Source organism: Brevibacterium sp. XM4083, assembly GCF_006489205.2.
Lineage (GTDB): Bacteria > Actinomycetota > Actinomycetes > Actinomycetales > Brevibacteriaceae > Brevibacterium.
This window is the reverse complement of sequence record NZ_VFYR02000006.1, coordinates 115,343-172,830: the sequence shown is the minus strand read 5'-3', so window position 1 is coordinate 172,830 and position 57,488 is coordinate 115,343. Positions and strand designations below refer to the sequence as shown.

Genomic DNA, 57,488 nt, shown 5'->3' with positions numbered 1-57,488 from the left:
CGTGATCTGTCGATCCCGGCGGTCAAGCGCTCGAACGTTCCGCACGTCGATGTTCCGCTGGCGGGGGCGCCGGGGCAGCAGACACCGGTAACCAACGACGCGAAGAAGCCTGCCACGACGATGACGCCCGCAGCGCGGAACCAGAGGGCGGGGGCGACGCGCGAAACTGATCCTGCTCATGGCCCGATCAGACCGATGGCCACTCAGACGTGAAAGGGGAGACATCGCGCCCGGGCCGAACCGTCGCACGCTGACGTCCCCTCACCGCGCAGTGCCCGCAAGGGGATGGTAGATGGGCGAGCAGTTCTGGGACTCTGGTCGACGATTCTTCAGCTCGCCTGTGGAAGTCCCTGGGACAACGCCTGTCGGATTCTCCAAACAGGAAAACCGCTGAGCTGCGCAATCAAGTCCACATCGAACTCGTGCTCGAAGTAGGCCACCCGCACCGCCCGGATGCGCGACGGATTGTCACCGAAAGCCAGTGTGAACTCGGTGGCGTAGCGCTCCCAGACGCTGAACTCATACCCCGGTGCCGTCACGATGCATTCACCTCATCCCGGGTGCAACTCTCAGGAGTGGTCGCGGTGCTAATGCGATGCTACGACACCCGTGTTAACGCCAGGACACAAGGAGATTCCGGGAAAGCTCGCTACGCACGGTGTGCACCGATACGGGGATGGCCCGCCCGGGGTGCATGGTTCACACCGGGGTGACCAAGGGAATTGGGGGCTCTTCGGACATGCGGTGGGGGTGAGGCTCGCCGGGTGATGGTCGGCGGGTAGGGGTCGAGGTCCCCGAGGATCAGTAGCGCCAACTGCTGATCCATCACGAGGACCTCGACGTGCTTCACCCTACTTCGGGGTGCGCTGACGCGCGCTCTGCCGCTGATCCGTGTTACCGCTGCGATCTGCTGGTCGGTCTCGACGGCGTCCATGTCGAGCACGTTGACCGCCGCGACGGGCTGCTGATCGTCACCGTTTCGACACCGGCGGCGCCGACCGGGTGCCCGTTGTGCGGGGTCGTGGCGATCGGTCGAGGGCGCCGCCGTCGAGTGTTGCATGACGTGCCGGGCGTGACGCGGGTGCGGATCGTCTGGCGGCAACGGGTCTGGCGATGCGGCGACGTGGGCTGTGCCAAGAAGACGTTCGTGGAGCAGCTTCCCTCGCTGGTCGCTCGGCGCGGGTCGCTCACAAGGCGAGCCGTCGACTGGGCGATCGGGCAGCTGCGCCGCGAGCACGCCACGATCGAAGGACTACGTCGTCAGCTCGGGACATCGTGGAAGACGGTGTGGCGGGCTGTTGAGCCTGAACTGGTGCGGTTGGCAGCCGACGAGTCCCGGTTCGAGAACGTGACCACGCTCGGCGTCGACGAGCACATCTGGCATCACGTCGACCACCGCAAGCGGGGCCCGAAGGAACTGACCGGCATGGTCGACCTCAGCCGCGACAGCACCGGGAAGACGCGGGCCAGGCTGCTCGACCTCGTGCCGGGCAGATCGGGGAAGGCATACGCGTCCTGGCTCAGCGAGCGGGGCGAAGCGTTCCGAAAGAACGTGAAGGTGGCGGCGCTGGACCCGTTCGCGGGCTACAAGACTGCGATCGATGRCACGCTCGAAGACGCGGTCGCTGTGCTGGACGCGTTCCATGTCGTCAAGCTCGGCACCGCCGCCGTCGACGAGGTCCGCCGCCGCGTCCAGCAAGACACCCTCGGGCATCGCGGTCGGAAGGGCGACCCGCTCTACGGGATTCAGACCATCCTCCGTGCCGGGGCCGAGAACCTCACCGACAAGCAGCGGATCCGGCTGACCGCGGCAATCGAGGCCGATCCTGCGCACGACGAGGTGTTCGTCGCGTGGCAGTGCGCACAGCAGCTGCGCTCTGCCTACCACGCGAAGGACCTGACCGAGGGGCGGCGGATCGCCGAGAGGGTGGTCGACACGTTCCACACACCACGAGCCGCGCGAACAACGGCGGCACCGAGGCGATCAACGGGATCATCGAGCTCCACCGCCGCCTCGCCCGCGGCTATCGCAACCGCGAGAACTACCGCCTCCGCATGCTCCTCACCGCCGGCGGACTCACCCCATGACCCCCCCCACCGGATGGGTGCGCCGGTGAGTGCGCGCGCGATCCGGAGCCAGATCGAGTCACGCATGCGGCCGACCGCGAAGGAGCTGATCGAGCAGCTGCGCGGCCAGAATGGTCGCGCCGAACTGATGGCGGACTACTTCGAGCCGATCGGCGTGCGATGCGTCGCGGACTCCTACGGGTTCTTCGATGTTCCTACGGAAACGCTTCGTCATTGGTTCCACTCGCTCAAGTCCGGCGCCATCAACACGGCGACGAACGAGGACGGTTCATTCGCGAACCCTGCGGGCTTCGATGCCGCGAACCAGACCCGCGACGAGATCCGCGAGTATCTCGAGCTGCGGTCCAAGGATGACCCCGAAGAGCCCGACAGTGTCATCGCCCGATGGGTGAAGGTGGACGCGCCGGATGGCACACCGTGGACCATCGACGACATCCTCCCCTCGATGCTCGTGGTGCTGCTGGGCGGGCTGCAGGAGCCGGGTCATGCCCTCGGCAACACTTTCCTCGGTCTCACGACCAATCCGGACCAACTCAAGCGTGTGATCGCCGACAAGAGCCTGGTGCCCAAGGCCATCGCCGAAGGGCTCCGCTGGATTGCTCCGCTGTGGGCCGGACCGACGCGCAGCGCCAAGCACGACATGGTGGTCCATGGAGTTCCGCTCAAGAAGGGCGACACGATTCGTCTCGTCTACGGCTCCGCGAATCATGACAGCAACACGTTCGAGCATCCCGAGCTCTACGACATCGATCGCGACAGCCACGCGCACCTTGCATTCGGCAATGGTCGACACAGTTGCCTCGGCAGCGCCATCGCCCCGCAGATCGGCCGCGTCGGCCTGGAAGAGCTCTTCTCCGCGTTCCCGAACATCGCGATCGATCCCGAGCAGCCGGCCGAAGCCATCGGCTGGCCGTTCCACGGCCCGCCGCAGCTGAATGTGATCCTGGACGACTCCAGCCGGTAGCCCGGGAGCCGTCGGCACCTATCGGAGCGCTAGGTAATGGCGATCGTTGAAGACGCAGTTCGCAAGGAGGCCAACGTCGTGTCTGTCGAAGAGACCACTATTCCGGTGGTGGTGGCAAGCAAGCATATGGACGGTGACTCCGTTGCCGTCCTGACGTTGCGCCGCCCAGACGGCAATCCCTTTCCGGCATGGACGCCCGGTGCGCACATCGACGTCATCGTGACTCCGGCGCTCACCCGCCAGTATTCGCTGTGCGGGGACCCGGCGGACCAGGACGTGTGGCAGATCGCCGTGTTGCGCGAGCCGCCGCCGAGGGGGCGCGGCGGATCCCAGTACATCCATGACTCCCTGGAGCTGGGAGCGCAGATCCAGGTGCGCGGTCCTCGCAACCATTTCGCGCTGAAGGATGCTGAACAGTACCTCTTCATCGCGGGAGGAATCGGCATCACGCCGCTCAAGCCCATGATCGATCAGGTCGCGGCAGCCGGCGCGAAGTGGAACCTCGTGTACGGGGGCCGTTCGCTGTCGACGATGGCGCTTCGCGCTGACCTCGCGCGGTACGGCGATCACGTGACGTACGTGCCCGAAGACGAGCTGGGCAGGATCGATCTGGATTCGTTGCTCGGAGCGCCCGTCGAAGGGGCGCTGGTGTACTGCTGCGGTCCAGGACCGCTTCTGGATGCCGTCGAGAACAAGTGCAGCGTCTGGTGGCCGGGATCCCTCCAGCTGGAGCGGTTCACCCCGCGCGACTCGGATCGTTCAGCGCACAACGAGGTGTTCGAGGTAGAACTCGCCCAGAGCGGCCTAACATTGACCGTGCCCCCGCACAAGTCGATCCTCGAGATCCTGGAAGACAATGGGATCCCCGTGCTCTCATCCTGTCGGTCTGGGGTCTGCGGCACATGCGAGACCGACGTGCTGGAAGGCACGCCGGAGCATCGCGACTCGTTCCTCACGGCCGAGGAGCGGGAGTCGAACGCGACGATGATGGTGTGCGTCTCGCGCTGCGCCGGACGCCGGCTGCTCCTCGACGTCTGATCCGCCTGCGCTCGCCGAACGACCCGTCATCGATATGTGCGGGGTCGGGTCAGCGGTAGGAGGATTTCGTCGACCATCGCGGCGATGTTGCCGGGATCTGTGCGTCCGGCCATGTGTTCCAGCACGAGCAGCTGCAGACCGACGGCCGCGACCCGGGGCGTGAGCGCGTCGCGGTCGACCTCGCCCCGCTCCACTCCTGCGCGCAGTACCCCGAGGATAACATCCATCAGCGGCTCGATCACGCGCTGCTGAACGGTCCAGAATAGCTCCGGGTGGTCGCGCCTTCGCGTCATGATGGGCTCGAGCGCGCGCCCACGCGGTTCATCGAGTGCTGCGGCGAACGCCGTGAGCACCGCTCGCAGATCGCCCGCGACCGTCCCCGTCGTGGGAGCCGTCGGTGGCTCGAAACCCGCCTCCGGATCGGTGAGCGCCGCGAGCACGAGTTCACCGGTGGTCGACCAGCGCCCGGTACAGCGATGCCTTGCCGGCGCTGGCACGCGCCGCGATCCTGTCGAACGCCAGTTTGTCGAGATTCGACTCGGCGAGCTCCTCCAGCGTCGCCCGATAGATCGCGCGCGTCAGCAGGGCACCTCGTCGCCGCGTCGTCATCCAACGATTCTTGCCTACGGGGAGCCGAGTCGTGGTACGTTGGCCGCGATAGTGAACAATAATGTCTCGTATCTACATCTCCTCGAACGGAGCAGTTCATGACGGATTCCACGCTCGGCGCAGTCTCTGCGACCGCGATCACGAACACCAGGGTCTTCGACGGACACAGTCTGAGCGCCCCCACGACGGTCGTCGTCCAGCCCGACGGGCGCATCGGTGACGGATCAGCGGATGCGGTCGTCGTCGGTGCCGCTGTCGTCAACGCGGAAGGTACGGTGCTCCTTCCTGGCCTGATCGACTGTCACATGCACCTGAAGGGGCGCGAGTCCCTCGAGACGCTCGCCACGTACGGTGTCACCACCGGCCTGGACATGGCGACATGGCCCGCATCACAGTTCCAGTCGTTGCGGGGACTGAGGGGAGTCGCTGACTTCCGCACCGCCGGCATGGCGGCGACATCTCAGGGCAGCACGCACAGCCGCATTCCGACCTATCCGGACGTCGCGCTGGTCGATTCCCCCGACAAGGCGGAGCGGTTCGTAGAGGTGCAGGTGGCAGACGGGGTGGATTACATCAAGATCGTCGCCGATCTGCCCGGTCCCACCCAGGACGTGCTCGATGCACTCGTGGCTGCTGCGCACGCGCGGGGGCTCAAGGTCATCGCGCACGCAGCCCTGTACGAAGCTGTGCGTATGAGCCTCGCTGCGGGGGCCGACATGATCACCCATGCTCCACTCGACCGCGCGCTCGACGATGCGACGGCTGAGACGATGCTCGCCCAGGGCACGGTGTTCATCCCGACCTTGACGATGATGAAAGGCATCGCCGCGAATCTCACCGCAGCGGGCGTTCCCGGTGTGAGCTATGCACCCGCCCACGAGAGCACGCGCGCGATGCATGCCGCGGGCGTTCCGGTCCTGGCCGGCACCGACGCCTACATCGGGTCCTTCACACGGGCATCGCCGCCATACGGCGAGAGCATGCACGACGAAGACGCCTACATCGGGTCCTTGACACGGGCATCGCCGCCATACGGCGAGAGCATGCACGACGAACTCGCTCTGCTCGTGGACGCCGGCCTGTCAACAGCCGAAGCGCTGCGCGCTGCCACCTCGACGGCCGCGCACGCGTTCTCACTCGACGATCGGGGGGCGATCACCCCCGGATTGCGAGCCGACCTCGTGCTGGTGGACGGCGATCCGCTCACCGACATCGCTGCCGCGCGTCGCGTTCTGCGTGTGTGGTGCGGCGGCATCGAGGTGTGAGGGCGTCCTCTCGACCGCGGTGTCACTCCACGGCGGTGTTCGCGCCGTGGTGCCACGCGAGCACCCGGTTCTCGACGACGATGAGCAGCAGGTTGAACACGTACCCGAAGATCCCGATGAGCACGATGCCCGACCACATGTCCGTGATCGCGAACGACCTCTGCGACTGAAGAACGAAGACGCCGATCCCGTTGCCTCCCGCCATCATCTCGCTCACGACGACCATGATGAGCGCGAGCGAAAGACTCGTGCGCATTCCGGCAAAGATCTGCGGAGCTGCCGCGGGAAGTGCGACCTGCAACTCGTAGCGGAACCAGTGGATGCCGTACACCCGGGCGGTCTCGCGCAGTCCGGGGTCCATTCCTCTGATTGCAGCTTCGGTATTGAGGAGCACGGGCCAGAGGCAGATGAAGGTGATCAGAATCACCTTCGCGGTGTCGTCGAGGCCCAGCACGATGATGACGAGGGGAATCAACGCGACCGCAGGGATCGCGCGCAGGAACTCGAGCACGGGTGCGAACATCGCCTGGAGGCGGTGCGCCTGACCGAGAACGAACCCCACGACCACGCCGATGACCACAGCGCCGATGAACCCGATCATCATCCTGGAAAGACTCGGCAAGACGTCGCTCGCCATCCGCGCGAAGAGCCAGTTCTCCTGGAAAGCGACTAGAACACCTGTGAGCGGCGGGATGAAATATAGACCGGCGGAGGCCGTCCAGACACCCACTGCGACGACCACGAGTACCGGGAATGCGACCTCGACGGACAGCAGTCGATAGCGCCGACGACGGATGGCTCTTGACTTGTCTGCCAGCGCCTCGGTCGTCGCAACATCCATGGCGGTCATGGTGCAGCCTCTCGATAGGTGGGGTGCCACCGGAGAAGGCGGCGTTCGACGATCTGGAGCAGGACGTTGAGGATGACGCCGATAAGCCCCGCGGCGAAGACCAACGCGTACAGCGTGACGACAGCGCCACTGGATTGGGCGAGCAGGATGTCTCCCCCGATACCTGGTGAGCCGATCACCAGTTCTGCGGTCACGGCCACGATTAGCGCAACCGTGGCAGCGATCCGAAACCCCGTCGCGAGATACGGCAGTATCGCAGGCAGCACGATGGAGCGAAGCTGAAGGCGACGCGGAATGCGGAATGACTGCGCGGTCGCCGTGAGTGTGGGATCGATTGCGCGAAGCCCATAGATCGTTTGAATGAGAAGCGGCCACAAACAGGCCAACGTGACAAGGAAGACCTTCGATTCCATGCCGATTCCCAACATCAGTATGGCAACCGGAATCAGAGCAACGGACGGTATCGGACGGAGGAACTCCACAACGGGTCGCGTTGCGGCGAAGAGATAGTCGTTGGTGCCGATGAGGAACCCCAAGGGCAATGCGATCACGATGGCGAGGAACAGCCCCATCGCCCAGCCCTGCATCGTTCCGCCCACACCCGCCCAGAAGACCGGTGTCCAGGCGAGTTCTAGGAGCCGTGCCAACGCCGTCGTCGGAAGCGGTACGAAGCGCTCATCGATGATCTGAGTGCTGACGAGCAGCTGGGCTGCGCCCAGCGTGAGCAACGTGCCGACGATCCCGTAGATCAGGCGGGACCGGAAATTCGTTGGCAACGGCAGGAGAGGTTTCCGACGACTGCCGGTGACCGGCGCTCGGTCCTTGACTGCGGCAACTGACATGTGGTTCTCCTTTGACCATGCAAGCGAGCCAAGCGATCGTCGATGATGTCGTCTGACTGAGCAGCTCGCTTCTCTCGCGATTCCGACCAGGGCAGCCCGGGTCACGACCGCTCCCGATGGGGAGCCTCCGCGCCCGGGCTCCCTAGGCAGCCCGGGCGCTGGAGTCATCCCTCCGCAGGCAGGATGTCCTCGATGCTGGGCGGATCCGTGAGCGTCCCATAGTTTGTCAGCAGCCCGATGATCACCTCGTACGAGTCGGGATCGAACTCGGTCGGCCACGTGGGGAGCACCATATCGGCGAGCACATCAGTGACGGCGCTCAGCGAATCTCCCCAGAGTTGTTCACCGAACTTCCCCAGGTCGCGTGGTCAGGTTAGCGCAGGTTTGTGCCGGTGGTGACGCGGCGGAGTTCGTCGGCTGCGGCGTGGTGGTTGCGGAGTCGGTATGAGGCGCCGTCGAGGGTGATGACGACGGATCGGTGCAGGAGTCGGTCGAGCATTGCGGCGGCGACGGTGGTGTCGCCGAGGATCTCGCCCCAGGCGCCGACGGGCCGGTTCGTGGTGAGCACGATCGAGGTGCGCAGGTAGCGCTGGTTGATGACTTGGAACAGCGCCGACGCGGCCTCGCCCGGCAGCGGGAGGTAGCCCAGTTCATCGATGATCAGGAGGGTGGGGCCGGCGAAGAATCGCATCATCGTCGACCATTTCCCCTCGATCGCGGCGCGGTGGCAGCGAGCGGCGAGGTCAGCGGCGGAGGTGAAGTAGACCCGGTAGCCGGCCTTCACCGCGGCGTGGCCGAGGCCGGTCGCGATGTGGGTCTTCCCGACGCCGGGCGGGCCGATCAGGAGCACGTTGGTCGCGGTGTCGATGAACCTGCAGGTGCCCAGTTCTGCCAGCAGCGGCCGGTCGATGCCGCTGGCGGAATCCAGGTCGAAGTCGTCGAGGGTGGCGCCGGTGGGGAGGTTCGCGAACCGGAACCGGCCCGCGAGTCGCCGCGCGTCGGTCGCGGCGACTTCGATCGCGAGGAGGTGCTCGAGGGCGTGGGTGAGGGTCCAGCCCTCCGCGGTCGCCTGGTCCAAGACGGCGGGGAGCGCGTCGGCGGCGTCGGCGAGCTTCAGCTCCTGCAGGTGCCCGCGCAGCTGCTGATAGACCGACGCGGCCGTGGTCGTGGTTGTAGTAGTCATCGGAGGGTGTTCCTGTTCTTCGCGGCCTGCTCATACGCGGCCAGGCTGATCACGGTCGTGGTGGGTTCCGCGGCGCCGGTGAGGACGGCAGCGGCGCGCAGCGCGGCGGGCCCTGGTGGGATGCGTTCCTTGCGGCGGTGCGGGCGTCCCGGCGGCGTCGAGGCCATCGCGATGGCCTCGAGTGCGGTGACGTGGCCGGTGTCCCGGATCGTGACGCCCAGGCCGGGTTCGGCGGCCTTGTGCCGGGCGACGACGGTGCCGGAGACCGTGGCGATATCGATGGTGTCGGCACCGAGCCGCTGCTGAACCGTCACTTTCGCGGCGGCCAGCTCGGGCGGGACGGAATAGCGGTTGCCCCGCCAGTCGATCAGGGCTTGCCTTGTCGCGGTGCGTTCCTCAGCGACGACCACCGGGAACACGATCGGCGGCAACGGGCGCAGCCGCTCCCCGGCGAACATCGCCGCCGCCGTCGTCGCCCCGTCCTCGCTCTCGCGTCTGCGGGCATCCTGCCTGCGGGCGAACGCCTCGACAGAAGCCTGCGCCTGCTCGAGGGTGAGTTCGTCGGGCAGGGTGCGCCACCAGCGCCCGGCGGCGGTGTGGTTGTTCTTCTCGACCACCCCCTTCCGGTTCCCCGACCGCGGACGGCAGACGACCGGCTGGACGCCGTGATGCTTCGCGAAACCAGCGAACACCGGCGTGAGGTCCCCGGTCTTGTGGTCCAGCACGGTGCGCATCCGGTCGAACCGCCAGACCCGCGTCACGCCGCCGAGCAGGGCGAGGAGGGTCGTCATCGCGGCCAGCAGATGCGCAACGTCCATCGATGGGGACAGCACCGCCCGCCAGACGCCGGAGTGCGCCAGCGAACCGACGAGCAGATACGCCCGCTTCGTGGGGAACCCCCAGCGGCCGGGAGGGTCGGGTAACTCGAGCCAGTCGAACTGGGTCTCCTCGCCGGGCGGGTGCTCGATGATCGCGTTGGGCCGCTTCGTGACGTGCGCGCACGCGGTGCAGGCCGGCCGCAGCCCGCGCGCCCGGATCTGCCGCGTCAGCGTCGGATACGACCCTGAGTAGCCCAGCGGCGCGAGCTCGTCCAACAGCGTCGCCGCCCACAGGTGCGGGTCCTCCTTGAGGCGGGCGGTGACGTAGCCGACGAACGGGTCGAACATGTCCGGGGCTGCGCGCTCACGCTGGCCCGGGGTGCGTTCCCCGTTCAGGTACGCGCGGATCGTCTTGCGGTCATGGTTGGTGCGGCGGGCGATCTCGCTGATCGTCATCCCCTGCCGCTTCAGAGCGTGGATGTCCACGCTGCTCCTCTCTGAGAGCATGAGGAACGGGCCTCCCTCGAAGGCTGGTGTGTGGTCGAAGACCTCCAGCATCGAGGGAGGCCCGCCCCATGCGACGGAGCGACCCAGGGTGGGGAATTTCGATGAGCAGAACTGGGGAACTTCAGTGAGCGCCGTCATCAGGGTCGACATCGGGGAGCAGTGTGCGCACTGCATCGCGAGCGGCCTGCTCGTTCTCCGAGGCATACGCATTGGCCTTGAGGATGGCGCGCTCGAATCGCTCCACGACATCCGGGTTGCTCTCCGCATATTGATTCGTGGTGATCCACTCGGTCGACACGAGCGGGTCTCCGCCGTTCACCTCGAGGAACGGGTAGGCGATGATCCTGGCACCTGCCTGGACCGCCGTGGTCTGGAAGGGCTCACTGATGAAGGCAGCGTCAGTACGCCCCGCTTCCAGCGCAGCGAAGGCGTCAGGGTATGCGATCTCGAGCGGCTCAAAGTCAGTCGCCGCAAGGCCTGCCTCCTCGAACGTCCCGCGAGTTAGAAAGTCGGCGAGGCTGTTCACCAAGACGACCCCGATACGCTTACCCGCCAGATCCTCGACCGACGTGAACGGACTATCCGCCGAAACGATCAGGGACTGGTTCTCGCCGCTCGTGGCGGCGGGAGCGACGACCCGGATCGGGAGTCCCTCGGACAGGGCCGGCACGGTCTGTGCCGCGCTCGCGAAACTGAACTGAACGTCGCCTGCGATCAGGGCAGGCACCAGTGCGCTGCCTCCGGCCGCAAACTGTGTGGTCACATTCAGGCCCTCTTCTTCGAAGAAGCCTTCATCGATGCCGACCTGCAGGCCTGCGATTTCCGACGCAGGCATCACACCGACGGTGATGTCCACGATCTCTTGCTGGTCGGAGTCGCCCGTGGGCGTCTCGCCGCTAGGAGCCCCACTGCAAGCCGATAGGGCGAGCACTGCTGCGGCGCTGGTGGCCAGCACCGCCATTGGGTGTGTCAGATTAACGGTGGATCTGGTCTGGCGCATTTCAGTTGATTCGGCCTTCGAAGGTGATCGCGAAGGCGTTGAGTGCGGGCTTCCACCTCGTCACCCAGCGTGCCCGACCCCGGCCGGTGGGGTCAAGCGACCGGGTCACGAGGTAGAGGCACTTCAGTGCGGCCGCGTCGTTCGGGAAGTGCCCGCGCGCTCTGACCGCGCGCCGGTACCGCGCGTTGAGGGACTCGATCGCGTTCGTCGAGCAGATGATCCGGCGGATCTCGACGTCGTAGTCCAGGAACGGGATGAACTCGCTCCACGCGTTCTCCCACAGCTGCCGGATCGCCGGATACATCGTGCACCACTTCTCCGCGAACTCCTCGAACCTCGCCCTCGCGGCGGCCTCGGTCGGGGCCGTGTAGACAGGCTTGAGGTCGCGGGCGATCTGGTCCCAGTACTTCCGTGACGCGAACTTGAACGTGTTGCGAATCAGGTGGATGATGCACGTTTGCACGACCGCGAGCTCCCACGTCGTGTTGATGGACTCCGGCAGCCCCTTCAGGCCGTCGCAGACGACGATGCAGACGTCCTCGACACCGCGGTTCTTGATCTCGGTGAGCACCCCGAGCCAGAACTTCGCGCCCTCACCGCCGTCGCCGGCCCAGATGCCCAGGATGTCGCGTTCTCCGGCCGTAGTGACGCCCACAGCGACGTAGAACGGCTTGTTGCGCACCTGCCCGTCCCGGACCTTCACGACGATCGCGTCGATGAACACGACCGGGTAGACCCGGTCCAGCGGACGGTTCTGCCACTCGGTCATCTCCTCGATCACCTTGTCGGTGATCTTTGAGATCGTGTCCTTGCTGACGCTGGCACCATAGACGTCGTCGAAGTGCGCGGCGACTTCACCCGTGGTCAGCCCGCGTGCGGTCAGGGAGAGAACGATCTCGTCGATTCCGTCCAGGCGGCGCTGCCGCTTGCGGACCATCTTCGGCTCGAATGACCCGTCGCGATCCCGGGGGACCTCGATCTCGACCGGGCCAATCTCGGTCAGCACCGTCTTCGACCGTGTCCCGTTCCGGGCATTCTCGCCCGTGGTGACCGCGTGCTTCTCATAACCGAGGTGCTCAGTCATTTCCGCTTCGAGCGCGGTCTCGAGCACCGTCTTCGTCAACCCGCCGAGCAGGCCTCCCGGCCCGACGAGGCTGACGCCCTGTTCCCTCGCCTGCGCGAGCAACTGCTCGGCGATCTGTTGCTGATCGATGATCTCTCCCGTCACAGGATCGATCATCTCGATGGTCTGGCTCATAGCCCTTCCTTTCGGTCAGGCCAGTCCCAGATCCACCGTTTTCCTGACAGTCCCCACCGGATGTCCGAAGAGCCGGTTATCTCCAGCTGAGCAAAGCCATGCGTCGCGCCAAGCTCGACCGCAAGGTCAGCGAGCTCGTTTCGATCGCCGTGCAGTCGCAGCAGGGATGCGGAATGTGCCTGGCCTCGCACATCAGCGCGGCACGATCGCTCGGGGTCAGCGATGACGAGATCGCACTCGCCCAGCAGGGTACGGCGATGACCGGCCCGGTCGCGGCGATGATCGCGCTCGGCCTCCAGGTCTACCGTGAGCCTGCGTCGATCACCGACGAGCAGATCGACGAGCTTCGGGGATACGGGTACAGCGACCGTGAGATCTCTGATGTGGTCGGGGTCGTGTCGCTGAACATTCTCACCGGCGCCTTCAACCTGGTTGCCGGCCTCACGCCGGGCGACTGATCTCGCCGGCGACTTGGTGCCTTGGCCGAGAGGATAGGCAGCGGTCTGCAAAATCGTTTACACGGGTTCGAGTCCCGTAGGCACCTCCACTTTCCGCTGAGTCCAATAGGACACGCGTCGCAGGAGGCTGGTAGTCCACCCTCGGGCGCGCCGGGACCTCTGAGCTTCATTCCGCGTCGAGCGACAGATCACACTCGACAATATCGCTCTAGAGCGATATGATCGTCCTATGGCGATGATTCGACAGGAGGGGGCAACCCTCGACGAGGTGGCGACGGCAGCGTACGCCCACCTGTTCCAGGCATTTGCGGAACCGACGAGGTTGGCGATCGTGCAGCACCTCGCCTCGGGTGAGCACCGGGTCCGCGATCTGGTCGAGCACATGGGCCTGGCCCAGTCCACGGTGAGCAAACATGTCGGCTTCCTGGTCGAGTGCGGCCTGGCGACGATGCGCCCGGAAGGGCGCTCCACCTGGTACTCGCTGACACAGCCCGAGCTCCTGCGTACCCTCATCGCCGCTGCCGAATGCCTCCTCGATGCCACCGGCACGCAGGCCCTGCTCTGCACGCACCTGCGACTCCCACATATCCACCACGTGACAGATACGGAGAAGAAGTAGACATGGGCGCAGGACACAATCACGGCCCCGCCGGTAGCGAGACCGGGCACCCCGGAGATTTCCGCAAGAAACTCTGGATTGCATTCTCGATCACCGCGACGATCGTCGTCGCCCAGGCCATCGGCTCGGTCATCACCGGCAGCCTCGCGCTGCTGACCGACACCGCCCACGCCATCACCGATGCCTCCGGCCTGCTGGTCGCACTGATCGCCGCGACGCTGATGCTCAAGCCCGCCAACTCCAAGCGCACCTGGGGGTTCCGGCGTATCGAGGTGATCGCAGCCCTCGGACAGTCGGCACTGCTGCTGGTGGTGGGCACGTACGCCGCTATCGAAGGCATCCGGCGACTGTTCGAGCCGCCGGAGGTGCCCGCAAGCGAACTGCTGATCTTCGGCATCATCGGCCTGGTCGCGAACATCATCGCCATCACCATCCTCGCCTCCAGCCGCGGTTCGAACTTCAACATGCGCGCCGCGTTCCTCGAAGTCCTCAACGACGCTCTCGGCTCGCTCGGAGTGATCATCGCGGCGATCGTCATCGCCACGACCGGGTTCATGCAGGCCGATGCCATCGCCGGACTGCTCATCGCCACACTGATCGTGCCTCGCGCGTTCAAGCTGATGCGCGAGACCATCAGCGTCCTCATGGAGTTCACTCCTAAGGGCCTCGACCTCGACAAAGTCCGCTCACACATCCTCGAACTCAACCATGTCCAGGATGTCCACGATCTGCACGCCTCCACTGTGGCGACCGGCCTACCGACCCTGACCGCCCACGTCGTCGTCGACGACGAGTGCTTCACCGACGGTCATGCCGCCCAGACGCTCCAAGAGATCAAAGACTGCGTCGCAGGACACTTCGAGGTCTCCGTCCATCACTCGACCTTCCAGATCGAGACCGAGCACATTGCCGAACATGAACCGGAAGTCAGCAAGCACGACTGAACGCAGCGCCCCCTCCCGGGCTCGTACCGGGCGGGGGCGCTTCCGCATCACGCAGGTAGGCACTACCCCTATGGGGTACTATGGCCAATTGGCACCGCGGGCAGACACGACAAGGAATCCCATGAAGAACCTCAGGTCATTCCCGAAGTACGGCGGGAAGAAAACCGCTGCAATCACCGTCGTGGTCGGCGCTTTCCTGCTCACCGGATGCACGGCCGCCAACGACTCACCCTCAGTCACCTCGGCCAGCGGAGCCGAGATCCTTGCCGAGAATGGCCTCGACGGCCTCGACGTGCGGGAGCTGATCGAAACGCTCGATGCGATCCCGCTGGACGATCGCACGGAGACCTTGACCACGTCGATCACTGCGGAGACTGTCACGCTCACCGATCAGCACGAACGCACGGCAGAGGTGCGGTTGCCCAGTGACGAGATCTACGTATCCGTCGCCCCGTATCGGTCGCAGACCCATGATTGCTACTACCACAGCCCGACCGGATGCCTGGGTGAGCTGCGCAACGCAGACGTGGCCGTAACGGTGACGGATGCGACGACCGGCGAGACGATCGTTGACGAGGAGTTGAGAACCCTCGACAACGGCTTCGTCGGGATCTGGCTGCCCCGAGGCATCGAGACATCGATCTCGATCACCCACGACGGCCAGACCGCCACCTCCGAACTTTCGACCGTCGGCGACGATGCGCAAACCTGCCTGACCACGATGCGACTGGTCTGAAACCAGCACCACGGGAATACCCCCACAGGGTAGGGCGTTGTGGTGTGCGTGCGGTCTATCGCACGCGACGTGTAACAGGAAGGAAAGCAGTCCCATGAGCGAAGTCATCACCGTCGACACCCAGACCTTCGATGAGGTTGTGCTCCAGAGCGAGGTTCCCGTTCTCGTGGACTTCTGGGCAGCCTGGTGCGGCCCGTGCCGTGCGATCGCGCCGGTCCTGGACCATATTTCGGCCGAGCAGGATGGAAAGCTCCTCATCGCCAAGCTCAATGTCGACGAGAATCCCGACATCGCCTCGCGCTACAACATCAGTTCGATCCCTGCGATGAAGGTCTTCGACAAGGGTGAGATCGTGCGCGAGATCATCGGGGCGATGCCGAAGCCGCAGATCGAGCAACGCCTCGAAGGCATTATCTGAGGCTCGGCCGTCGAACTGTTCCCGAACTCCGCCGACCGTTGCGCGGCAGTTGATGGTCGCCCGACTCAGCGTGGTTGCATACGTAATGCAAGACTGCGCAGTGCAACGAGCGCTTGAAGTGGCAGGACCCCGTTACCCAAGGCGGTCTTCTGCTGATTTGCAGTCAGTCCGCCCATCGTGTCGGTAATCCATCTCACTGGCAGATCCATAAGCCATTCCACGAACTCCGGCGACGGGCGTGGCCCTCTCTCCTCGTTCATAAATGCGGGGGCAGGGGCGCCGCGTCCGGTGATGTGCCCCCATCGAGCGATGGCATCGGCGTATCGCCCTCCCGCCAGCGACGAAGATGCTGTCGACTAGCACGAACAGAGTCTCCGCTGCGTTCGAGTTGATGGTCGAGCCCCCCGGTCCGTTGGATACGCGGTCGACTATCTGATGGCTCAGTGCGATAGTGCCGCGGCGGGCCCTGACCGTCTCCATCGTCTCTGCGCCCCGAGAGGAGTCTGTTGCTAGCGGCGTCCGGAACAGCGCCCCTTCGGTAGGCAATGGTGAAGATGCTGAACCGGTGATGGGGTGCGCCGGTCAGTGATGTCGGTAGGCCGATCCATCGCGCAGTTCTCCGGAGGTCGGCCAGATCGCCGAGTATCGCTCCGAGTGCCCGAAGAGGTCGGCCTGGCTCGTTTCCCAGAAACCCGCTTCCGAGTTCCAGATCGCGAGGGGTTGCGGTCATCGGTTGCTCCTTGTGGATATGGGCGGGTCGCGGGGGCGGACAGCAACCCGCGCACGTTCTCGATCACCACGAGCCGGGATCGCAATGCTTCGATCGTGGTGGCATGCACGACCAGCGGCCCGAGCCGGTGCCAGGGGCAAGGCCGGTGCCCTGGCTGACGGTCGAGACGTCATGGCAGGGGAACCCGCCGCACAGCACACCGACCGGCTCGATGTCACTCCAGCGGACGGCGGTGATGTCGGGACGCCGGGCCGGTGATGGGAGAAGACCCGGGCGACGGGCTCGTTGAGCTCGGAGAACCATACCGTGCTGTCGCCGGTGGCATGTTCGACGGCGAGGTCCAGGCTGCCGTAGCCGCTGAACAGCCATCCGATCCGCAGAGGACGTTCGTCGGACGAAGGGGCGTTGGGCATGATGGCTCCAGCAGTTCGGTGAGCCTGATCCAGAACCCCGTTCCGAGTGCTTCGCCAGGCTGTTCACCTGCCGGGTGCTCGACCACCAGGCAACCCTCGCCTTAGGTCCGCTCTTCATCGTCGTCGAGGCCAGCAGTGTCACTCTCGGACGCCTGCCTAGGTCCTGCCGGCTCCGATCTTCTTCCGCTCCTTCATCGCCGCTTCTGAGCCGCCACGCCTCTTGCAGGTCGAGGCACATAGTCGCCAAAAATCGTTGACGGGCGGCGGCAAGCTTTTCCAAGACCGAGAACCGTTGGGACGGTACGCTGAGCGTGTGCTGAACTTACTCGTTGACACGTCGACGTGGTTCGACCTGTGCAAACGACGAGATGGACAGCGGTGGATCGTCGCCCTTCGTGTCTTGGTGCATCAGCGAGACGTGGAGCTTCTTGTACCTCAGCTCGTGATCGAGGAGTTTGAGCGGAACAGGCAGCGGATCGAGTCCACCATGACGACAGGTGTCGCGCAGCGCTTTAAGCTGGTCAAGCAGGACTTGCACGATTACGGCGGTGCAAATATTGAGCACGTGGCCAAGATGATTGACGACCTTGCGCGTGACGTGCCGTTGATCGGTGCGATGACGACACGCAATTTCGATGAGGTACTCGAACTCTTGCGCAACGGACTCCGGGTCGAACCAACCGACGCCGAGTACCGCGCAGTGGTCGACCGCGGAGTTGGCAAGCGGGCGCCATTGCATCGGTCGCGCAACGGCGTGGCGGATGCGCTGCTCGTCGAGATCTATGCAACCGCGGTGCGTGAGTCAGATCTGACATGCAATCCATACGCCTTCATTACATCGAATAGTGATGACTTTTCGGCGCAGGGCGAGGACAAGCGAAACCCCCATCTCGACATCGCTACGATCTTCACGTCGGAGGGCTCAACTTACGCTCTCGGGGTGGATGGACTTAACGATGTTCTGCTCACCCACTTCGGAGCCGAAATCGAGGAACTGTTTGTCGAGACCGACTTCGTTGAGGAGCCGCGGCGCCTCTGGGAAATCACGGACGCTGAGAAGGCCTTGTTCGACCGCCTCTGGTATCACCGTTCGTTGCAACACGAGTACCGACTGCGCGAGGCGGGCGACGAAGCGGAGCTTGATCGGTTGCAGGCGATAGCTGGTCCAGCACGTCAGCGGATCGAGGAGACATACACCCGGCCTGGGGAGCTCGGCCCGTATACGGAATTCGAACTCGGAGTGCTCAACGGTAAACTCTCGGCGCTGCGTTGGGTTCTGGGCAGCGAATGGGGTTTCCTAGACACGTAACGACGACGTGCTTCCTGTCGCGCGCTGGCGCTGAGGCTTCGCGCCCATCTCTGACCCTTGATCAAGGGATCTCGCTGGCTGTACCTACGAGGAGTGAGCTTGGCTTGCCCAGCATCGTGTACATCAGGCTCTCGGGCAAGTACCCCGGTGAGCGCAACCAGCTGCGCACCCGTTCGTCATCGCCAGTGCGGGCCGCGATGGTGATGAGGCGAGCTTCTGCATCCTCGTACAGGCGTGCGTGCCGGAGCCCGTGGTCGCCCGTCATGAACTGCTCGATTGGGCTGATGCCAGTTGCCTTAGAGAATGCCCAGTCCGCAAGCTTCGGGTTGCCGTAGGTGAGGTCGATGACGACGTTCAGCGACTGAACTTGGTGCCAGATCTCCAGGATCGATGTGTTGGGCGCTGTCGTGGTGTCCGCAATGGCACGAGCCAAGTATCGGAAGAATCGGGCGACGGTCTGAGCGTTGTGATGAACGTCCACGGGAACGAGCGTGCTAAGAACGGCGTCGGCACCGGCTCTCAACAACAGGTCGCCGATGTTCACCACACCGCCTCCTCTGGGTGAGGTGTGGCACGCGCTGAGGATCACGAGCGGTGGCATAGCGCCGAGGTCGTCACCCATGGTGATCTCGTCCTCACCGATGGCTACACCCGCGATGTTTGAGTCCGGCGCGTAGAAGCCGTGTGCGCTGAGGACCAAGACATCGGGCAGCGAGCTGGCAAGCGCCGACCGCAGTGCATCTTTCGAAGGCGTTTCCGTGACGGTGAGATCGACACCAGCGGCCGACATCTCGTCCGAGATGGTCTGCCATCCTCGCCGGGAAGCGCGCCCAACCGGATCCGACGTGGGAATGCACTCGGCCACAAGCACCTTGAATCCTGCCTGGAATCTGCGTGGCACCTGGGGGCTGAGCTCAAACTGCAAGGCGCGGGTGAGCGGGTTGATCGTGTGGTAACTGATCGGGAGCCGCGTGGAGAGCGGTGAAGAGTCCCCGGGAAGTGTGAGGAGGCCGAGCGGGAAGTTGGTGAACGCATCGATCGACGATGCGCAGTGAACAGCCGCAACGAAATCCTTGCTCCAGATAGCTGATGTCGCGTGGTTGAGACGCCGAAGGATACGCCGGACGGCGGCTGGTCGCGGACCTTCAGCCCAGTGTCGTTCCAGATCAGCAACTGCGTGGAATGCTTGCGGTGTCAGCGCGTCCTCGAGCACGATTCCCATCGAGTTGTCTGCGGATGCGGAATGGGCAACGAGCAAAGACCTTACCTGCGGGTAGTGGTCATTGAAGGTGGTCCGGGTGACGCCATCTGCTCCTGACGAGAAGCGTACGTATCGGGGTGCCGTGCCGGAAAGGCTGACCGTCAACCGGGTCCGTGTGACGTTGGATCGCTCTCGCATCGCCCCCGGGAACGCCTCGGCAGCGTCTTCAACGTCGACGCCGCGGTTCTCAAGTTCCACAAGGGAGTCAAGGCGGACCCGAAGGTGTCGGACGCCCGCCGCCGACTCGAAAGGAGACTCTTGATCTTCCGAGAGTTCGAGCGGCACCGCCATCATTCGGGCCAGTCTCTGCAACGAGAGCAGCGATCCATCTGGAGGTATTGGCCAAGACCACCGTGGGGTTGCGGGGTCGAGAACGACCCCGAGCGGCCAGTCGTCGTACCACCTAGAAGCCAACAGCCGCCAGTGTTCATCCAGGGTGGACTGGTCGAGCGCATCCAGGCGTGCCGGCGGAAGGGCAAAGCCGATCTGATCCGAGACCTTCCCCGCTGCCTCCATGCGATCGGCAGGCGCGATGATGAGCGCGGGCTCAAACGCAGCGGTGAGTCGCTCGATCAGCTTCGGCGAGTCAAGGAGAGCATCGGGGATGAGGGCTACCGAATGAGCGCGAGGAAACCCGCTCACTTGGTCTTTAATCGCTATCAGTGGCAAGTCAAGCGTTTCAAAGCGATTCTTCGGCAGATGCATGGCATAGTGAATACCCGCGAGCGCTGGTAGGACCTCCTCGTCGAACGTCCCGGGTTGCGGTTCACGAATGAACGCTGACTGCATGGTGGTTGATCCGGGCCCTAGAGGTGCCGCGACAACGTACAGTGGTGTTGGGAACGTAACCCTTGCCTCCTTTGGCATTACTTGATCCTCTTTCTGCTCCGATTTGATCGCGGCTCGGGCTGGTTGTTAAGTCTAAGACAGCGTCCACGAATTGAGAGCCACGCTGGGGCCGCTCCCATCCAATCTTGTATGCGGAGTCGTCGTTCTCGGTCAGATGCGTCTCCCCGTGACGCACCTTCTTGATGTGACGGTCTCGATGCGGGTGATGAGTGCAGGCGACGGATACAAGTACCTGCTGCGCACCGTCGCGGCCGCAGACGGCGACCGGTCCCTCTCCACGCCGCTCACGAGGTACTACGCGGAGGCAGGAACACCACCAGGGCAATGGCTCGGCTCCGGTCTTCCCGGCCTCGGCGACGGCCAACTCACGACCGGCGACGAAGTCTCCGAGGCTCAACTCCAGCTCTTGGTCGGGATGGGCCGCGACCCGCTCACCGGCGATCCGCTCGGTCTCGCCTTCCCGGCCTACAAGTCGGCAGCCCAGCGGATCGAGGCCCGCACCGCTGATCTTGATCCCGACCTCGGCCCTGCCGAGCGGGGGCGGCAGGTTGCGCAGATCGAGGCCGAGGAAGCCGAGCGTGCGAGCCGTCGCGCGGTGGCGGGGTTCGACTTCACCTTCTCGATCCCGAAGTCCGCCTCCGCCGTGTGGGCGGTCGCTGATGCAGGCACACAGGCCCTCATCGGTGAGGCGCACCATGCGGCAGTTGCCGAAGTGGTGGCGTTCATGGAGCGCGAGGTCGCCGCCACCCGCACCGGCGCAACCGCCGCCGACGGCGCCGTCGCCCAGGTCGACGTGACCGGGCTGATCGCGACAGGCTTCGATCACTTCGATTCCCGCGCCGGTGACCCGCATCTGCACACGCACGTCGTGATCTCGAACAAAGTCCAGACCGTGCTCGACGGGAAATGGCGATCGCTGGATGGGCGGCCGATGCACGCCGTGGTCGTCGCGCTCTCCGAGCTGCACGAGGCCGTGTTCGCCGATCACATGACTCGCACCTTCGGCGTCGAGTGGGAGGCCCGCGACATGGGCCGCGACCGCAACCCCGCCTGGGCCATCACCGGCGTCCCCGAGGAACTGGTGCAGGAGTTCTCCACCCGTGCCAGGCACATCGATGCCGCCACCGATCACCTGATCGCCGAGTACGTCGACAAGCACGGCAGGCGTCCGTCGCCGGCGACGATCATGAAGCTTCGCGCCCAGGCCACGCTCGCCACGCGTCCGGAGAAGCAGGTCCATTCCCTGGCCGAGCTCACCGATACCTGGCGCACCCGCGCGACCGGCGCTCTCGGGCAGGACGCGACCGCGTGGGCACGGAGGGTCACGGACAATCCGGAGGCGCTGCTGCTGCGGGCCGATGACATCCCGCTCGACGTGATCACCGAGCTTGGGGCCAGCGTGGTCGAGACGGTCGGTGAGAAGCGGTCGACGTGGCGGCGCTGGAACCTCATGGCCGAAGCATCAAGGCAGTCGATGGGCTGGCGGTTCGCCTCGATGCAGGACCGCGAGGCGATCGTCGGAATGATCGCCGACGCCGCCGAACAGGCTTCCCTGCGGCTCACCCCGCCGGAGCTGTCCTCGTCACCGGCCGCGTTCCAGCGCGTGGATGGCAGCTCGGTGTTCCGGCCGAAGCACTCGGCCGTGTTCTCCTCCACGATGCTGCTGGAGGCCGAAGATCGCCTCCTCGACCGCGCGGGAACCTTCTCCGGCCCGAGCGTCGGTATCGGCACGGTCGAGAAGGTCACCGCGAAGCCTGACCGTGAGGGCCGGGTGCTGGGCGAGGATCAGGCGGAGGCGCTGGCGAAGATCGCCGTGTCCGGTCGGAGCCTGGACGTGCTGGTCGGGCCGGCAGGTGCCGGGAAGACGACCGCGATGAACGCGCTGCGTCGCGCATGGGAGACCGAGCACGGCCGCGGCTCCGTCGTCGGATTGGCGCCGTCGGCGGTGGCGGCGAAGGTCCTCGGGGAGGATCTTGGGATCGCGACCGAGAACACGGCGAAGTGGTGGCAGAACCATCTCATGCACGGCACCACGTTCGAGGCCAGGCAGTTGGTGATCATCGACGAAGCCAGCCTCGCCGGGACGCTATCGCTGGATCGGCTCACCCATCTCGCGTCGACGGCGGGGGCGAAGGTTCTGCTGGTCGGTGACTATGGGCAGTTGCAGTCCGTCGATGCCGGCGGCGCGTTCGGGATGCTCGTCGCCGACCATCATGATGCCCCGGAACTCTTGGACGTTCACAGGTTCATCCACGAGTGGGAGAAGACCGCCTCCCTCGACCTGCGCCACGGCAGGACCGAGGTCATCGACACCTACCTCGACCACGATCGCATCCACGATGGCGACAGTGAGGAGATGATCGACGCCGCCTACCGCGCCTGGCAGGCAGACCGCGCCGACGGCAAGACCTCGATCTTGATCGCTGAGACCCGTGATGATGTGACCGCGTTGAACACGCGTGCCCGTGCTGATCTCATCCTCGCTGGGAAGATCAAGCCCGGCCGCGAGACCGAGCTCAATGACGGCACCCTCGCGGGCGTCGGGGACACGATCATCACGCGCCGCAACGATCGGCGCCTGCGCACCGGCAACGGCCGGGACTGGGTGCGCAACGGTGAGTCGTGGACGATCACCGGCCTGCGCGAGGACGGCTCGGCCACGATTCGCAAGACCGGGAAACGCTTCGGCTCCTCCATCGTCCTGCCCGCCGCGTATCTGGCCGAGCACGTCGATCTCGGCTACGCCGTGACCGCACACCGCGCACAGGGCATCACCGTGGACACCGCACACGTCCTGGTCCAAGCGACAACCACGCGGGAGAACGTGTACGTCGCGATGACCCGTGGCCGCGAGTCGAACCGGGCGTGGGTGATCTGCGATCGGCCCGATGACATCCACGACGGCCCCCACCCCTCCGACAACGAGGAGGCCACCGGGCGTTCGGTGCTCTACGGGGTGTTGCAGCACGCGGGCGCTGAACTCTCGGCGCATGAGACGATCACCGCCGAGCAGGGCCGGTGGGGGTCGATCGCGCAGCTTGCCGCCGAATACGAAACTCTCTCCGCCGTCGCGCAGAAAGACCGGTGGGCACGACTCGTCCGCACCTCTGGCCTGTCCGAGGAGGATGCCGATGCGGCCGTGGAGTCGGTGGCGTTCGGAGCGTTGACCGCTGAACTCCGACGGGCCGAGGCGAACCACCATGACGTCGACGCTCTCTTCCCGCGCCTCGTGGCTGCACGAGGGTTCGATGATGCGGACGACATCGCCAAGGTCATGCACTACCGCCTCGCTCGCGCGACCGCCCGGCCCGCCGGTTCGGGCCGCACACGAAAGACGCCAGCGTTGATCGCCGGACTCATCCCACAAGCACGAGGCACGATGACAACGGAGATGCGGCAGGCGCTCACGGAACGCCAGGACCTCATCGAGACCCGCGCCGATGCCGTCCTAGACACCGCCGTGGCGGACGGTGAGCCGTGGACGGCGTCGCTCGGCCCCGCACCCAAGGACGGCCAAGCGGCGGCCCGATGGCGGAGGGATGCCCGCGTGGTGGCGGCCTACCGCGACCGATACCAGGTCACCGAGTCGAACCCGCTCGGCCCGACCCCGGAGACGGACGTTCAGAAGGTCGACCGGAGCCGCGCTCAAGCGGCATTGCGCCGGCTGGCCCCGTCGACCAGGCGGCGCGAGCCCGAGGCAGCCGCCGCGCGACGGCGCGGTCCCGACCTTGGACTGTGACCCCGGCCAGGCGCCGTGCTCCACTTCTCAGTGATGCGGAATGTGAAGAGGGCTCTGCGCCCCCGGTTCACGGGTGGCGCAGAGCCCTCAATCGTGGACGTCGATCACGCCTGTGAAGCAGTGACCTCCTGGATGAGCTCAGCGAGTTCGTCGCTGAGGCGTCCGGCGCTTTCCAGGGAGACCTCGACGTTCTGACGATCGTTGGCGATCACCAGCCACGTCTCGCGTTCCCCGACGCGACGATAGATCGCGATCGACATCTCCTCGGCCTCCACGACATCACCGGGGATGTGACGCCATCCAGGAGCACGGCCCTGGGTGATGACGGGGACGAGCACTTGCTCGCACAGATGCTTGCGGTCTTCCCTGAAGTCCTGGCCGGAGTGATCCCCGTGGCACCAGTTCGGGCACGGCTCGTCCAACCACTCGGGACGTTCAACATCGGTGTTGCTCATGAGACTGATTCCTTCCCGTCTGCACGGTGCAGACCAGCCTCCATCGAGCCGTCCCTATCTGAGCTGGGACTGAGGCCCGCCCGCATCACGGATGCGGGCTAGAGACGATGCGTCGGCCGTTGTGGCGGTCCGAATGCTGGTGCATCGAGCTGGCGGGTCGCCGTCTCCCGGTTCAGAAGTCGGCCCGGATCGCTGAGTGAGTCGAGCATGGTCTTTACATCGGCTGTGTCGGAGACGATCTCCGCAACACCGCGCTTGATCAACTCATGCGGCCCCGAGCTGGTCACCGACGTGACCGGACCGGGCACCGCCCCGACGACGCGACCGTGCCGGTGCGCTTCTGCCGGTACGAGCAGTGATCCCGACCGGAAGCTCGCCTCCGGGATCACCGTGGCGCCCGAGAGCGTGCCCAGGAGGCGGGCACGAGCCATGAACCGGTACCGGGTCGGCGTCGCCCCTGGTGGCATCTCGCTGGCCAGCAGGCCGACGTCACCGATCCGGGCCAGAAGGTCGGCGTGGCCGCGCGGGTAGGGGCGGTCGACGCCGCCGGCGAGGACCGCGATCGTGTTGCCGCCGGCGGCAAGCGCAGCCTGGTGGGCGGCCCCGTCGATGCCATAGGCCCCACCGGAGACGATCGTGTGCTCGTCACGGGCGAGGTCCCCGGCCAGATGTCCGGCGACGTTCGTGCCGTAGTCGGTGGCGGCTCTGGCGCCGGTGATCGTGACGCGGTCTGCGAGCCCGTCGGACAGGAACGAGGTCGCGCCGTGGGTCCACAGCATGTACGGGGCACGGGAGCCAAGGTCGTTGAGTGCGTGGGGCCAGTCGGCGTCGGCCGGGATGAGGGTGCCGATGCATCGGCGTTCAGCATCGGTGACGCGTCCGGGGATGTCGTCGGCGATGCGTGGGGTGAGACGCTGGCGCCAAGCGATCGCGTCGGCGCGGTTCATACCCGGCACAGGATCGCCGTCTTCGAGGAGGCGAATCGTCTCGACCCCGCCGACCTGGTGCAAGATGCGGCCAGTGACCGGATCATCTGGTTCGGCGATCATCGACAACATCATCCGTGCTTGCCGTTCGCCGTTGGCCTGTTCTGCCAGATGTCCCATGACGACTCCCTTCCCGGTGCTGATCCACGGGCAAGGTGCGCCACGAGCCGCCCTCCCGGAACGCGGCGTAACGGTCGGGGGTGGTCTTGTTCCTTCCGAAAGTCTGAGGACAGGCGTAAAATCACAGGCAGGTAGCGCTACATTTACGCGCCGTCGATCCAGTCGACGGCATGGCCCGCGCCACAGGCAGAAGGCCCTCTCAAGGAAGTTCGCTCGCTACCGAGCAACGAGACGAGAGGACTGCTGCCATGATCCGCACGACCTGGAACCTCAGCCAGAAGACAGCCCCCGTCCTACGGGCGTGGCTTCCCACGAACATCCTGCGCGACGCCATCTACACCCGTCGCGGCTTTAAATGGGGCATCCCGGCGATGCTCCTCGCAGTCCCATACCTCTATGGTGCCGCCATCTGCCGCGAACTCATCGGAGCCGGCGGACCGGGCTGGCTCCATCTCCTGGTCATTCTGTGCATCTGGAACACGTTCAAGATGCTCTGGATCGGCCCCGTCAGCCTCGCCAAACTGGCTCATCGTAAAAGAGAGTGTAGAAGTGGTCTGAACCCACCGGTATCCAGCAGCGATCGCAACAGGTAGTGACCCAAGTTCCGGAACCCCAGCGCGGTGCCTCGCAGGTGCTCGAGTCGGCCATTGATCGCCTCGGTCGGCCCGTTGCTTGTGCCGGGCCGGTCGAAGTACGCCAGCACATCGGCGGCTCTGCGTTTCAGCGTTCTCCCGAGCGTGGTCAGTTCCGCTAAGGCTGCCGGCACTCGTGCAGAGAGACCCGTGATGACGGCTTGCATCCGCGCTCGTCCACGCGCCCGGTCGAGGTCACGGTAGGCGGCCACGACGCGTTGATAGACCCACCACGTGACATCGACTTGCGTGTGTTCCTCGGCAGCGAGCACAGCTTCGAGTCGGTCGACTTGCTTCGGGGTGAGCAGGTTCGCTCCGGTGAGCAGGACACGACGGATGCCATAGAGCGGGTCACCGGACCGGCCGCGGTGCCCGAGTGTCTCCTGTTGGATCCGCTGCCGACAGCGCTCCACTGCACCGCTGGCCAGAGCCACGACGTGGAAGGGATCCATCACCGGGACGGCGTCGGGAAGTTCTTCGGCAGCGGCTGATTTGTATCCGGCGAAGCCGTCCATCGCGATATCTTCCACACCACGACGAAACGCCTGCGACCGGTTGGCCAGCCAGGTCTTGAACACCTTCTTCGAACGGCCCTCGACGATGTCCAGCAGGCGGGAGGGGCCCGTCTTGTCACGGATCGGGGTCAGATCGATGATGACAGTGGCGTACTTGCTGCCGAACGGCGTGTGCCGCCAGACATGCTCGTCGACCCCGAGGACCCTCACACCGTCGAACCTCGCGGGGTCATCGATCAGGAGTTGCTGCCCGGTGGCCAGCATCGCGGTGTTGACGGTGTGCCATGCGGCGCCGAGGCCCGCGGCGATGCGGCTGATGGACATCCTGTCGATGACGAGGCATTTCAGTGCCCACAGCACGGCCGGCCGCGACAGCTTCGCCCGTGATGCAGCCACCTGGGAGAGGTCTTCCCGCCAGACGCGTTTGCAGGTCGGGCACCGGTAGCGACGGACTCGCACGTGCAGGATCGTGGGGCGCCATCCGAGCGGGACGTGGACCAGTCTGCGCACTGCGGTCCCGCGGGGAGTGCCTTCGGCCCCGCAGTCCCGGCACCAGGAGTCCGGGGACTCGCTGTTGGTACGGCACTCCAGCACTGCTTGATCTATATCGACAGCTTGTCCAGTGACGGTCAGGGCGAGGGTGTCGAGGAGGCAGAACGCGTCGAGATCAGGGGCACTGAAGCTAGGCTTGTCCATGTCGAGGTCTTCCGGATGGGGAGCGTGAGAACTTCCATCCTCAGGGAGGCCTCGACGTCTTCCTCGGCAACGACACGGGCGGGTCCCCAGTGCCAGGCTCTACACCCTCATTTACGAAGAGCCGCCAAACTGATCCGCGAGCGCTTCTGTGAGCAAGCGGAGCGTCGACGCCGAGCTGACTCTTCACCGTTTGATCAAGCTGCTTCGCGGCGTGAGTAGTCCGTCAAGAAGTAACGGCTGGCTAGTTGGCGCACCGCGGCTGACACCATGGACCTGTCCAATGGGAAGCAACCCATCCCAGCGACGTCCGCAGCGGCCCGATCTGGCGTTCTCCGGCTGGCGCTCTGGCGTAGGAACACGTCGGCACGCTCACGGTGGAGCCGATAGGTTCAGACGTACGAACGGCAGAGATGGAGTTCCCATAGGGGCAAGAGCCCGAGCAGTCACTGCGTGACTCTATTCACCTAAAGCTCCGAACCAACGCTCAAGATAGGTAGCATAGAACCGTTTCGGAGTCAGTCTGCTGCCTAGAGGCCGGACGAATCGCGCAAGCGAATTTGCCATTTGACGGTGACCGATACATGGCCGTTACCGCCATAGTCCAATGTGGGCTCGATAGCCGTGACCTTGCAAAGCACATGACCGTATTCGTTACGCACTACACCGATCTCACCAATGCCAATTTTCGGAGAGTGGTCTCCGAAGTCGAGAGCATCAGGGTCGTCGACCTCTTCAAAATGCTCGGCATACCGGGCATGGGCGACAATGCCAGGGTGTCCGCCGTTCAGGTAGATCGCCCTTGCGCCACAGTTCGTCCACCTCGTTTCCCAGATAGGTGAGCCTTCTACATCGTCAACTCCGATGGTGAATCGCCCGCCGTTCTGAGTGAAGTCGAACTTCGCACCTGCGCTCATGCCGAAACCGCTAGTAAACACTCTCGTGAAGTCTGCACCCGCTTCGTGAGCTTGGTTTCTGAGATCTGCTGGGAAGTCCCGCAACCTTACTCCGTGGTCGCGAAGGTGCTTCCAGCCAAGCCTATAGACCTGAGGGTTCGGGTCATATTCGCCGATATGGACTTCGGCAATCCCTGCCTGGGCAACCAGCTCTGCGCAAGCGACTCGTGAGGTACGTGAGTTCGCGCACGGCTCCATAGTCGTGTAGAGGGTCGCCTCTTTGACATCAACGCCCTGCGTTTCCGCCTTGAGTAGCGCAATCTGCTCTGCATGGAGTTTGTCCACTTCGCCCTTGTAGCCCGTCGCGAGGATTGTTTCCCCTCGCGCGATGACAGCTCCCACACGGGCATTGTCGCGAGACTTTAGTGCTTCTTCGATAGCCTTCGCTGCGTGGACACGATCGGCTTCGCTGACAGCGGATGCAGGCATTGGGTCCACTTCTCGCTACCTCCGTTTGCAGGGTGCGCGCAAGAAAGAAGGTAGCTGAAGTCGGTCGATCATGTTATTCCTTCCCAACCGAAGGTAATGGTGCGAATGGGCCGATAGGGTGTGAGAGTCAGAGTATCCGCGGTCCTGTGATGCAGTAGGAAGATCCCGCCCCCGTGTTCCAATTAGGGCCGCGACTGCATCCGCATTGCCTCTACTGCAGCAACGAGGTCAGCCTCTTGGACCTCAGACTCGTTCCATTCAGTCCAAAAATTCTTCGTAGAACTACTGGGTTTGACTGACGGGACGTCAAGACGAATACGAGTCGGAAGGACGAGCGCATCCCCAAGAACCAGGGCTTCTCCGACATCGAGCAAGGGCAAGGCCGCAGCAATTCCTTCCATGCTGTCTGGCATAAGACGCCTGACTACCGCCTGGTCCTGGTCATTTGTCAATCGCAGCGCGATGAAATTGTTGCACTGCGACAGCACAGTTCTGCTGACATCGGAAGGCCGCTGGCTCACCACCAACAATGAAATCCCATACTTACGACCCTCCTTGGCTATGCGCTCAAACGAGTCAAGTGCCCGGGCTTCGGCGACATCTGCGACACTAGAAGGAAGATACAGGTGAGCCTCGTCGCAGACGAATGTGATTGGAGTCCGCTTTTCTTCGTCAGTCCAGAAATGAACTTCGTAAAGCACCCGCGCAAGAACCCCAACAACTATCGGAAGGATGTCGCTGGGGACCTCGCTGAAATCAATAACCTTGATGCCCTGTTTCGTGCCAAGTAGATCTTTGGCAAGGCTGTGAAGCCATTCATATCCGACGGCCTCCTCGGGCGGCCCGAACATAAAGCTGTACCTACGGTCCTCGGCGCGAGCCTTGAGCCGGGCGACGAACCTCGTCAGTCGACCGTTAAAGGGGCCTGCTTTCTCGGTGCGTGCGCCGGGCACCATCTCAGTGTCGTCATGTTCGAGCCGAGCGATGAGTTCTGTAAGACTGAATGGAATGGGGCTGTCGACAGTAAATCGTCCAGCGACCTCATCCTTTCCTGCGGCCACCAAATGCTCTAGCTTGAGCTCGCGTACGTGATGGGTCAGTCGTGCGGCTTGGTTAGGCGCATTAGTTTCAGAACGGTCAAGCAGGAGCGCTTGCATTTCCTCTTGATTTAGGAGCCACCAGGGTAGGTGCAGTAAACGAGTTTCGGACTCGCGGTCACCCGGTCCTGCAATGCGAAAACCTTCGGCGATAGGGTCTGGCCCTTCGGTGAGCGGCGTATACTCGCCATGCATGTCAAAGACGATTAGGTTTGGGAACGCCAACGCTTTGGCTCTTTCGAGAATAAGAGCAACTGACCAGCTCTTTCCCGAGCCCGTACTTCCGAGAAGAGCGGCGTGGCGTTGGAAGAGACGATCGCCATCTGCCACAGCCCTCGCTGAGGAATCAGCGACAAATGTGCCGAGCTGAAGTTGTTTTTCCGAATCTAGCTGTTGGGTAAGTAGGCCCATCAGCCTTTGCAGGTTCGAGCCATCGATGACCCAGCAGGGAGATTCAACGAGCGGATAGCTATCAGCGCCTCGCTTGAATGTATTGCGCCTTGTTCCGTCCACCTCTCTATAAGTGCCGAGAAGTACGACGCGCAGAAGGTCGCGTTGACGCGCTTCTACCGGGACAACATCATCGTCGTCGTCAAGATTATCTAGGAGCGCCTCTTCTTGGAGATCACGTGTTACTCGATCAAGCATGCCAACGAGGTACTCTGATGAATTCGATCCTTGGAAGGCAATTAGACTTCCGACTCCCACCCGAGTAAGACGATCGTGGTCGGTTGCCTCAGCCCATACGCTAGCGGTGTCAACCCTGAACACTCTTCCTAGCGCGAAGTTAAGCGGAAACTCAAGGACGTTCGTATCGTTCATTTTCCCAACACTTCCTCTACGAGATTATTTAAGTTCCAGATGGGGCGGTTGAGCACAGTCTCAGCGTCCCCTTTCAAAACGTGTGCGTATGCGTCGTTGGAGCTATCGGCTTCTACGCCCAGCGCCGTGGGACTCGTGGAGAGATACTCTCGTGCATTTTCAGTGAAGGTGCGACTCAGGATTAGCGAGGGCACCCTGCGAATTTGCTCTCGAACGTGTGTCTGCAAGTGATCGTCATTGAACCCATATCCCACGAAAAGTAGGGCGGCAGCTGAGTCGATAGCTGTGTTGGCTCGTTCGCGCTGTTGATCGAACGGTACGTCGTATCCTTGGCGATACTTGTTGCCCCCGGGTGCAACGATGCGCCGAGCACCAGGAATCGGCAGATCGCTTCGAAAATGCTCGTCGTTATAGGTAAACCAGTCGAGGCTTCCGTGGGGTTTCGATAGGCGAACGTGAGGAACCGTTCGAACTGTGGTTGCCCGCCGTTTTCCGGGTTGGTTATCTGGCCGTTGCATTGCCTTGCCGCTCTGTTCCGGATCAAACCGTCCAACAGTATGCCCATGGAACATCGAATCTACGGCGATGCCAACGCGAGCGGCCTGGACCTCTAGTAGTCGGTCATAGTTCGTCGTGATTACATCTACGTGATTGGTTGTTCTTAGGATGTGCTGAAACAACCTGCTGAACGCTGGCACTTCGGACTCGCTCAGAATTTCGGTGATGGCACGTACCTCTTGGCCCGATATGCAAACGGCTATCTGGGCGGCAATAAGTTCAGCCAGATCGTCCGAAGCAACGCCGTTAGCGAGTGCTTCTTCGAGGCCAGCGCCTTTTTCGAGGGACTCCGAAATTGTTGTCCACTGCGGCAAGCATTTTAAAGACTGTGAGGCTATTTCGTCCGGAATGCTTGTTCGAAGGTGTTTCGCGAGAGCAGCCATTCCAGGGAGTCCCATTGCCGAAGATGCGCCTGACCCAACGATTATGACCAGGCCTCGACGGAAGAGGCTCTGCACATCGGAGTAGATCTGCTCTTGGTCCAAGTCCATCTGTCTCCCGTGATCGGTCCGCCGACACGGCAGAGCTCCTGTACTCCGTGCGTCCATTGTGACAGAAGGCATGCGCTATTGGCACACCATTTACCCCACCTTGACCTTTTGTGGACTCATTGCGAGCGTGCCAGCGCCAGCTGCGAGCGTGGTGGACGAACAGCCGTCAGAGGCGGACGCCGGGAGGTAGACTGAAGCTTCTGAACCCACCGGGGTGTACTTTCCATTCCTCGACGAGGCGCCGGAGTTCTCCCGGGACGTGCTCGAAGCGCTGCGGCAGCCGCTCGAGGCCCGTCAGGTCCACATCCACCGGGCCTGGGGGTCAATGGTGCTGCCGGCATCGTTCCAGCTCGTCATGGCCGCGAACCCGTGCCCGTGCGGGGCGGGCATGCAGGCGGGCGCGAACACGGTGTGCAACTGCACGCCGATGGACAGACGCCGGTACAGCAATCGCCTCTCCGGGCCTCTCCTCGATCGTGTCGACCTCCAGCTCGAGCTCTACCCCGTCACTCCGGCCGACCTGCGTCTCGGCGGGGAGCAGGAGTCGAGCGCCGGTGTGGCGGCGCGGGTCGAGCACGCGAGGCGCGCGCAGGCGGATCGGTATGCGAACTGCGACTGGTCGCTCAATGCGATGGCACCGGGGCCGTGGCTGCGCGACCACTTCGGGATGCGACCGGCAGCTCTGCGCAGCCTCGACCGCGCGCTCGAGACGGGGAGGATCACGATGCGCGGCTACGACCGAGTGCTCCGGGTCGCCACGACCCTGACCGACCTCGCCGGGGCAGAGGCTCCCGACGCCGACCGGATCGCTGCGGCCCTCGCGCTGCGGACCCAGGAGACATGATGGACGTGACCCCGCAGCGCATCGCCGTCGCAGCACTCCTGCGGATCGGCGAACCCGGTGACGGCCTGCTCAAGGCCCTCGTCGATGCCGCGGGCCCCGTGACCGCGGTCAAACTCATCCGGGCGATCTCCTCCGGGGCGGTCGCGGTCGACGAGGTCGTCGGACGGCTCTCCGCCGAGCTCGGGGACATCACCGGTCAGGGGAGACTCCCCGAGGCGCTCGCCCGGTGGGCAGTGCGCGCCGCCGACGCCGACGGCGAACACGACCTTGAGGGCATGGCCCGCCTCGGCGGACGTCTCGTCATCCCCACCGACGACGAATGGCCGACCGCCATCGACGAACTCGGTCCCGCAGCGCCCTTGGGACTGTGGGTGCGTGGGTCGGCGACCCTGCGCGAGGCGCTTGCGCAGGCGGTCGCCGTCGTCGGGGCGCGGGCGGCGAGCGGCTATGGGACGAAGTGCGCCTCCGACCTTGCCTGGGATCTCGCCGCCGACGGGTACACCGTCGTCTCCGGGGGAGCCTTCGGCATCGACGCGGCCGCTCACCGTGCGGCGCTCGCCCGGGAGGGCACGACGGTCGCATTCATGGCCGGGGGAGTCGACCGGTTCTATCCCGCGGCGAACTCGGACCTCTTCGCACAGGTGCTCGAGCACGGTCTCCTCGTCTCCGAGACCGCACCCGGGATGACTCCGATGCGCCACCGGTTCCTCCTGCGCAACCGCCTCATCGCCGCCTCGGCGCTTGCCACGGTCGTCGTCGAGGCCGGGTGGCGCAGCGGGGCGCTCAACACCGCCAGGCACGCGCTCGAACTCTCCCGCGTCGTCGCCGCCTACCCCGGGTCGGTGTACTCGGCGTCATCGGCCGGAACGAACCGGCTCATCCGTCTGAGGGAAGCCGACCTCGTCACCGGCGCCCCCGACGTCCTCGACCTCGTCCGGCCCGAGGAGCTGCCGTTGGGCGACCTCGGCGGCAGTGCAGCCGGGGATTCCTCTCGAGCTGGTGGGGGTTCTGGAGCGGGCGGCCGCGATGACCGGGTCGACGACCTCGGCGAACGGGAGCGGATCTGCCTCAACGCGCTCTCGGCGACGAAAGCCCTCGATGTCGGCACGCTTGCGGCCAGAGCGGGCCTGACGGTGGCCGATGCGCTCTCGGCGCTCGCCCTCCTCGAGATCGAGGGACTGAGCGAACGCGACGGGCCCGGGTGGAAGAAGCTGCGCCGGCGCTGAACGAGTACGCTTGAAGCGTGACCTCATCGCCTCGCTTCCCCGAGGTGGTCGACGACTACGCCGACCACCTGCGCGCGCGTGACGTCTCCGCCCATACCCGCCGCGCCTACGTCGGTGATGTAAGCGACTTCTTCGCGCACGCCGCCCATCTGCCGGGGCGACGCGCAACCCGGACCCCCGAACAGTCACGGGAGACCGACCGGTCACGGAAGACCGACGAGGCGGGTGGCGCTGGGTCAGTGGGGTCCGGACGTGGGATCGCCGTGTCCGACATCAGCCTCGACGATCTGCGGTCGTGGCTCATCGCCCTCGACGATGCGGGAGCGGCGAAGTCGACGGTGGCGCGCAAGATCGCGGCGATCAAATCGTTCTTCTCCTACTGCGTGAGCACCCACGGACTGCCGTCCAACCCGGCCGCGCGTCTGCGCACCCCGAAGAAGGACTCACGGCTGCCCACCGTGCTCAAACCCCAGCAGGCGGCCGCCCTCGTCTCGGCAGGACGCAGTGGTGACGGAGGCAATCGGCGGGGAGGAGCCGGGTCGGACCGCGCGCGTGAGGGGGCCGGAGCGACAGCGAGCAGGGGAGCGGGGGCGGACTCCCAACAGGATGAGGCCGCAGAGTCTGACGATGACGCTCAGGCGCTGCTCGCCCGGGACGCAGCCATTCTCGAGATGCTCTATGCGACGGCCGTGCGCGTATCCGAACTCTGCGGCCTCGACCGCAGCGACGTCGACCACCAGCGGTCGATGATCACCGTGCTCGGCAAGGGCGACAAGGAGCGCCGGGTGCCCTTCGGCGGCCCGGCACGCGATGCCCTCGCGATCTGGCTGAGACTGCGGGAGCGCTTCGCCACCGACAGGAGCGGTGACGCGCTCTTCCTCGGCCTGCGTGGAGGCCGAATCGGCGCCCGCCAGGTCCGCGAGCTCGTCCACCGCTACGGCGCGAACAACCCCGACGCCCCCGACATCGGACCGCACGGTCTCCGCCACTCGGCTGCCACGCACATGCTCGACAACGGTGCCGATCTGCGCCAGATCCAGGAGCTGCTCGGGCATTCGACGCTGAGCAGCACGCAGATCTACACCCATGTGTCGATGCAGCGCCTGCAGGAGACCTACCGGCAGGCCCACCCGCGGGCCTGAGCGACTCGCTCACGTCCGGCACGCGCTCACTTCCTGAACTCCCAGTGCCATGCCTCGGGCAGGGACCCTCCCTGCCGTGCCCACGACGGATGCACCCATCCGAACGTCGGAGCGTTCGCCCGCATCCACTGATGCTCGGCACTGCCGAATGAGTTGATGCCGCCCCCGAGGTCCATCGCGAGCGCCCACCCGTGGTTCGACGTCCCCGGCGTCGCCGCGAGCCTTCCCTTACGCCGTTTGAGGATGACCTGGGTGTCGTAGTCCCGGTAGGAGTCGGTGACCGAGATCGGCCTGCCGAACCGCGCGGAGTACGCGTGGGAGAGGCGGTCGAATGCGGCCTGCGCATCGCATCGGAGCATGTGCCCGGGGGCGGTGGTGAGCGGGCACAGCGCCGAGGCGGGAATGCGCCCATTCCGGTGTCCGCCCCACCCGCCCGCACCCGAATCCGTGTCATCGCCGGCCGGCTCTTCGGCCGGCTTGCGTGCGAGCGGCAGCAGGAGGGACGCATCCTGACCGAAGAACGGCGCCGGATCGACATACGCCCGGTCGCTGTCCTTAGGCCAGACGCCGATGTGGAGGCAGGACTCCTGGCAGTGCGCGCCCGTCGAGACCGTGCCGATCTGCTCACCAGCTGCGAAGCGGTCGCCGACGGAGGCATCCGAACGCGCCGGTTGGAAGGAGACGACGTGACCGGACTCCGTCGTGATGCTCATCGTCTCGGTGCCCGCCACCGAGCCGCGGAAGCGAATGGTGCCCGCGGTCGGGGCGCGCACGGGTTCGTCGGGTACGGCCCGGACGTCGATGCCTCTGTGCCCGGCCAGCCATGTCTCCCGCGGCGGATCGAAGGCGGTGACGATCTCCATCGCCGGTACCGGCGTGACCCAGATGGTGCCCGCGGCTCGGGAAGCCTGCGGGGAGGCGTCAGCTGCGCCCACGCCGCCGAGGGCGACGAGAACCGCGGTGACGAGGACGCTGATCCACCGCAGCGGCCTGCTCGGCAGGGGACCGGCTCTGCGTCGCCGAGGCGGACGCGCAGACGGACGCCGAGTCGGACGGGCCGACAGTCGCCGTCGCGGAAGAGGGGCAGCGCTGCGGTGGGGCGGACGAGTCGATTCGGGAACGGCCATAACGCCCATGGAAATCGATGCCGCCGGTGCTGTCAGCAGAGGATTCTCCGCCTGTGGACGACCATCGGGCGTCCACAGGCCGCGCGCACACGAGTCGGTGCCGCATGCACAGGAGAGAGCACACGAGTGGGACCACCGGACCCCCGATGGGCCGGGCTCCGCTCACCCTCGCCGGTGCCCCACACCGCGGGGAGGCATGCTGAGCGCAATGCGCGTCCACAGCCGAATGCGCACGAGTCGCGGAAGCGGGGAGCCCGCCCGAGAGCGCAGAGGCGACGCGAACCCGACGGCAGCCTCGGCGGGAGGTGGCGCAGCCGCCCGGGCACGGGACAGGCACACCCGGCGGCCGCCTCGGCGAGGGACATCCTCCGATTGGCGCAGGCTTGGCCACCCGCGATAGACTGCCCTCAGCAGAAGCGTGTCTTCTGACTACGCGTATCCGATCTCTTCTCCATCCCATGGTGCATGCGTACGCGCATGTGGGTTGGGCGAACCGGGTACCAGGAATCAACCGAAACCGCCATCGTCGCCGCCAGCCCCGTGTTGGCCGCGAACCATGGCACAACGCACCCGCAGGGTGCACGAGAAAGGAGGGCGTCGGCATGGCCGTCGTCACCATCCGCCAGCTGCTCGACAGCGGCGTTCACTTCGGACACCAGACCCGTCGTTGGAACCCGAAGATGAAGCGCTTCATCTTCACCGAGCGCAACGGCATCTACATCATCGACCTGCAGAAGTCGCTGGGCTACATCGACACCGCGTTCGAGTTCGTCAAGGAGACCGTCTCCCACGGCGGCTCCATCCTCTTCGTCGGCACGAAGAAGCAGGCCCAGGAATCGATCGCCGAGCAGGCCAAGCGCGTCGGCCAGCCGTATGTCAACCAGCGTTGGCTCGGCGGCATGCTCACGAACTTCCAGACCATCTCCCTGCGTCTGCGCCGGCTGAAGGAACTCGAAGAGATCGACTTCGACGACGTTGCGGGCTCCTCGCACACGAAGAAGGAACTCCTCATCCTCCGTCGCGAGAAGGACAAGCTCGAGAAGACCCTCGGCGGCATCCGCGACATGCAGCGCACCCCGTCCGCTGTGTGGATCGTCGACACGAAGAAGGAGCACCTCGCCGTCGACGAGGCGAAGAAGCTGGGCATCCCGGTCATCGCGATCCTCGACACCAACTGCGACCCCGACGACGTCACCTACCCGATCCCGGGCAACGACGACGCCATCCGCTCGGTCTCGCTGCTCACCCGCGTGATCGCCGACGCCGTGGCCGAGGGCCTCATCGCCCGCCACTCCGGCGACGACGAGTCCGGTGAGAAGAACGTCTCCGCCGTCGAGCCGATGCCCGAGTGGGAGCGCGAACTCCTCGAGGGCAACGCCGCCGAAGCGAACGCCGACGCCGCTGACGCCTCGACCGAAGCCTCCGCCGCTGCCACCGCAGCCGAGGCCCAGTCCGAGGAGACCACCGCCACCGACGCGACGGACGCCGCCGCCGAAGGTGCCGTCGCCGACGCCGATGCGAAGGCAGCGGACGCCGAGGGCAAGGCCGCAGCCGCCGACGCTGCCGCTGACTCCACCGAGTCCTGATCTCACTCACCTCCACCACCACTAGGAGAAAGAATGGCAAACTACACTGCCGCTGACATCAAGGAACTGCGCGAGAAGACCGGCGCCGGAATGATGGACGTCAAGAAGGCCCTCGATGAGGCCGACGGCGACCAGGCGAAGGCCATCGAGCTCCTCCGTGTGAAGGGCCTCAAGGGCGCCACGAAGCGCGAAGGCCGTGCCACCTCCGACGGTCTCGTCGCCACCTTCGTCGACGGCGGCGTCGGCACCATGATCGAGCTCGACTCGGAGACCGACTTCGTCGCGAAGTCGCAGCGCTTCATCGACCTCGCCGACGAAGTCCTCGCACTCGCCGTGTCGAACAAGTCCGAGTCAGCCGAGTCGCTGCTCTCGGTCGAGGCCGACGGCAAGACCGTCGCCCAGTTCATCACCGAGTCCGGTGCCGCCCTGGGCGAGAAGGTCGACCTCCGCCGCGTCGGTCGTCTCGAAGGCCAGAAGGTGGAGTCCTACCTCCACCGCACGAACAAGGACCTGCCCCCGCAGGTCGGCGTTCTCTTCGCCTACGAAGGCGACGACCAGGCCGTCGCGCACGACGTCGCCGTGCACATCGCCGCCCTCGCGCCGAAGTACTTCTCGCGTGAGGACGTCCCGGCCGAGCTCGTCGAGAACGAGCGCCGCATCGCCGAGGACACCGCGAAGAACGAAGGCAAGCCGGAACAGGCTCTGCCGAAGATCATCGAAGGCCGCGTCAACGGCTTCTTCAAGGAGAACTGCCTGCTCGACCAGGGATTCGCGAAGGATCCCAAGCAGACCGTGGGCAAGGTCCTCGAGGCCGCCGGCCTCAAGGCGACCGGTTTCCTCCGCTACCGCGTGGGAGCCTGATCCGCTTGTGATCGCTGTGGGGGTCCGTGAGGACTCCCACAGGATCCGATGACGGGGTCGGACCGATGGGTCCGGCCCCGTTTTCGCTAGACTGACCCAGACGAACCACCCGGATCGGCGCTGCCTGCGGCGGCGCCGAACGCATGGAAGAAGGACCTCATGACATCCACCCCGGTACACGAATCGAGCCACGCCAGCCGACCGGTGCGCACGCATCGTCGCCGCGTGCTCCTCAAGCTCTCCGGCGAGGTCTTCGGCGGAGGCAGCATCGGCGTCGACCCCGACGTCGTCGCTGCCGTCGCCCGGGAGGTCGCCCCCACCGTCGAGGACGTCGAAGTGAGCATCGTCGTCGGCGGCGGCAACTTCTTCCGCGGCGCCGAGCTCTCCCAGCGCGGCATGGACCGCACGCGCGCCGACTACATGGGAATGCTCGGAACCGTGATGAACTGTCTCGCTCTGCAGGACTTCCTCGAACAGCTCGGCGTCGACACCCGCGTGCAGACCGCGATCCCGATGTCCCAGGTCGCCGAGTCCTACATCCCGCGCCGGGCGATGCGCCACATGGAGAAGAACCGCGTCGTCATCTTCGGCGCCGGCGCCGGTCTGCCCTACTTCTCCACCGACACCGTCGCGGCCCAGCGCGCGCTCGAGATCCACGCCGATGAGGTCCTCATCGCCAAGAACGGCGTCGACGGCGTCTACACCGCCGACCCGAAGCTCGACCCGACTGCTGCGAAGATCGACGAGATCACCTACCAGGAGGCTCTCCAGAAGGGTCTCAAGGTCGTCGACGCCACCGCGTTCTCCCTCTGCATGGACAACCGGCTTCCCATGCACGTCTTCGGCATGCAGGGTGAGGGCAACCTGCGCAAGGCCATCGCCGGTGAGAAGATCGGCACACTGGTCAAGTAGCCCACACCGCACCGGTCCGGGTCAGCAGAAAACCACCTCGGACCCATAGAATGTTCACACAGCTCCAATCGACTGAAAAGAGTGTCTCGTGATTGAAGAAACACTGGCAGAGGCCAGGGAGAAGATGGACAAGGCCGTGGAATTCACGCAAGAGGACTTTGCGTCGATCCGCACCGGCCGGGCCAACCCCGCGCTCTTCGCGAACATCGAGATCGACTACTACGGCGCTCCCACGCCGCTCCAGCAGCTCGCGTCGTTCCAGACGCCCGAGGCCCGCACGATCCTCGTCACTCCCTACGACCGCGGGACCCTGGGCGACATCGAGAACGCCCTGCGCAACTCCGACATCGGCGCCAACCCCGCCAACGACGGCAACGTCATCCGCGTCGTCCTCCCCGAACTCACCGAGGAGCGCCGCAAGGAGTACGTGAAGATCGTCAAGGGCAAGGCCGAGGACGGCAAGGTCTCGATCCGCAACATCCGCCGCCACGCGAAGGACACCCTCGAGCGGATCAAGAAGGACGGCGAAGCCGGCGAGGACGAGGTCACCCGCTCGATCTCCGAACTCGACGACATCACGAAGAAGAAGGTCGACGCCATCGACAAGCTGCTCGGCCAGAAGGAAGCCGAGCTCCTCGAGGTCTGATGATCGCGTTGACCGGGCCCGACCGTCCCACCTCCGATCCGACCCCTGACGAGGGGTCGGATCGGGAGACCGCGGCGACCCCAGAGCCGACACCGTTCCCGAAGCGGCGCGACCTCCGCGGCACCGACACGGTCTTCACGCAGGAGACCGCTGCCGTCGAGGTCGAGGTCGAGACGGCGCCTGCACCCAAGGACTACGGCCGGGCCGGCCGCAACCTCCCGGCGGCGATCGGGATCGGCCTCCTCATCGGCGGGATCGTGCTCGCCTCGCTGATCCTCCTTCCCGAAACCTTCCTCTTCATCATCCTCATCGCGATCGTCGCCGCGATGTGGGAACTCGCCAACGCGCTCTCCCGGTCCGGATCGCTCGTCTCCCGCATCCCGACGATGATCTCCGCGGCCTGCATGGTCGTCGCCACGTACTTCGGCGGCCGGGAGGCCCTGTGGGTGACGTTCGCCGCAAGCGCCGGGGCCGTCATGCTCTTCACGATGGTCGAGCGGCGCAAGAACGCGGTCAAGGACGTCTCCCTCTCCCTCTTCGCGCTCACGTACGTCGGCCTCATGGCGTGCTTCGTCGTCTATCTCCTCACCCTGCCCAACGGCAACTTCTACGTCATCATCTTCCTTGCCAGCGTCGTCGCCTCCGACATCGGCGGCTACGTCTTCGGCGTGCTCTGGGGCAGGCATCCCATCGCCCCGCGGATCTCGCCGAAGAAGTCCTGGGAGGGCTACCTCGGATCCGTCGTCTTCACCACGGCCGTCGCCACGACGCTGGCGATCACCCTCTTCGACGCCCCGTTCTGGACCGGGCTCGTCATCGGCGTCGTCATCCCCGCGTTCGCCACCCTCGGCGACTTCAGCGAATCGATGATCAAACGCGACCTCCACCTCAAGGACATGGGCACCCTGCTGCCCGGTCACGGCGGCGTCATGGACCGCCTCGACTCGATCCTCCCGACCGCGCCCGTCGCCCTCGTCCTCTTCTCCTTCCTCCCCGGCTTCATGTGAGTCCGGGACGGCCGCCCGGTCGTCGCATCCCCTCGCCGAGGCGATCGCGGGCTCCCGTGTCCCCGACCACACAGCGTCGCCGGGACCGGCATGAGACAATGGGGGAGTGATACCTCCAGCCGGAAGCAGACAGGTCAGGCCCGTCGTCGAACACGCCGACGGGACGACGTCGACGACCCCGATGCGCGACGGTCGCCCGCTGCTCAACTTCAAGTCCCCCCGCGTCGCCCAACCCCAGCAGCACCTCGCGGATATGACGATGGACGAGCGCATCGAAGCCGTCACCGAGATGGGTCTTCCCGCCTTCCGCGCCAAGCAGCTCTCCACCCACTACTTCACGCGCTACCACACCGACGTCGAGTCGATGACCGACCTGCCCAAGGATCTGCGCGCGCCCCTTGCAGAGCGCTTCTTCCCTCCGCTGCTCACCGAGGTCAGGCGCCTGACGACAGGCAACGGCGACACGATCAAATTCCTCTGGCGTCTCTTCGACGGTGCGCTCGTCGAATCCGTCCTCATGCGCTACCGCAACCGCATCACGCTGTGCGTCTCGAGCCAGTGCGGGTGCGGGATGAACTGCCCGTTCTGCGCCACCGGCCAGCAGGGTCTGACCCGGAACATGTCGACGGCCGAGATCGTCGAACAGGTCATCCGCGCCAACCAGGCCATCGCCGCCGGTGAACTCGCACCGTCCAAGCCGAGCGCCGACGCCGACGACGAGGTCGCCCTCGGGGCGGAAGCCGACGAAGAGCAGGGCGAGACCCCCGGCGAGTCCGCGACCGACCCGGCGGCCGCCTCGGCGGGAGGACCGGAGAGGGTGACGAACATCGTCTTCATGGGCATGGGCGAACCCCTGGCCAACTACAAGCGGGTGATGAACGCGGTCCGCCGCTTCGTCGCCCCCGCGCCCGAGGGCTTGGGCATGTCGGCGCGACGGATCACCGTCTCCACTGTCGGCCTGGTCCCCGGCATCAACAAGCTCGCCGCCGAGGACATCCCCGTGACCTTCGCGCTCAGCCTCCACGCCCCCGACGACGAGCTGCGCGACGAGATGATCCCGGTCAACACCCGGTGGAAGGCCGACGAGGCGATCGACGCGGCCTTCAACTACTACAAGGTCACCGGTCGCCGGGTGAGCATCGAGTACGCGCTCATCAAGGACATGAACGACCACGCATGGCGGGCGGACCTGCTCGCGAAGAAGCTCAACGCCCGCGGCCGCGGCTGGGTGCACGTCAACCCGATCCCGCTCAACCCGACCCCGGGATCCGTGTGGACGGCCTCGGACCCGGCCGTCGCCGACGAGTTCGTCCGCCGGCTCGTCGACGCCGGCGTGCCGACGACGATCCGCGACACCCGCGGCTCCGACATCGACGGTGCCTGCGGACAGCTCGCCGCCGCCGACTGACGCCTGACCCGACCGAGGCCGGACCCCCGGGCCCGAGCCACCGACACTTCGCGCCGCAGCGACTGCGGCGGACCACCGATGCTCGAACTATCATGGTGGAAACGACACACTCTGTACGGAGGAATCATGGCGGACACGACGTTCCCCCGCATGTCCGGTTGGAAGAACGGCTACGACCCGAAGCAGGTCGACAGCTTCTTCAAGAGGGCACGCGAGTCATTCGAACGACCCACGCCGCAGCCCGGCGACCTCGACTCCCGTGCCGTGCGCACGGTCGGCTTCGACCTCGTCCGCAAGGGCTACCACGTCGCCGTCGTCGACGCCGCCCTCGACCGCCTCGAGGACGCCTTCGCCAAGCAAGCCCGCGACCGTCTCATCGCCCAGTCCGGACAGGACGCCTGGGTGCAGGAGCTCACCCGCGTCGCCGCGTCCCTGCGGGGACGCCTCGTCCGTGAGGCGGGAGAGCGCTTCGACAGCCCGCCCGCCGGCGTCATCGGCTACGACATCGCCCAGGTCGACGACATGTGCGAGAAGGTCAACTCCTACTTCACGCAGGGCGTGGCGATGAGCGTCGACCAGGTCCGCAGGGTCCTGTTCAAGACCGCGAAGGGCAACAAGGCCTACGACGAGGATCAGGTCGATGCCTTCATCGACCGCGTCGTCGAGGTGATGGCCTCCGTTGACTGACTTCCACTGGTTCACCAAGCCCGGTGACGGGACTCCCGGCACCCTCAACCCGGTCTTCGAGATCCTCGACTACCCGATCGTCCTCGGTCGGGCCGACGAAACCGTCATCACCGGGGACGCACCGGACACGCCCCTCATCGACGGGCGCGAGGTCACCGATCCGCGCCTGCTCAAGGCGCTGTCCGTGCCCGTCGAACTCGACCGCGCCGAGGCGCTCGACCGCAGCGCGAAACTCGCCGGAGTCCTCCGGACGATGGGAGTCGACACCGCGACGAGCAGGGTGCGCGTCGACGCCGACGTCCCCGCCGTCGCCCGAGCGCTCAGCGTGCTCGCCGCGATGCGCCTCGGGGTCGTCGTCGACGCCCGCACAGATGGTGGGGAGACCGACCCCGCCGAGGCGGATGCGCAGTCCAAGGCGGACGTGCAGTCCGAGGAGGGCGCGCCGGTCGAGGTGCGCGTCGTCGCGATCGACGCCGACCCGATCGAACCCGGACGGGCCTCGGTCAAGGTCGTGCGTTCGCGCTTCGAGGGCGTCGGTGTGAGCATCGCGGGGGAGACCGCGAACCTCGACCAGGCGATGCGGGACTCCCGCGTCGAATCCGCCGAGGTCGCCCCGCTCGACCCGTCTCAGACCCTTGTTCTCACCGACGACGGTCCCCTCAGCGCGGCTGAGAGCCTGCCCTGGCTCGAGGAGTTCCTCCGCGAACAGAGGTGAATGCCGACCGCCCCGCACCTCGGCGCCGATGGCGGCGCACAAGGGCGGGGCGGATGCGACCGGTCGGATGACCAGGTGCGCCGGTCGGGGACGCCGACCGGCACCGACCTCAGTTCGCGAAGGCGTTGATCCCGGTGAGGGCCCGGCCGAGCGTGAGCTGGTGGACCTCATGGGTGCCCTCGTAGGTGAGCACGGTCTCGAGGTTGACCGCGTGGCGCAGCGGCGGATACTCGCTCGTGATTCCCGATCCGCCGAAGAGCGCGCGCAGGTCCCGGCAGACGTTCATCGCCGTGTCGACGTTGACCATCTTGCCGAGGCTGATCTGCTCGGGGCGCACACCCTTCGCGGAGTCCTTGAGCTCACCGAGGTGAGCGGCGAGCAGCGTGATCTGCGAGTACTGGCCGAAGGCCTTCGCGAGCTTCTGCTGCGAGATCTGGAATGAGGAGATCGGGCGATCGAACTGGATCCGGGTGCCCGTGTACTCGATCGCTGAGAGCAGAGCGTCGCGGGCGGCACCGGTGACTCCGAAGACGATGCCGAAGCGCGCCTCCGACAGGCACGAGAGCGGAGCCTTGAGGCCCTTGGCCTCGGGCAGCATCGCATCCTCGGGCAGGCGGACGTTGTCGAGGACGATCTCACCGGTGATCGAGGCCCGCAGGGAGATCTTGCGGTGGATCTCCGGGGTCTGCACGCCCTCGGTGTCCGACGGCACGACGAAGCCGCGGATGACCGGACGGCCCTTGTCGTCGGTCTCCTCCGTCTTCGCCCACACGACCATGACGTCGGAGACGGGTGAGTTCGTGATCCACATCTTCGAACCGTTGAGGATCCAGTCGGAACCGTCCCTGCGGGCGGTCGTCTTCATGCCCGAGGGGTCGGAGCCGACGTCGGGTTCGGTGAGCCCGAAGCAGCCGAGTGCCTTGCCGGCGGCCATCTTCGGCAGCCACTCCTCCTTCTGCGCCTCGGAGCCGTAGCGATGGATGGCGAACATCGCGAGCGACCCCTGGACGGAGACGAGGGAGCGCAGACCCGAGTCGATGGCCTCGAGCTCACGGCAGGCGAGACCGTACTGGGTGGCGGTCGACCCGCCGCAGCCGTAGCCCTCGAGGTGCATGCCGAGGACGCCGAGCTCCCCGAGGCCCTCAGCGAGCTCGCGGGCGGGAATGGTCGCATCGAGGAAGTAGTCGCCGATCTTCTCGCGGACGTTCTCGTCGAGCCACTTGCGGACGACGTGCGCGAACTCGAGGTCATCGGCGTCGAAGACCGAATCCAGTCCCAGGATCTCGTCGGGGCTCATCGTTGCACTCATCTATACCTCTCTCGCCTTTGATCTGGTGTGCTCCGCCCACGCCGAGAAGTCCCTTGTCGAGTCATTTCCCAGAGAACTTTGGCATCATCGGTAGGCGTGAGCGAACGTAATGTCATTGTAGTCGGGTCGACCGGGTCGGTCGGCACTCAGGCCCTCGACGTACTGGCCGAGAACGCAACGGATTTCGCAGTCGTCGGCCTTGCCGCAGGGTCCCAGGTCGACCTTCTGCTCACCCAGGCGCTCGACTTCTCCGTCCCCGTCATCGGGCTGACCTCCCCTCCCGCCGGCGGCGAGGACGGCGTGCGGAAACGGTTGTCCGAACTCGCCGCAGACCGCGGAATCGATGATCCCGTTCGTGAGATTCTTCTGGGGGAGACCGCCGCCGAGGCGGTCGCGAGCCGCTCGGCCGACATCGTCCTCAATGCCGTGACCGGAGCCGCCGGACTCGGCGCGACGCTCGCGGCGCTCGAGGCCGGCACCGACGTCGCCCTGGCGAACAAGGAGTCGCTCATCATCGGCGGCTCCCTCGTCCTCGACGCCGCCGAGCGGACCGGCGCCCGCCTCATCCCCGTCGACAGCGAGCACTCGGCGATCGCGCAGGCCCTGCGCTCCGGCACGCACGGCGAGGTCGCCAGGCTCGTCATCACCGCCTCGGGCGGGCCCTTCCGCGGCATGACCCGGGAAGCGCTGCGCCGCGTCACCCCGGCCCAGGCGCTCAAGCATCCGACGTGGTCGATGGGATCGATGATCACGATCAACTCGGCGACGCTCGTCAACAAGGGGCTCGAGGTCATCGAAGCCCATCTGCTCTTCGGCATCGACTTCGACGACATCGAGGTCGTCGTCCACCCGCAGAGCCAGATCCACTCGATGGTCGAGTTCACCGATGCCTCGACGATCGCCCAGATCTCCCCTCCGGACATGCGGCTGCCCATCGCCTACGCCCTGGGCACCCAGGATGACGGCACCACCCGCCGGATCCCCTCGGGTGCCGTGCCGAACAACTGGGGTCAGCCCATGCACTGGTCGTTCGAACCGGTCAACCATGTCGCGTTCCCCGCGCTCAGCCTCGCGATCGAGGCGGGGAAGCGGGCCCGGAGCTACCCTGCGGTGTTCAACGCCGCCAACGAGGTCCTCGTCGAGGCATTCATCGCCGGCGACATCCCGTTCACCGGCATCGACTCGGGTCTCGAACGGGCCCTGGCCGCCCATGAGCCCGCACCCGAGCACACCGTGGAGACCGTGCTCGCCGCCGACGCGTGGGCCCGGGGGTTCGCGCGCGATCACGTCGCCGCACAGACCGGTGACGCACAGCCCGACGCTCAGCCCGCGGTCGTCGCCGCCGGGCGCTCGAGCGAGGTGAGGCGATGACGGTCGTCCTCTTCATCCTCGGGATCGTCCTCTTCCTCATCGGCATCTCGATCTCGATCGCGCTCCACGAGCTCGGTCATCTCACCCCGGCGAAGCGGTTCGGGGTCAAGGTCACCCACTACATGGTCGGCTTCGGGCCGACCCTGTTCTCGTTCCGCCGCGGTGAGACCGAGTACGGGATCAAGGCCCTGCCGCTCGGCGGGTTCATCGCGATGCCCGGCATGTACCCGCCGCTCGAGGCGACGAAGCAGCGGGTGGGCGAGCCGGCCGTCGCCGGGCGGACCGACGGCGCTGCCGCACAGTCGGACGACCGCCTCGGCGAGGGGGCGGAGATCGCGCCGGACACGGTGCCGGATGAGGGCCGGGTCACCGATGAGGACATGCTCGGCGATGCCGAGCGGCGCCCAAGGAAGCGGAAGGGCCGGCTGTTCGAGAACACGATGGCCGATGCCCGGGAGATGTCGAACGACGAGATCGCACCGGGGGAGGAGCATCGGACGTTCTACGCGCTCAGCGTGCCCAAGCGCCTCGTCGTCATGTTCGCCGGGCCCTTCGTCAACCTCGTCCTCGGGATCATCATCATGGCGATCTCGCTCATGGGCATCGGGGTGATGACGCCGACGACGACGGTCGCCACCGTCGTCGAGTGCGCGGTGCCCGCCTCGGAGGCGGCAGAGCGACCCGCATCACAGCAGAACTCATGCCAGCCCGGCGATCAGCTCACCCCCGCGTGGGAGGCCGGATTCGAACCCGGCGACGAGATCACCGCGGTGGCAGGTGTCCCGACCGAGAACTGGGATGAGCTCTCCTCGGTCATCAAGGACCACGCCGGCCAGCGCGTCGACGTCGACTTCGTCCGCGACGGGCAGGCGCAGACGGTGTCCGTGCCGATCATCGCCCACGAGCGTCCCCGCGTCGACGACCGGGGGCGTCCGCTGACGAACCCCGACGGCAGCCCGCAGACCGTGACCGAGGGCTTCCTCGGCATCGGGCCGGTCCAGGAGCGTCAGCCCCTGCCGCTGGCGGAGTTCCCGGGCGCCGTGTGGGATCAGGTCACCGGCGTGTTCAAGGCCATCGTCACCCTCCCGGTCAAGCTCGTCGACATCGCGCAGGTCGCCACCGGGGCGAAGGAGCGTGACGCCGAGGGTCTCGTCGGCATGGTCGGCGTCGGCCGCGTCGCCGGCGAGATCGTCTCCACCGATGAGCTCCAGGTCGTCGAGAAGGCCCAGCTCGGCCTCGGGGTCCTCGGCTCCCTCAACATCTTCCTCTTCGCGTTCAACATGATCCCCCTGCTGCCGCTCGACGGCGGGCACATCGCCGTCGCCCTCTACGAAGGGGCGAGGCGGCGGATCAACCGGTGGCGCGGACGCGGGAAGATCGGGCCCTTCGACACGGCGAAGCTGCTGCCGCTCACCTACGTCGTCATCAGCCTCATGCTCGCCATGACGGCACTGCTCGTCTACGTCGACCTCGTCAAGCCGATCACCCTCGACGCGATCTTCCGTTCGGCCGGGTAGGTAGGCCGGCGCTGCCCCAGCGGGCGCGCCGCCGGGCCGCAGTCCCAGCCGGTACGCCGCCGTGCCGCCGCCCCAGCCGTTAGGCTTCCGGCCGCGGTCTCACTCGCTCAGGGTGATCGCTTGGACATCGCCGAGGTGGTCGAGCCGAACGGTGATCGCTGCCCCCTCTGCCACGGTGACGGTTCCGAGCAGTCGGGTCTCCATCGTCAGGTCGTCGACGGTGACTGGTCGGGTCGCATCGACCCGGTGCGACTCGAGCCAGGCTGCGGTGCGCTCCCTCCTCTCCTGTCGTGGCTCGTCGAGGTCCATGTTCACCGCGAAGTGCGCATCGGCGAACGCGTCATCCCACGTCAGGGTCGCGGCCACGGCACCGAGGACGGTGCGTCCGGTGCGCGGACCCGGCGGCAGCGGGTGCGTCGGGGCAGGTGCGGTCTCACGCTCGAGCACGGGTGAGGCCCGTGTCACGGGTTCGTCCCGGCGGAGGCGAGGGTTCTCCTCGGCGCGACCGATGGCGGTCAGCCACGCGGCGTCGACGGCGTCGCGGACGATGCGCTCGGCCGGATAATAGGTCGTGTTGCCGAGGACGACGATGCCGAAGCCGAGGTCGGGGAACCACCGCATGTGCGAGCCGTATCCGGGGTAGCCGCCGGAATGGCAGAGGACACGGCCGAAGCGGGAGTCCTGCCGGTGCATGAGGCCGTAGCCGTAGTGGACCTCCTCGGTGTGCAGCCGGCTCGTCTCGACGGCGATCGGACGGTGCGGCCGCTGGTTCGCGGCGAGCACGTGCGACCACGCACCCGGTGCCGTGTTCGCCTCGGCGTCGAGGGCGTCCATGTGGATGGTCATCCACTGGCAGATGTCGTGGGCTGTCGAGACCATGCCGCCGATCGCCGAGAAGGCGCCCGGCCGCGTCGGGGTCAGTCTGTGCGCTCTGCCGAGCCGGTCGATGCGCAGACCGGGGACGAGGTCGGGGAAGTCGGCGACATCGAAACCGGTGCGGGGCATCTGCAGGGGTCCGGTCACCTCGGTGGTCACCATCTCCGGGAACGTGCGGTCGGTCACCGACTCCGCGGCGAGACCGAGGAGCGCGTAGCCGAGGTTGCAGTACTCGAATCCGGTGCCGGGATGAGCGATGGGCACGAGCGGGCGCTGGAGGAAGGTGAGGAAGTCGAAGCGGCTCATCGACTCCATCCGGTCCGCCCACGGGTCGTCCCTGCCGAATCCCGTGCCCATGGTCAGGCACTCGCGGGCGGTGAGCTCGCCGACGGCGGTGCCCTTGAGGTCGGGGACCAGGAAGTACATCGGATAGTCGTAGTTGAGCCCGCCGTTCTCGAGCGAGCCCATGACCGCTGCGGTGAACGACTTCGTCATCGAGGCGATCCGGAAGGGACGGTACGGGTTGGTCAGCTTCGCCTCGGCGTGACCGGGTCCGTTCCTCACGACGATGCCGAACGCCACCTCCCCGCCCACGGCCGAGAGCTCCCGCTCGGCACGGTGGAGCCGGTCGGCGATGACGTCGAGGTCCGGGCGCACCGGGGCGATCGTCATGCTCTCCGCCTGCGCCTGTTCGTCCATGTGATCAGTGTCTCATCCGGCACTGACGCGACGGGGTCGGGGCCGGTGCGGACCGCGCGGCGCTGACAGGCAACGCCCAGGTCGTGAGGGATCCCACCGGGGGCGACCGGTCGCGGACGCACCGATCGACCTACAATGAGAATGACTCGTACTATCGGGCCGAGGCGGCTGCGATCCAGCCGCCGACAGCCGAAATGAAGGGATCGTCTTCGTGACATCGGTCAACCTCGGAATGCCAGCGCCTCCGCCTCCCGTCCTCGCACCTCGGCGGAAGACCCGGCAGATCCACGTCGGGAAGGTGGGAGTCGGCTCCGACTACCCGATCAGCGTGCAGTCGATGACGACGACGCCGACGACGGACATCAACGCGACCCTCCAGCAGATCGCCGAGCTCACCGCCTCGGGCTGTGACATCGTCCGCGTCGCCTGCCCCTCGGCCGACGACGCCGCCGCTCTGCCCGCGATCGCCCAGAAGTCGCAGATCCCCGTCATCGCCGACATCCATTTCCAGCCGAAGTACGTCTACGCCGCGATCGACGCCGGCTGCGCGGCCGTGCGCGTCAACCCCGGCAACATCCGCAAGTTCGACGACCAGGTCAAGGAGATCGCGGCCGCGGCCAAGGACGCGGGCACCTCGATCCGCATCGGCGTCAACGCCGGATCGCTCGACAAGCGGATCATGGAGAAGTTCGGCAAGGCCACCCCGGAGGCGCTCGTCGAGTCCGCCGTGTGGGAGGCCTCGCTGTTCGAGGAGCACGACTTCCACGACTTCAAGATCTCCGTCAAGCACCACGACCCGGTGATCATGGTCCGGGCCTACGAGATGCTCGCCGAACGCGGCGACTGGCCCCTCCACCTCGGAGTCACCGAGGCCGGCCCCGCCTTCCAGGGCACGATCAAGTCGGCCACGGCCTTCGGCGCCCTGCTCTCGAAGGGCATCGGCGACACGATCCGGGTCTCGCTGTCCGCGCCCCCGGTCGAAGAGGTCAAGGTCGGCAACCAGATCCTCGAGAGCCTCAACCTCAAGCCGCGCAAGCTCGAGATCGTCTCCTGCCCTTCGTGCGGTCGGGCCCAGGTCGACGTCTACACGCTCGCCGAGAAGGTCACCGCCGGACTCGAGGGCATGGAGGTGCCGCTGCGCGTGGCCGTCATGGGCTGCGTCGTCAACGGACCCGGCGAGGCCCGCGAAGCCGACCTCGGAGTCGCCTCCGGCAACGGGAAGGGACAGATCTTCGTCAAGGGCGAGGTCATCAAGACTGTGCCCGAGTCCCTCATCGTCGAAACGCTCATCGAAGAGGCCATGCGCATCGCTGAGGACTCCGACGTTCCCTCCGGTCCGCCGGAAGTCGTCGTCGGCTGAGAGATCCCGATGTGTTGAGAATCGCTCCACTCGGGCATCGGCACACCGCGTGGCTGAAGAGCCAGCTGACCCTCAATCCGTGCGAGAACGTCTACCTGCTCGCGCTCCTCAACGTCACCGGCACCGCGCAGACCGGGTCCCCGGCGGGAGCCCTCTACGGGGTCTTCGACGGTGACCGGCCGGTCGCCGCGTACTGGGTGGGCGGGAACATCATCCCGGTCGCAGCGACGCCGGCGACGAACGAGGTGCTCGCGCGCAAGCTCAACGCCGACGGACGGTCGTCATGCTCCCTCATCGGCCGGCGCGAGGTCATCATGGACCTCGACTCCCGGCTGAACTGGGGGAGGCCGCGCGGGGTGCGGGGACGCCAGCCCCTGCTCGCGATCAGCTCCGATCCGCTCGTCGACCCCGACCCGGACGTCCGCCTCGCGACCGTCGACCAGCTGCCGACGGTGTTCCCCGCCAGCGTCGACATGTTCACCAAGGAAGTCGGCTTCTCGCCCATCGAAGGCGGGGAGTCGAGCTATCTCGCGCGGGTGCGCGGCATCATCCGCGGCGGGAACTCGTTCGTGCGCATCTCCGATTCCCTGCCCTCCGGCCAGCCCGCGCCGAGGTGGCCGGCCACCGACCGTGCCGAACAGGTCCTCTTCAAAGCCGACATCGGCATCCGCTCACCCCGGATCGTCCAGGTCCAAGGCGTGTGGGTCCACCCCGAGGCGCGCAACCAGGGACTCGGTGCCGCAGGCATGGCCGCCGTCGTCGTCCAGACCCGCGCTGCCGGGCACCCGACGGTGAGCCTCTATGCCAACGACTACAACGAGGCGGCGCTGCGGATGTACCGGCGCGTCGGCTTCGACCAGGTCGGCACCTTCGCGACCGTGATGTACTGACGCGCAGCGCCCGGAGGGTTGCTGAGATCAGCGCTCGGGGCGGCGGCCGCGGAGCCGGTCGAGGTCCCGGCGGTCCTTCTTCGTCGGCCGTCCCAGCCCCTTGTCGCGCTTGGGGACGAACCCGCGCAGCGCAGGGTCGGGAGCCGGGGTGAGATCCTCGTAGGCGCCGACGGCGATCGCGGCCCCCGGCCTCGTCGGGAGGAGACCCGTGATCCGCCAGACGAACTCCGTGCCCGCCTTGCGCACCCGCACCTCCTGGCCGATCGTCACCTTCTGCGCGGCCTTGACCCGCTGCCCGTCGACCTGGACGTGGCCGCCCCGGCACGCCTGGGTGGCGAGGCTGCGGGTCTTGAACATCCGCACGGTCCACAGCCACACGTCGATGCGCACTGTCGCGCCCGGTGTCCGGTCAATGTCCACGGCAACCGCCCTCACTGCGCATGGATGCCGACTCCCGGCCCGTCGAGACCGCCCCGGGAGTCCTGCCGCAGGGCGATCTCCGAGCGCCTCGTGAACGTCTGCGCCGGCCGGCCCCGCCCCTGGGTGACCGCGCGACCGGTGGCGTCGAGCAGCGGCAGCATCGTGCGGCGGAACGTATCGGCCTGCAGCTCCTCGCCGGCGACGACCTCGTGGAGGCTGCGCAGCTGACGCAGCGAGAACTCCTCGGGCAGCAGTCCGAAGGGGTCGGGTGTGCGCTCGTGGAGGGCGCGGAGCCGGTGGACGGCGACCCGGACGATCTCCTGGTGCTCGTCGCTGAGCTCGGCGACCGTGTGCACGGGCACGAGTTTGCGGGGCACGCCCTCGTCCCCACCGGCGACGCTTCCGTCGTCGGCGCTCTCACCGAGTCCGACATCGGCGGCCGAGAGGACGTCGAGGTGGGCCACGGAGATCACCCAGCCCCGATCGTCGCGGTCGGGCTGGTCGAAGACGTGGAGCTGGACGGGGGAGCGGTCGACGAGCTGAGCCTTCTCCCGCAGGCACCGGGCGACCGCCTCGGCGAGGCGCTCCTGCGGTCGGAGGATCGACCCGGGAAGCTGCCAGCGTCCGTCGCGGGAGAGAGTGAGGAGCACGTGGAGGCCCCGGTCGGGCACGGGGCAGAGGACGGCAGTGTCGACGGCGACCGAGGGCCGGGGGAACTGGGACAGCTGGGTGGTGTCAGGCATGCTCTTCACGATCGGGTCAACGGAATCGACAGCGCTGACCAGTCTAGTTGGCTCCCGATCCACCGGAGAAAACGGTCCAGCTCACCTGTCGGACTCGCACCGCCGGACGGGGACGGCCAGGCGAATGGACGCACGCGCACGCGGGCGGATAGTCTTCGATCTGTCACCCGAGTCGCCCAAGGAGATACGCCCATGGCCCTGCGCATGTCGTCGCTGTTCGTCCGGACCCAGAAGGAAGACCCGGTCGGCGCCGAAGTCGCCAGCCACAAGCTCCTCCACCGCGCCGGCTACATCCGCCGTTCGGCCCCCGGCATCTACACGTGGCTGCCGCTCGGACTCGCCGTGCTCGGGAAGATCGAGGCGATCGTGCGCGAGGAGATGGCCCGCGCCGGGTCGCAGGAAGTCCACTTCCCCTCCCTCCTGCCCGCCGAGGTGTACAAGCAGTCCGGGCGCTGGGAGGCCTTCGGTCCCGACCTCTTCAGCCTCCAGGACCGGAAGAAGAACGACTACATCCTCGCGCCCACGCACGAGGAGTTCTTCACCCTCCTCGTCAAGGACCTCTACTCCTCCTACAAGGACCTTCCGCTCTCGCTCTACCAGATCCAGACGAAGTACCGCGACGAGGCCCGCCCCCGCGCCGGCCTCCTGCGCGGGCGCGAGTTCATCATGAAGGACGCGTACTCCTTCGATATCGACGACGCCGGACTCGACGCCTCCTACGAGGCGATGCGGGTCGCCTACCTCCGCGCCTTCGCCCGCCTCGGCCTGCCCTGCCTGCCGGTCAAGGCGACCCCGGGTGCGATGGGCGGATCGGGCACCGAGGAGTTCATCTACCCCTCCGAGGTCGGCGAGGACACCTTCGTCCGCTCGGCCGGCGGGTACGCCGCCAACGTCGAGGCCGTGACCTCGGTCGTCCCCGATCCGATCCCGTTCGACGGCATCCCCGCCGCCCATGTCGAGGACACCCCGGACACCCCGACGATCGAGACCCTCGTCGCCGCCGCCAACGCCGACCACCCCCGCGAGGACCGCGAGTGGACCGCCGCGGACACGCTGAAGAACGTCGTCTGCGCGCTCACCCACCCCGACGGCACCCGCGAGGTCATCGTCATCGGCCTGCCCGGCGACCGCGAGGTCGACCTCGACCGCGCCGCCGGCACCGGGATGCTCAGCACCGGCGAGGTCGACCTCGAGGCCGCCACCGCCGAGGACCTCGCGATGCACCCCGAACTCGTCAAGGGCTACATCGGCCCCGGCCTCGACCTCGACCACCCGGTCCTCGGCCTCGAGGGCTCGACGAAGCTGCGCTACTTCCTCGACCCCCGCATCGTCCCCGGCACCCGGTGGATCACCGGGGCCAACGAGCACGGAAAGCACGTCTTCGACCTCGTCGCCGGCCGTGACTTCGTCTCCGACGGCACGATCGAGGCCGCCGAGGTCGTCATCGGCGACCCCGCCCCCGACGGCTCCGGACCGCTCGAACTCGCCCGCGGCGTCGAGATCGGCCAGATCTTCAAGCTCGGCCGCCGCTACGCCGAAGCCCTCGGCCTCACCGTCCTCGACCAGAACGGGAAGACCGCGACCGTGACGATGGGCTCCTACGGCCTCGGCGTCACCCGGGTCATGGCGTGCATCGCCGAGGAGTACCACACCGAGGCGGGCCTCCTCTGGCCCCAGCACCTCGCCCCGGCCGACGTCCACATCATCGCCGCCGGCAAGGGTGAGGACATCGCCGAGGCGGCTGAGGCGCTCACCGCCGAGCTCGAGGCCGAGGGGGTGAGCGTCCTCCTCGACGACCGCACGAAGGTCTCGCCCGGGTTCAAGTTCGCCGACGCCGAGCTCATCGGCATCCCCACGCTCATCGTCGTCGGCCGGGGCCTGGCCGACGGGGTCGTCGAGGTCCGTGACCGCTTCGCCGACGACAAGCGTGAGCTTCCCCTCGCCGAGGTGGTCCCCACGACCGTGGCGAACGTCCGTGCCGCCTACGCCCGGGCTGCCGCCGCCGGGGACGCCGCCGTCGTCGAGGACTCGATCGAGGCCGCGATCGACGACGCCGAGGCCGCCGCCGCGAGCGCCGAGGCCGAGTCCGCGCCGAAGGCGTGACCGGGCGCCGATGAGCGAGGTCCTCACCGGCGGCATCGACGTCACCCTCGTCATGCTCCTGTGGCTGCTCGCCGCGGGAGCCCTGGCCGGGTGGATCGACGCCGTCGTCGGCGGTGGGGGACTCATCCAACTCCCGGCGCTCCTCCTCGTCCCGGGGATGACCCCGGTCCAGGCGGTCGCGACGAACAAGGTCGGGTCGATCGCGGGGACGACCGCCTCGGCGGTGACGTACCTCAGACGGATCACCCCTGACCGGTCCGCGACGATCCCCGCCGCGGCCACGGCCTTCCTCGGCGCCGTCCTCGGGGCCAAGCTCGCGACCCTCGTCCCCGCGGGTCTCTTCACCCCGATCATCCTCGCAGCCCTCATCGGGGTGGGGCTGTTCACCCTGCTCAACCCCAGCCTCGGCGCCGATGTCAGTCTCCGCTACGGGGAGACATCGAAGCGCCACCATGCCCTGTCGTGGCTCATCGGGCTCATCATCGGCGTCTACGACGGGGTGCTCGGCCCCGGCACCGGGTCCTTCCTCGTCATCGCCTTCGTCTCGATCATCGGCTTCTCGTTCCTCCAGGCCTCGGCGACGGCGAAGGTCGTCAACTGGGCGACGAACTTCGGGGCACTCGTCTACTTCGTCCCCGACGGCCAGGTCGTCTGGCTGCTCGGGCTCGTCGTCGCCGCCGGCAACGTCGTCGGAGGGATCATCGGGGCGCGCACCGCGATCGCGAAGGGCTCGGGGTTCGTGCGCATCGTCTTCGTCGTCGTGGTCTCGGCGATGATCCTCAAACTCGGCTCCGACGTCGTCTCCGACCTCATCCGGTAGGGGAGCGCGTCATCCGGTAGGGGAGCGCCGCAGCGGGCAGGAGGCGCGCGTGACTGATGTCCGCCTAGCCGATGGCCTTGAGGGCGTGCGCGTCGACGCCGAGGACGTCGGCACCGGTGAGCGCCCGGGCGACCCACAGGGAGCGGGCGGCATCGGCGAGGGACTCCGCAGTGCCGCCGCGGGCAGAGCGGAGGTACCAGAACATGTTCGTCACCTCACGGGCGACCGCCGCACCGATGCCGTACTGCGGATCGATGCCGGCATGGCGGGCGAGGTCGGCGGCGAAGCCGCGCAGCCAGGCCGCCTGCTCCCGGGGGATGCGGGAGGGGATCTCCGTCAGCCGATTCCACAGGACGGGGGCGATCGTGTACGCCGTCGGCCCCGACAGCGGCTGCGGGTCGATCGCCTTCCACGTCGAGACGCCCGAGGCGTCGGGGTTGCCGGCAAGGATGTTGTAGTAGTGGAGGTCGGCGTGGATGAGCCAGTTCTCCTCCGAGGTCGCCAGCGTGTGCATCCAGGTGCGGGCATGGGCGAGGACGTGGGCGTCCTCGCGCACGGTCTGCGACCATCCGCTCAGCAGCGTCGCATCGGCCTCGAACGTCGACAGCCAGCCCGCGGCCATGTCCTGGACGCGCATGAAGTCGGGCCCGGCGGGGATCTCGAGGGACTTCTGCAGCGCACCCCACACCGGCGGCACCTCGGCGAGGGGGAGCACGGAGAGGTTCGCCTTCGTCCGCAGCCGCTCCTGCAGGGTGACCCGGAAGCTGCGGTCGTCGCGGATCACCCGCACCGCTCCGTGCCCGTTCCACATCTTCAGCGCCCGCAGCGCCTGCGCGTGCGCGGCCGTATGCGCCGAGGTGGGGGCCGCGAACCGAAGCACGCCTTGGTAGTTCTCCTGGGTGAGGACGGGGATGACGAGACTCTCGCATCCGGCCCAGGGGGCGCCGGGGACCTCGTCGAAGCGCAGATTCCACCGCTCACCCAGCTCATGGGCCATGAAGTCGAGGGCTGCGACCCAGGCGTCGGTGCGCGCGGTGCCGATGATGTCGCGCGTCGACCGGTAGAGGACGGGCGGGACCCTCACGTCCCGGCCTTCGGCGACTCCGGCCCGGCGTCATAGGTGTAGCGCAGCGGCTGCGGTGCGGCGAAGGCCTCCCTGGCCCGCGCCGACTCCCACACCCGCAGGGCCGCGGCCGGATCGGTGCGCAGCCACGGCAGCAGCGAGGCGGCGACCGCGTCCTCGAGGGAGAGGGCGAGCTGCGCGGCCGACTCCGCATCCGTCGGGCTCGGATCGAGCTTCCAGGCCGGGGCGTCGGGGCCGGCCGCCTTCTCACCGAGGTTCTCGAGCATCTCTCCGACCAGCGATCCGAGCGATTCGAGCCGGTCGAGGGCGCTCTGCCGCTCTCGGGACTTCCGATCGAAGTGCACGGCGAGGCGCTCGTAGCCGTACGCGGCGGCGCGGGCCTGATCGAGGATCGTGTTCCAGTCCTTCGCCCCGCCGTCCTGACCGGGTGAGGAATCCGGGGCCGCCTCGGCGGGGGTGGCTCGGGCATCGTCGGCGGCACCG

General features: G+C 66.4%; 52 protein-coding genes, 1 tRNA gene and 1 pseudogene (2 of these 54 running past the window's edge). 30 read left to right on the top strand and 24 right to left on the bottom strand.

Annotated features, from left to right (window positions below):
• Positions 1-213: the 3' portion of a hypothetical protein gene (locus FJ887_RS17605; protein ID WP_005052795.1), read on the top strand. The gene continues 138 nt to the left of window position 1, outside the view; only the last 213 of its 351 coding nucleotides appear in the window; the start codon falls outside the window, past its left edge; it ends in the stop codon at positions 211-213.
• A 116-nt stretch (positions 214-329) separates the two neighbouring features.
• Here the strand turns inward: FJ887_RS17605 and FJ887_RS17600 are convergent, their stop codons facing one another.
• Complete coding sequence (locus FJ887_RS17600) at positions 330-539, bottom strand: hypothetical protein (protein ID WP_045245741.1); 210 nt, start codon at positions 537-539, stop codon at positions 330-332.
• A gap of 302 nt (positions 540-841) precedes the next feature.
• On the opposite strand from FJ887_RS17600, the pseudogene FJ887_RS17595 reads away from it, so the two are divergent.
• The 3 genes and pseudogenes from FJ887_RS17595 to FJ887_RS17585 all read left to right on the top strand — a co-directional run bounded on the left by FJ887_RS17595 (position 842) and on the right by FJ887_RS17585 (position 4,090).
• Positions 842-2,088, top strand: a pseudogene (locus tag FJ887_RS17595) (ISL3 family transposase).
• A gap of 13 nt (positions 2,089-2,101) precedes the next feature.
• The gene (locus FJ887_RS18615) at positions 2,102-3,052 is read left to right on the top strand and encodes a cytochrome P450 (RefSeq protein WP_140955740.1); all 951 of its coding nucleotides are present in this window, start codon (positions 2,102-2,104) and stop codon (positions 3,050-3,052) included.
• 36 nt (positions 3,053-3,088) lie between these two features.
• Positions 3,089-4,090 (top strand): PDR/VanB family oxidoreductase, encoded by a 1,002-nt coding sequence (locus FJ887_RS17585; RefSeq protein WP_140955741.1) that lies wholly within the window; start codon positions 3,089-3,091, stop codon positions 4,088-4,090.
• Positions 4,091-4,116: 26 nt separating this feature from the next.
• Here the strand turns inward: FJ887_RS17585 and FJ887_RS17580 are convergent, their stop codons facing one another.
• Positions 4,117-4,530: a TetR-like C-terminal domain-containing protein gene (locus FJ887_RS17580; RefSeq protein WP_206398192.1), complete on the bottom strand. Its 414-nt coding sequence runs from the start codon at positions 4,528-4,530 to the stop codon at positions 4,117-4,119.
• Between the two features lie 4 nt (positions 4,531-4,534).
• Positions 4,535-4,699 carry a TetR family transcriptional regulator gene (locus tag FJ887_RS17575; protein ID WP_206398191.1) on the bottom strand — a complete coding sequence of 55 codons (165 nt, stop codon included), beginning with the start codon at positions 4,697-4,699 and terminating at the stop codon, positions 4,535-4,537.
• A gap of 275 nt (positions 4,700-4,974) precedes the next feature.
• Here FJ887_RS17575 and FJ887_RS17570 point away from each other — a divergent pair, with 275 nt between their 5' ends.
• Positions 4,975-5,964: an amidohydrolase family protein gene (locus tag FJ887_RS17570; RefSeq protein ID WP_250786283.1), complete on the top strand. Its 990-nt coding sequence runs from the start codon at positions 4,975-4,977 to the stop codon at positions 5,962-5,964.
• A gap of 22 nt (positions 5,965-5,986) precedes the next feature.
• On the opposite strand, the gene FJ887_RS17565 is transcribed toward FJ887_RS17570, so the two are convergent.
• From FJ887_RS17565 to FJ887_RS17540, 7 genes are all read right to left on the bottom strand, one after another.
• The gene (locus tag FJ887_RS17565; protein ID WP_127483347.1) at positions 5,987-6,805 is read right to left on the bottom strand and encodes an ABC transporter permease; all 819 of its coding nucleotides are present in this window, start codon (positions 6,803-6,805) and stop codon (positions 5,987-5,989) included.
• A 5-nt stretch (positions 6,806-6,810) separates the two neighbouring features.
• Positions 6,811-7,656 (bottom strand): ABC transporter permease, encoded by an 846-nt coding sequence (locus FJ887_RS17560; RefSeq protein ID WP_018023059.1) that lies wholly within the window; start codon positions 7,654-7,656, stop codon positions 6,811-6,813.
• A 164-nt stretch (positions 7,657-7,820) separates the two neighbouring features.
• Positions 7,821-7,949: a hypothetical protein gene (locus tag FJ887_RS18455; RefSeq protein WP_284711348.1), complete on the bottom strand. Its 129-nt coding sequence runs from the start codon at positions 7,947-7,949 to the stop codon at positions 7,821-7,823.
• A gap of 80 nt (positions 7,950-8,029) precedes the next feature.
• The gene (istB, locus tag FJ887_RS17555) at positions 8,030-8,839 is read right to left on the bottom strand and encodes an IS21-like element helper ATPase IstB (RefSeq protein ID WP_140955742.1); all 810 of its coding nucleotides are present in this window, start codon (positions 8,837-8,839) and stop codon (positions 8,030-8,032) included.
• Complete coding sequence (gene istA, locus FJ887_RS17550; protein WP_250786282.1) at positions 8,836-10,143, bottom strand: IS21 family transposase; 1,308 nt, start codon at positions 10,141-10,143, stop codon at positions 8,836-8,838. The genes istB and istA overlap by 4 nt, the downstream gene beginning before the upstream one ends.
• A 142-nt stretch (positions 10,144-10,285) precedes the next feature.
• Positions 10,286-11,125 carry an ABC transporter substrate-binding protein gene (locus tag FJ887_RS17545; protein ID WP_250786281.1) on the bottom strand — a complete coding sequence of 280 codons (840 nt, stop codon included), beginning with the start codon at positions 11,123-11,125 and terminating at the stop codon, positions 10,286-10,288.
• Positions 11,126-11,165: 40 nt separating this feature from the next.
• Positions 11,166-12,404 carry an IS256 family transposase gene (locus FJ887_RS17540; RefSeq protein WP_399552340.1) on the bottom strand — a complete coding sequence of 413 codons (1,239 nt, stop codon included), beginning with the start codon at positions 12,402-12,404 and terminating at the stop codon, positions 11,166-11,168.
• A 104-nt stretch (positions 12,405-12,508) separates the two neighbouring features.
• Here FJ887_RS17540 and FJ887_RS17535 point away from each other — a divergent pair, with 104 nt between their 5' ends.
• The 7 genes from FJ887_RS17535 (at position 12,509) to FJ887_RS17505 (ending at position 18,049) form a co-directional block, all read left to right on the top strand.
• Positions 12,509-12,880: a carboxymuconolactone decarboxylase family protein gene (locus tag FJ887_RS17535; RefSeq protein WP_350457231.1), complete on the top strand. Its 372-nt coding sequence runs from the start codon at positions 12,509-12,511 to the stop codon at positions 12,878-12,880.
• 15 nt (positions 12,881-12,895) lie between these two features.
• A tRNA-Cys gene (locus FJ887_RS17530) sits at positions 12,896-12,969 on the top strand.
• Positions 12,970-13,109: 140 nt separating this feature from the next.
• Entirely contained in the window at positions 13,110-13,499 is a 390-nt protein-coding gene (locus FJ887_RS17525) for an ArsR/SmtB family transcription factor (RefSeq protein WP_140955746.1), read from the top strand.
• A gap of 2 nt (positions 13,500-13,501) precedes the next feature.
• Positions 13,502-14,443, top strand: coding sequence for a cation diffusion facilitator family transporter (locus FJ887_RS17520; protein ID WP_124108930.1), 942 nt, complete (start codon positions 13,502-13,504; stop codon positions 14,441-14,443).
• A gap of 121 nt (positions 14,444-14,564) precedes the next feature.
• Complete coding sequence (locus tag FJ887_RS17515) at positions 14,565-15,179, top strand: CueP family metal-binding protein (protein WP_075866891.1); 615 nt, start codon at positions 14,565-14,567, stop codon at positions 15,177-15,179.
• A gap of 37 nt (positions 15,180-15,216) precedes the next feature.
• Positions 15,217-15,597 carry a thioredoxin gene (trxA, locus tag FJ887_RS17510; protein ID WP_502799938.1) on the top strand — a complete coding sequence of 127 codons (381 nt, stop codon included), beginning with the start codon at positions 15,217-15,219 and terminating at the stop codon, positions 15,595-15,597.
• Between the two features lie 1,456 nt (positions 15,598-17,053).
• Positions 17,054-18,049 (top strand): PIN domain-containing protein, encoded by a 996-nt coding sequence (locus FJ887_RS17505; RefSeq protein ID WP_140955747.1) that lies wholly within the window; start codon positions 17,054-17,056, stop codon positions 18,047-18,049.
• Between the two features lie 61 nt (positions 18,050-18,110).
• Here FJ887_RS17505 and FJ887_RS17500 read toward each other — a convergent pair whose 3' ends face one another.
• A complete protein-coding gene (locus tag FJ887_RS17500) occupies positions 18,111-20,099 on the bottom strand; it encodes a CHAT domain-containing protein (protein WP_181365681.1) in 1,989 nt (662 codons plus the stop codon).
• Positions 20,100-20,355: 256 nt separating this feature from the next.
• On the opposite strand from FJ887_RS17500, the gene mobF reads away from it, so the two are divergent.
• On the top strand, positions 20,356-23,898 hold the full coding sequence (gene mobF / locus FJ887_RS17495; protein ID WP_140955788.1) for a MobF family relaxase: 3,543 nt from the start codon (positions 20,356-20,358) through the stop codon (positions 23,896-23,898).
• 104 nt (positions 23,899-24,002) lie between these two features.
• Here mobF and FJ887_RS17490 read toward each other — a convergent pair whose 3' ends face one another.
• The 6 genes from FJ887_RS17490 to FJ887_RS17460 form a co-directional block, all read right to left on the bottom strand.
• Positions 24,003-24,353, bottom strand: a complete 351-nt coding sequence (locus FJ887_RS17490) for a DUF6907 domain-containing protein (protein WP_140955749.1) — start codon at positions 24,351-24,353, stop codon at positions 24,003-24,005.
• A gap of 98 nt (positions 24,354-24,451) precedes the next feature.
• A complete protein-coding gene (locus FJ887_RS17485; RefSeq protein ID WP_181365682.1) occupies positions 24,452-25,459 on the bottom strand; it encodes a DNA-processing protein DprA in 1,008 nt (335 codons plus the stop codon).
• Positions 25,460-25,985: 526 nt separating this feature from the next.
• A complete protein-coding gene (locus FJ887_RS17475; protein ID WP_140955751.1) occupies positions 25,986-27,302 on the bottom strand; it encodes an ISL3 family transposase in 1,317 nt (438 codons plus the stop codon).
• Between the two features lie 527 nt (positions 27,303-27,829).
• On the bottom strand, positions 27,830-28,684 hold the full coding sequence (locus FJ887_RS17470) for a deaminase (protein WP_140955752.1): 855 nt from the start codon (positions 28,682-28,684) through the stop codon (positions 27,830-27,832).
• Positions 28,685-28,866: 182 nt separating this feature from the next.
• Complete coding sequence (locus FJ887_RS17465; protein WP_140955753.1) at positions 28,867-30,603, bottom strand: ATP-binding protein; 1,737 nt, start codon at positions 30,601-30,603, stop codon at positions 28,867-28,869.
• Complete coding sequence (locus tag FJ887_RS17460; protein ID WP_181365683.1) at positions 30,600-31,544, bottom strand: SIR2 family protein; 945 nt, start codon at positions 31,542-31,544, stop codon at positions 30,600-30,602. Before FJ887_RS17460 ends, FJ887_RS17465 begins: the two co-directional genes overlap by 4 nt.
• A gap of 322 nt (positions 31,545-31,866) precedes the next feature.
• On the opposite strand from FJ887_RS17460, the gene FJ887_RS17455 reads away from it, so the two are divergent.
• Genes FJ887_RS17455 through FJ887_RS17445 form a run of 3 tightly spaced genes read left to right on the top strand, consistent with a single transcriptional unit; the run spans position 31,867 to position 34,864 of the window.
• Positions 31,867-32,496 carry an ATP-binding protein gene (locus FJ887_RS17455; protein WP_250786278.1) on the top strand — a complete coding sequence of 210 codons (630 nt, stop codon included), beginning with the start codon at positions 31,867-31,869 and terminating at the stop codon, positions 32,494-32,496.
• Positions 32,496-33,722 (top strand): DNA-processing protein DprA, encoded by a 1,227-nt coding sequence (dprA, locus tag FJ887_RS17450; RefSeq protein ID WP_140955755.1) that lies wholly within the window; start codon positions 32,496-32,498, stop codon positions 33,720-33,722. Before FJ887_RS17455 ends, dprA begins: the two co-directional genes overlap by 1 nt.
• 17 nt (positions 33,723-33,739) lie before the next feature.
• Complete coding sequence (locus tag FJ887_RS17445) at positions 33,740-34,864, top strand: tyrosine recombinase XerC (RefSeq protein WP_140955756.1); 1,125 nt, start codon at positions 33,740-33,742, stop codon at positions 34,862-34,864.
• Between the two features lie 26 nt (positions 34,865-34,890).
• Here the strand turns inward: FJ887_RS17445 and FJ887_RS17440 are convergent, their stop codons facing one another.
• A complete protein-coding gene (locus tag FJ887_RS17440; protein ID WP_250786277.1) occupies positions 34,891-35,799 on the bottom strand; it encodes a peptidoglycan DD-metalloendopeptidase family protein in 909 nt (302 codons plus the stop codon).
• 794 nt (positions 35,800-36,593) lie between these two features.
• On the opposite strand from FJ887_RS17440, the gene rpsB reads away from it, so the two are divergent.
• The 8 genes from rpsB to FJ887_RS17400 all read left to right on the top strand — a co-directional run bounded on the left by rpsB (position 36,594) and on the right by FJ887_RS17400 (position 43,813).
• Positions 36,594-37,577 (top strand): 30S ribosomal protein S2, encoded by a 984-nt coding sequence (gene rpsB / locus FJ887_RS17435; RefSeq protein ID WP_101624749.1) that lies wholly within the window; start codon positions 36,594-36,596, stop codon positions 37,575-37,577.
• A 33-nt stretch (positions 37,578-37,610) separates the two neighbouring features.
• Complete coding sequence (gene tsf / locus FJ887_RS17430; protein ID WP_009378352.1) at positions 37,611-38,438, top strand: translation elongation factor Ts; 828 nt, start codon at positions 37,611-37,613, stop codon at positions 38,436-38,438.
• 159 nt (positions 38,439-38,597) lie between these two features.
• The gene (gene pyrH / locus FJ887_RS17425) at positions 38,598-39,350 is read left to right on the top strand and encodes a UMP kinase (protein WP_040341769.1); all 753 of its coding nucleotides are present in this window, start codon (positions 38,598-38,600) and stop codon (positions 39,348-39,350) included.
• Between the two features lie 88 nt (positions 39,351-39,438).
• Positions 39,439-39,996: a ribosome recycling factor gene (gene frr / locus FJ887_RS17420; RefSeq protein ID WP_009378354.1), complete on the top strand. Its 558-nt coding sequence runs from the start codon at positions 39,439-39,441 to the stop codon at positions 39,994-39,996.
• On the top strand, positions 39,996-41,003 hold the full coding sequence (locus FJ887_RS17415; protein ID WP_009378355.1) for a phosphatidate cytidylyltransferase: 1,008 nt from the start codon (positions 39,996-39,998) through the stop codon (positions 41,001-41,003). The genes frr and FJ887_RS17415 overlap by 1 nt, the downstream gene beginning before the upstream one ends.
• Before the next feature lie 181 nt (positions 41,004-41,184).
• Positions 41,185-42,411: a 23S rRNA (adenine(2503)-C(2))-methyltransferase RlmN gene (gene rlmN, locus FJ887_RS17410; protein WP_095376479.1), complete on the top strand. Its 1,227-nt coding sequence runs from the start codon at positions 41,185-41,187 to the stop codon at positions 42,409-42,411.
• 126 nt (positions 42,412-42,537) lie between these two features.
• Positions 42,538-43,098, top strand: a complete 561-nt coding sequence (locus FJ887_RS17405; protein WP_140955757.1) for a DivIVA domain-containing protein — start codon at positions 42,538-42,540, stop codon at positions 43,096-43,098.
• On the top strand, positions 43,091-43,813 hold the full coding sequence (locus FJ887_RS17400; protein WP_140955758.1) for a hypothetical protein: 723 nt from the start codon (positions 43,091-43,093) through the stop codon (positions 43,811-43,813). The genes FJ887_RS17405 and FJ887_RS17400 overlap by 8 nt, the downstream gene beginning before the upstream one ends.
• Before the next feature lie 109 nt (positions 43,814-43,922).
• On the opposite strand, the gene FJ887_RS17395 is transcribed toward FJ887_RS17400, so the two are convergent.
• Positions 43,923-45,110: an acyl-CoA dehydrogenase family protein gene (locus FJ887_RS17395; protein ID WP_009378359.1), complete on the bottom strand. Its 1,188-nt coding sequence runs from the start codon at positions 45,108-45,110 to the stop codon at positions 43,923-43,925.
• 108 nt (positions 45,111-45,218) lie between these two features.
• Here FJ887_RS17395 and dxr point away from each other — a divergent pair, with 108 nt between their 5' ends.
• Both dxr and FJ887_RS17385 read left to right on the top strand, forming a co-directional pair.
• Positions 45,219-46,493 (top strand): 1-deoxy-D-xylulose-5-phosphate reductoisomerase, encoded by a 1,275-nt coding sequence (gene dxr, locus FJ887_RS17390; RefSeq protein WP_119296451.1) that lies wholly within the window; start codon positions 45,219-45,221, stop codon positions 46,491-46,493.
• Positions 46,490-48,010: a M50 family metallopeptidase gene (locus FJ887_RS17385; protein WP_140955759.1), complete on the top strand. Its 1,521-nt coding sequence runs from the start codon at positions 46,490-46,492 to the stop codon at positions 48,008-48,010. Before dxr ends, FJ887_RS17385 begins: the two co-directional genes overlap by 4 nt.
• Before the next feature lie 99 nt (positions 48,011-48,109).
• Here FJ887_RS17385 and FJ887_RS17380 read toward each other — a convergent pair whose 3' ends face one another.
• Positions 48,110-49,585 (bottom strand): serine hydrolase domain-containing protein, encoded by a 1,476-nt coding sequence (locus FJ887_RS17380; RefSeq protein WP_140955760.1) that lies wholly within the window; start codon positions 49,583-49,585, stop codon positions 48,110-48,112.
• A gap of 211 nt (positions 49,586-49,796) precedes the next feature.
• Between FJ887_RS17380 and ispG the strand changes: the two genes are divergently transcribed.
• Both ispG and FJ887_RS17370 read left to right on the top strand, forming a co-directional pair.
• Complete coding sequence (gene ispG, locus FJ887_RS17375; protein ID WP_009378363.1) at positions 49,797-50,945, top strand: flavodoxin-dependent (E)-4-hydroxy-3-methylbut-2-enyl-diphosphate synthase; 1,149 nt, start codon at positions 49,797-49,799, stop codon at positions 50,943-50,945.
• A gap of 11 nt (positions 50,946-50,956) precedes the next feature.
• Complete coding sequence (locus FJ887_RS17370) at positions 50,957-51,835, top strand: GNAT family N-acetyltransferase (RefSeq protein WP_231882163.1); 879 nt, start codon at positions 50,957-50,959, stop codon at positions 51,833-51,835.
• Between the two features lie 27 nt (positions 51,836-51,862).
• Here FJ887_RS17370 and FJ887_RS17365 read toward each other — a convergent pair whose 3' ends face one another.
• Positions 51,863-52,255, bottom strand: a complete 393-nt coding sequence (locus FJ887_RS17365) for an RNA-binding S4 domain-containing protein (RefSeq protein ID WP_082834863.1) — start codon at positions 52,253-52,255, stop codon at positions 51,863-51,865.
• Between the two features lie 11 nt (positions 52,256-52,266).
• A complete protein-coding gene (locus tag FJ887_RS17360; RefSeq protein WP_051995550.1) occupies positions 52,267-52,998 on the bottom strand; it encodes an NUDIX hydrolase in 732 nt (243 codons plus the stop codon).
• A gap of 192 nt (positions 52,999-53,190) precedes the next feature.
• On the opposite strand from FJ887_RS17360, the gene FJ887_RS17355 reads away from it, so the two are divergent.
• Positions 53,191-55,101, top strand: coding sequence for a proline--tRNA ligase (locus FJ887_RS17355; RefSeq protein ID WP_119296455.1), 1,911 nt, complete (start codon positions 53,191-53,193; stop codon positions 55,099-55,101).
• Between the two features lie 10 nt (positions 55,102-55,111).
• On the top strand, positions 55,112-55,921 hold the full coding sequence (locus FJ887_RS17350; RefSeq protein ID WP_095376480.1) for a TSUP family transporter: 810 nt from the start codon (positions 55,112-55,114) through the stop codon (positions 55,919-55,921).
• 64 nt (positions 55,922-55,985) lie between these two features.
• On the opposite strand, the gene FJ887_RS17345 is transcribed toward FJ887_RS17350, so the two are convergent.
• Together FJ887_RS17345 and FJ887_RS17340 are read right to left on the bottom strand one after the other, a co-directional pair.
• Positions 55,986-57,005, bottom strand: a complete 1,020-nt coding sequence (locus FJ887_RS17345; RefSeq protein WP_140955761.1) for an aminoglycoside phosphotransferase family protein — start codon at positions 57,003-57,005, stop codon at positions 55,986-55,988.
• Positions 57,002-57,488: the 3' portion of a hypothetical protein gene (locus tag FJ887_RS17340; protein ID WP_140955762.1), read on the bottom strand. It continues 470 nt past the right edge of the window; the window shows 487 of its 957 coding nt (coding positions 471-957); its start codon lies beyond the right edge, outside the window; it ends in the stop codon at positions 57,002-57,004. Before FJ887_RS17340 ends, FJ887_RS17345 begins: the two co-directional genes overlap by 4 nt.

Coding starts and splice junctions, on each gene's coding strand:
- FJ887_RS18615 (WP_140955740.1), top strand. CDS start 2,102: ATGGGTGCGCCGGTGAGTGCGCGCGCGATCCGGAGCCAGATCGAGTCA.
- FJ887_RS17585 (WP_140955741.1), top strand. CDS start 3,089: ATGGCGATCGTTGAAGACGCAGTTCGCAAGGAGGCCAACGTCGTGTCT.
- FJ887_RS17575 (WP_206398191.1), bottom strand. CDS start 4,699: ATGACGACGCGGCGACGAGGTGCCCTGCTGACGCGCGCGATCTATCGG.
- FJ887_RS17565 (WP_127483347.1), bottom strand. CDS start 6,805: ATGGATGTTGCGACGACCGAGGCGCTGGCAGACAAGTCAAGAGCCATC.
- FJ887_RS17560 (WP_018023059.1), bottom strand. CDS start 7,656: ATGTCAGTTGCCGCAGTCAAGGACCGAGCGCCGGTCACCGGCAGTCGT.
- FJ887_RS18455 (WP_284711348.1), bottom strand. CDS start 7,949: ATGGTGCTCCCCACGTGGCCGACCGAGTTCGATCCCGACTCGTACGAG.
- istB (WP_140955742.1), bottom strand. CDS start 8,839: ATGACTACTACAACCACGACCACGGCCGCGTCGGTCTATCAGCAGCTG.
- FJ887_RS17545 (WP_250786281.1), bottom strand. CDS start 11,125: ATGGCGGTGCTGGCCACCAGCGCCGCAGCAGTGCTCGCCCTATCGGCT.
- FJ887_RS17540 (WP_399552340.1), bottom strand. CDS start 12,404: ATGATCGATCCTGTGACGGGAGAGATCATCGATCAGCAACAGATCGCC.
- FJ887_RS17525 (WP_140955746.1), top strand. CDS start 13,110: ATGGCGATGATTCGACAGGAGGGGGCAACCCTCGACGAGGTGGCGACG.
- FJ887_RS17520 (WP_124108930.1), top strand. CDS start 13,502: ATGGGCGCAGGACACAATCACGGCCCCGCCGGTAGCGAGACCGGGCAC.
- FJ887_RS17515 (WP_075866891.1), top strand. CDS start 14,565: ATGAAGAACCTCAGGTCATTCCCGAAGTACGGCGGGAAGAAAACCGCT.
- FJ887_RS17500 (WP_181365681.1), bottom strand. CDS start 20,099: ATGCAGTCAGCGTTCATTCGTGAACCGCAACCCGGGACGTTCGACGAG.
- mobF (WP_140955788.1), top strand. CDS start 20,356: ATGCGGGTGATGAGTGCAGGCGACGGATACAAGTACCTGCTGCGCACC.
- FJ887_RS17490 (WP_140955749.1), bottom strand. CDS start 24,353: ATGAGCAACACCGATGTTGAACGTCCCGAGTGGTTGGACGAGCCGTGC.
- FJ887_RS17485 (WP_181365682.1), bottom strand. CDS start 25,459: ATGGGACATCTGGCAGAACAGGCCAACGGCGAACGGCAAGCACGGATG.
- FJ887_RS17475 (WP_140955751.1), bottom strand. CDS start 27,302: ATGGACAAGCCTAGCTTCAGTGCCCCTGATCTCGACGCGTTCTGCCTC.
- FJ887_RS17470 (WP_140955752.1), bottom strand. CDS start 28,684: ATGCCTGCATCCGCTGTCAGCGAAGCCGATCGTGTCCACGCAGCGAAG.
- FJ887_RS17465 (WP_140955753.1), bottom strand. CDS start 30,603: ATGAACGATACGAACGTCCTTGAGTTTCCGCTTAACTTCGCGCTAGGA.
- FJ887_RS17460 (WP_181365683.1), bottom strand. CDS start 31,544: ATGGCTGCTCTCGCGAAACACCTTCGAACAAGCATTCCGGACGAAATA.
- dprA (WP_140955755.1), top strand. CDS start 32,496: ATGGACGTGACCCCGCAGCGCATCGCCGTCGCAGCACTCCTGCGGATC.
- rpsB (WP_101624749.1), top strand. CDS start 36,594: ATGGCCGTCGTCACCATCCGCCAGCTGCTCGACAGCGGCGTTCACTTC.
- tsf (WP_009378352.1), top strand. CDS start 37,611: ATGGCAAACTACACTGCCGCTGACATCAAGGAACTGCGCGAGAAGACC.
- pyrH (WP_040341769.1), top strand. CDS start 38,598: ATGACATCCACCCCGGTACACGAATCGAGCCACGCCAGCCGACCGGTG.
- FJ887_RS17415 (WP_009378355.1), top strand. CDS start 39,996: ATGATCGCGTTGACCGGGCCCGACCGTCCCACCTCCGATCCGACCCCT.
- rlmN (WP_095376479.1), top strand. CDS start 41,185: ATGCGCGACGGTCGCCCGCTGCTCAACTTCAAGTCCCCCCGCGTCGCC.
- FJ887_RS17405 (WP_140955757.1), top strand. CDS start 42,538: ATGGCGGACACGACGTTCCCCCGCATGTCCGGTTGGAAGAACGGCTAC.
- FJ887_RS17395 (WP_009378359.1), bottom strand. CDS start 45,110: ATGAGCCCCGACGAGATCCTGGGACTGGATTCGGTCTTCGACGCCGAT.
- FJ887_RS17385 (WP_140955759.1), top strand. CDS start 46,490: ATGACGGTCGTCCTCTTCATCCTCGGGATCGTCCTCTTCCTCATCGGC.
- FJ887_RS17380 (WP_140955760.1), bottom strand. CDS start 49,585: ATGGACGAACAGGCGCAGGCGGAGAGCATGACGATCGCCCCGGTGCGC.
- FJ887_RS17360 (WP_051995550.1), bottom strand. CDS start 52,998: ATGCCTGACACCACCCAGCTGTCCCAGTTCCCCCGGCCCTCGGTCGCC.
- FJ887_RS17355 (WP_119296455.1), top strand. CDS start 53,191: ATGGCCCTGCGCATGTCGTCGCTGTTCGTCCGGACCCAGAAGGAAGAC.
- FJ887_RS17350 (WP_095376480.1), top strand. CDS start 55,112: ATGAGCGAGGTCCTCACCGGCGGCATCGACGTCACCCTCGTCATGCTC.